Source organism: Rubripirellula lacrimiformis (assembly GCF_007741535.1).
Classification (GTDB): domain Bacteria; phylum Planctomycetota; class Planctomycetia; order Pirellulales; family Pirellulaceae; genus Rubripirellula; species Rubripirellula lacrimiformis.
Window position 1 is genome coordinate 4,556,041 of the sequence record NZ_CP036525.1, and the last position, 57,671, is coordinate 4,613,711.

Consider the following 57,671-nt stretch of genomic DNA (forward strand, 5'->3'; position numbering starts at 1 on the left):
CGAACTGGCTGAACTGCACCCAGCGACCTGCAGCCGATCGAACAAAGTGGCTGAACTGTCCGCCGTCACCGTCCTGGACATTGCACAGCACGCGACCGGTCGCATCATTGACCTCGACTTCAATCTCGGCGATCCGAGGGAAATCGGTCCCCAATTCGAATCGGTCGTTTGCACTATCGGTACCCAGTTCGTGAAAGAACAACTGCTGATAGAAATTCAGATCCGCCTCGTCGCGTTCGCCCGATCGCGGATGGCGGGTGTAATAGAAGCCATCACTGTTGGGGGTCCAAGCAAGATCGCCCCCAGCGGTGCCCGAGTTCACGCGCGGCACCACTTCAAACACTCGCATTCCACTGGAAGTATCAAAAACCGACACATCCCCCACCTCGCTGCCACCAGTGGAAATCGAAATCGCCACCCATTTGCCGTCCGGTGACGGTTCATACCAATCGATGGAAGTCGTGCCGTCGGTATCGACAACGTTGGGGTCGAACAAAATGCTGGCTTGATCGGGATTTTGTAAATCATCAAACCTGATCAGGAACGACTGCTCCTTGGGCGGCTGGTTCTTGATCGCAAAGTACTTGCCGCCAGCGAAATGAACGTTGGCATAGGAGATCAGTCGTGCCGACATGATCTCGGTCACTCGCGCGCGAATCGCTTCGACCGCGGGCAAAGCGTCCAGCGTCTGCCGAGCGTAAGCGTTCTGAAGCTCACTCCATTCTTGAACCTTCGGATCACTCCAATCCTCCAACCAGCGGTAGTCGTCGTGAACATCAACGCCGTGATAGCGATCAACGGTCGGCGATGTCGCAGTGGAGGGTGGCTGAGCGTGAGTGTTGTGCGTGGGCGCAAACAGAACCAACCAAATAACCGCCGCGGAACCAGCAGTAGAACAACGGCGAATCCAAAGGTGAATCATCAGAGTGGCAATTTCAAACAAGAAACAAAATAGCAACACATTCCCACCATTAGACACCAGAGAGAATCAAAAATCTCGCCAGCACCAAAACGACCATCTACCGACTCCCCACACCCCACTTCTTAGCCCCCTCACCCCAGCCCTCTCCCCCACGGTGAACGCGAGCAAGACTCGCGTTCAACGAGGGGGAGAGGGGGCTAAGAAACGCGGCGTGACGTCGGTGGTTGGCTGGTTGGACGTTTCTTACCCCCTCTCCCCCACGGTGAACGCGAGCAAGACTCACGTTCAACGCGGGGGTGAGCGGGCTAAGAAACGTGACGTAGCAGCGGTCGAATGGCTCTCTGGGCTTCGCCTTTTCTTGCCCCCTCTCCCCCGGATCCCACCGAAGTGGAGCATCGATGGGATCCGCGGGAGAGGGCTGGGGAGAGCGGGCCAAGAAACGCGGCGTAGCAGCGGTCGAATGGCTCTCTGGGCTTCGCCTTTTCTTGCCCCCTCTCCCCCGGATCCCACCGAAGTGGAGCATCGATGGGATCCGCGGGAGAGGGCTGGGGAGAGGGGGCTAAGAAACGCGGCGTAGCAGCGGTCGAATGGCTCTCTGGGCTTCGCCTTTTCTTGCCCCCTCTCCCCCGGATCCCACCGAAGTGGAGCTTCGATGGGATCTGGGGGAGAGGGCTGGGGTGAGGGGGCAACAGGCGGCAGAGGCGAGACCCGGTGGGAGGTTGGCAGGGGGGGAGAAGGCTGCTGCGGCTACGGTTGGATGGGGTGGCGGCGGGTTCGCCAGGCCACGGTGGTGAAGGTAGCGCAGGCGAGTGGGAAGATGATGTACACAAAGGCGCTCTTTGCGTTGTCGACCCAGGGGAGTTGCTGGGAAGCGGCGATCAGGATCGCTGTGTAGACGACGTATAGCGTCAACATGATCCCACCCTCGCTGCGGCTCACGATCGCGCCGCTGATGAACATCGGCCAACAGAGTAGCGCCGTCATCACCATCGCACTGATGTCGAAAAACAGGATCTCGGTCGCTACCGGTACGCCCGACTGGGATACTAACGATGCGGTCGCCAAGACCATCGATATGTTGAAGATGTTGCTGCCGACCACGTTGCCGACGGCGATGTCACGCTGCCCTTTGGCCGCTGCGACAATCGATGTCGCCAACTCGGGCAGCGACGTGCCCGCGGCGACAATCGTTAACCCGATCACAATGTCGCTGATCCCCAACGATCGAGCGATGGTGGTTGCCGAATCGACCAGCAATTGGGCGCCCCAAACCAATAGCGCTAGTCCGGCCAACAACAGTCCGGCGTTGGACAACAGGACACTCAGCGTTGCTTTCACTGGCTCGGCCGACGGGCCGGACCCGCCGTGCGACTCTGCCCTGCCAGCACGAATCAACCACGCGGTGTAACCAGCGAAAATCAACAGCAGCCCAATTCCCTCCCATCTCTGGATCGATCCGTCCAACGCGGCCATCCAAGCCAGTATGGAAACGGCAACCATGATCGGCACGTCCAGACGAACCAACTGGGATGAAACCGACAGTGGCACGATCAGTGCAGAGAGTCCCAGAATCAACAGAACGTTGAACAGGTTGCTGCCGACCACGTTGCCCAGTGCAATCTGCGAGTCGCCCTTAAGGCTAGAGACCGTCGACACCGCAAGCTCTGGGGCGCTGGTTCCAAAGGCGACCACGGTCAGCCCGATCACCAACGGCGAGATCCGGGCGACCTCCGCAAGCGTCACCGCTCCTCGGACCAAAAGCTCCGCACCCGCAACAAGAATCACCAAGCCAAGCAACAGGAAAAGGTAGACCATTGATCGCTAGCGATAACCTCAAGCATCGGTGAAGGAATGTTCGGATAGACGGATTCTAGTGCGCGGGAGGTCCGACGTGTAGCGGATCTCACCAGAGTTTGGTCGGGCGGCGATTCGCCGCCAAAGACTGGCGACTTCGGCTACGGGAAGCTGCCCCCCCCTCACCCAACCCTCTCCCCCGGATTCCACCGAAGTGGAGCTTCGGTGGGATCCGGGGGAGAGGGTTGGGTGAGGGGGAAGTGATTGCAAATTGCAAAATGGACATTTCAAAATGCAAACTTGGGTGGGTGGACGTTTGGGTAGATCGTTTTCCGATTGGCGATTTGCATTGTTCAATTTGCAATTTGCAATCGTTCTTCGACGGGCCCCCTCACCCAACGCCGTTAAGGAAATTTTTCGAGTGAATTAGGTAACCAGGATAGCTTTTGGAGGGCCATAAATGAAATAAGCCAGGCTCCCCCCAAAATCCTCGACTACATCGTCGAAAGAAAAGGAGCCTGGCTATGAGTAACAGTGGCAAGGATGCTGCTTCGAAACAGAAGCAATCAATGACTCAAGGTGAACAGCTGGCCAAAGCGATTCGCTGGATCGCCAACGACCAATTATTCGCAAAGGTTCGTGTTCACGGCAATGCTAATTGGGTGCCGACTCACTTGATGCAGGTCGCAATTCTATGGGTTTGGAGTAGTCAATCATTGCTCGTCGAATCCACCAAAGACGCGATCAAAAGTGTCGAGAGCTTATTCGGTACGACCGGGATTCATTCGTATCAAACGCTGATCACTGCACTGCAGAAGTACACCGAGCAAATCCTTCCGCCACTGGTCCAACGAATGCATCATTTGATGGAGAAGACAGATCAAGCAAGTTTTCGCATTGGGATTTGGTTGGTGTTGGCCGTCGACGGTTCCCGCTTGGATGCTTGCCGAACCCTGGCCAACGAGAAGCGGTTCTGCAAGCCAAAGAACAAAAGGGGATCGAAGAAGAACAAGAAGAACAAGAAGAACAAGAAGAACAAGAAGAACAAGCGTGGTCGACACGCCAACAAACGAAAACCGGTGAGCAAAAAGAAGAACTACAATCCGCAGCCCGTCGGTCCTCAAGTCTGGCTTACGCTACTGTGGCATGTCGGACAGCGATTGCCATGGGCATGGAAAATCGGACCGAGTTATTCCAGCGAACGAGCCCATCTGTTGGAAATGCTGAATGCTTTAGACCTACCGAAAAACACGCTCATCTGCGGTGATGCTGGTTTCGTCGGCTACGACTTTTGGAACGCGATCGACAGCCACGGCCATCACTTCCTGACGCGTGTCGGAAGCAATTGTCGCTTCCTGAAGCAACTTGGACGGGTTCGCGAACGTGATGGCATCGTGTACTGCTGGCCGAAAGAAAAACAGCAACGCAAGCAGCCGCCGTTGGTCCTTCGGCTACTTCGCTTTCACGACGGACGTGGCGAAGTCTATCTCGTCACCAACGAATTGAACTTACGCAAGTTAAGTGATTCGCGTGCTGGGGAAATTTATCGAAAACGCTGGGGAATCGAAGTGCAATTCCGATCCTTAAAGCAAACTTACGGTCGTTCGAAACTGCTCGGGCGAACGCCGGATGTCGTCGAGCACGAGTTAACCTGGTCGCTTGTCGGTCTTTGGATGGCGCAGTTACTTGCGCTTCGCGAACAAATCGATCGGATCGAACCGGCGGCTCAAACGAGCGTCGCGATGGTGTTACGAATATTGCAAAACATCCTGCACTGCCCCAACGAGATACCCGCGCGGGGCGAATCGCTTCGGAGTCTCTTGGCCGGTGCGTTGACGGATACATACGACCGCGCAAGTAAAAAGAAAAGTCGCAACTACCCACGCCGAAAAGAGGAACCCCGGACCGGCCCACCCACAATTGAACTCGCCACCGCAGAGCAACAGAAGCTTGCCAAAGCTACACTGGACCTCTCAAATGCAGCATGAAAAATTTCCTTAACGGCGTTGCCCCTCACCCCAACCCTCTCCCCCACGATGAACGCGAGCAAAACTCGCGTTCAACGAGGGGGAGAGGGGGCTAAAAAGTGCGGCGCTGGTTGCGGTGGTTGGATTTTGCGTTGGACTTTTCTTGCCCCCTCTCCCCCGGATTCCACCGAAGTGGAGCTTCGGTGGGATCTGGGGGAGAGGGTTGGGGTGAGGGGGCAAAAAGAAGCTTGGAAGTGCGGGTGGCGAAGAGCGTGGTTTAGCGGGAGCTGTCGTTGTCTCTCGATTCCTTCTCGCCCTGCACTTCGGCGGACTCTCTCTGGAGTTCGTCAACTTGCGATTGGAAGTCTGCGATCTTTGGTAACAGGCTTGGATACTGCTCGGCGATGTGATCGAGTTGTCGGGCCAAATCGGTTCTGGCCGCGGAGACATCAGCGCGGTCGCTCTCTCGGTAGTTTCGAAACGCATTGTTCAAACTGCGAATCGTTCCCCTTTCCGCGCCAGCGTTTTCCAGATCTCCGATGATCTCGGCTAGCCGGAACGATAGCTTCAAGTGACCCTGGGGATCGCCGGGCAGTGGGTCGTCAGACATCGGATTCGACCAAGCCGATGCGAAAATATCGTCTTCGCTTTCGCCCGCCTCCATCGAGTTTCCGCTTCCGAACGGCTCATCACCAAAGCTATCCCTGAACTCACGTAACTCTTCTTGCTCTTGTTCCCAATCCTCGATGAACTGATGCGTCGAGAAAGCGAACTCATCGTCCAATTCCAATTGATGCCCATCCAGTATCGTGAAGCCAGGCCCGAACATGCCCGACGCCATTATGTCGCAAATCGGGCAGTCGCAGTCGGGCATGTGTTGCTCGACTTCCGGACCCTCCATTCCTACGATCGGGATGTCGTCACCACGCGGCACGCGGCGGCGACTGCACTCGATGATAAACTCAGGTGGCGCGTCACCTTCGAACGGGTGATGCATCCAGGAATCGCGAACTTCGATCAAATACGTGACCAATGGATCCAGCCAATCACCGCTGGCGTCGACTTTCGAGTCGTCGCTTGCGTCCAGCCGTTCCTGGCACCACTGCCAACCTGCATCGATGATTTCACGGCACAGATCGAAGTAGACAATCATTTCTTCGCGGCCCATCGGAGCGTCCGCGTAACCGAGCACATCATCGGGAGCAGCGATCATCGGCGCCCCGTCGCTGAATCGCATCCGCTGGCCCTCCACAATCGAGTCGCTCCAATCGTGGGCACCGTGCATCGAGTCGCGTGGTCGCTGTCCATCGAGATCGGAACGCGGAGTCATCAACCAATCACGGTGTACCTCGACGGTCACGGCATTCATCGCGACCGAAGGGCCACGACCAGTGTTGTTTTCAACCGGCATCCTTCCTGCGCCGACGACCTTCAGAATCCTGCTTGCCAAGTCGCTGATCATCGGTAAACCGAAAAGAACCTCTCGATCGCATCGTGGAATCTGAATCTCCGTTTCGCGTGGCAATGAAACCAAGCTTGCCTCGGCCGCCTCATGCAACTCCCACCAATCGGGCAACGCGAACGGCAGCGGGCAACGTTGTTTTCCTTTTTCATCGGTCGCCAGTGCCAGAGTTGCTTGGCGTCCCAGCGGTTGCATATCGGAACCGGTAACGATTCGCTTTTGCACCAAGTCGATCGCGAACCAATTTCCATGGCCTTCGATCGCCGCGATAGCTTGGTCACGATCGCAGGGCTGGATCGGCAAGCCATCCAAAAATTCGCAAACACCGGAGTTGAACAGCACTGCATCGGGCCCTGGCAAGCAACGGTAGCGAGGCCAATAGCCCGCAACCTCATCCCAGTTCGCCGGGTCCTCGGACATCGTCGCCCATAACGTCAGCGCCGCGTCGTACTCCACCGCCGCCCCCAGGCGAGACGCGTCGTGTTCAAACACCACGACAACGATCGGCAGCGGTTCGGTACCGTCGACAGGATCAGAATGGCCCATGTCAATCCTCGCTAGAGAGTCGTTCGATTCGTCCGGATACCGTGCCATTATTGCAAATGTCGGCCGAGCCGTGGTCCGAAAATCCGATTCAAAATGGATCGATTGAGGTAGTGGCTAAGTCCGGGTGAGAAGACAGATCGACGTTGGACGCGATTGAGGTTGGGGGATCAGTGAACGATGCCTTTTTTTTTGTTCGCCGTTTTCCGATGAGGAAAAGAGCAAGAGTCGGGCCCCCTCACCCCAACCCTCTCCCCCACGGTGAACGCGAGCAAAACTCGTGTTCAACGCGGGGGAGAGGGGGCTAAAAAGTGGGGCGGTGGTTGCGGTGGTTGGTTGGCATTGCTTGCTTCCTCTCCCCCACGATGAACGCGAGCAAAACTCGCGTTCAAGGCGGGGGAGAGGGGGCTAAAAAGTGTGGCGGTGGTTGCGGTGGTTGGTTGGCATTGCTTGCTTCCTCTCCCCCACGGTGAACGCGAGCAAAACTCGCGTTCAACGCGGGGGAGAGGGGGCTAAAAAGTGGGGCGGTGGTTGCGGTGGTTGGTTGGCATTGCTTGCTTCCTCTCCCCCACGGTGAACGCGAGCAAAACTCGCGTTCAACGCGGGGGAGAGGGGGCTAAAAAGTGGGGCGGTGGTTGCGGTGGTTGGTTGGCATTGCTTGCTTCCTCTCCCCCACGGTGAACGCGAGCAAAACTCGTGTTCAACGCGGGGGAGAGGGGGCTAAAAAGTGGATGCGGTGGTTGGATTTTGCGTTGAACTTTTCTTGCCCCCTCTCCCCCGGATCCCATCGAAGTGGAGCTTCGGTGGGATCTGGGGGAGAGGGTTGGGGTGAGGGGGACTAGCAGACGACGGGGAGGGATACGCGGCGCGGCGCCTTGTGCTTCTACTTGGCTTCTAGTGAGTGGTCTTTTAGCAGTGCGATTAGGTCGGCGGTGGACAGTTTGCCGGCTCGGTCGGTTCCTGCTAGGAGGCTGTCGGCTAGGTCTCGCTTGGTGTGGTGGAGATCGACGATTTGTTCTTCGATCGTGCCTCGGTTGATGAATCGATAGACGTTGACTGGTCGCTGTTGGCCGATGCGATGGGCGCGGTCGGTCGCCTGATCCTCGACCGCTGGGTTCCACCAGGGGTCCATGTGGAACACATAGTCGGCCGCGGTCAGGTTCAGGCCCGTTCCGCCGGCTTTCAAACTGATCAAGAACACGTCGCCCTTGCCTGCCTGGAACGATTCGACAGCCTCCTTGCGTTTGCTCATCGACGTCGAACCATCCAGATACTGGTACGACACTCCCATTCCATCCAGCTCGTCTCGCAGGATCGACAAGTGTTTCACAAATTGGCTGAACACCAGAACCTTGTGTTTGCCATCGACGACCTCGCTGACCTTCTCGCCGAACAGAGCCAGCTTGGAACCGCTGATTCCATCACCGCCGACCAGACTTGGGTGGCAGCACGCCAGTCGCAAACGGGTCAGCTCGGCAAGCACTTGCAAATGCTGTTCGCCACTGGACTTCTCTTCTTTGGCGGATGCCGTAATGTTCTCGATCGCTTTGCGTCGCAGCGCTTCGTACAGTGCGACCTCGGCCGGCGACATCTCGACTTCCAAGACCGTCTCGGATCTGGCGGGCAGCTCCGACAACACCTCCGTCTTGGTACGCCGCAAAAGGAAGGGTTGGATCAGTCGCTTCAGCCGTCGACGCGAATCGCGGCAATTGTCTCGTTCGATCGGGATCGCAAACGATTTGCGAAATTGATCGCTGGACCCCAGCAACCCTGGCACGACGAATCGAAACAGGTTCCACAGTTCGCCCAGATGATTCTCCATCGGTGTCCCGGTCAAGATCACCTTGAAGTCGCCTTCCAACTGCATCACCGCCTGCGATCGTTTGGTATCGGCGTTCTTGATCGCCTGTGCTTCGTCCAACAGGATCGTACGCCAATGCACATTGGTGAAGCGATCGATTTCCGACTGCAGCAACCCGTAGCTGGTGATGATCAAGTCGCCGGGATGAATGTCGTCAAAGAACTGATCGCGGTCGCAGTCACGAAACAGTTTCGGCGTCAGCGTTGGCGCGAATTTTCGAGTCTCACTTTCCCAGTTAAAACCGACCGAGGCGGGTGCGACGATCAGTGCGGGCCCATCGGGCGCGCGTTCGATCAACAACCCCAACGCCTGGATCGTTTTCCCAAGCCCCATATCGTCGGCCAGGCACGCGCCGGTGTTCCAATGCGACAGACGCCGCAGCCACGCGTACCCCTCGACCTGATAGTCACGTAGGCTTGCTTGCAGCGTGGATGGCGGATCGGCCGGGATGGTGCTGGCTTCCTGGATGCGGCGCAGGTGTGACTTCCAATGCTTGTCCGTTTTGCACTGGGTGTCTTCCAACAACGAATCGACCACAAGTGCACGCACGGGAGCGAAACGCACCTTGTTCTTCATCGTTGTCCCGAAGGCAGCGATATCCGACACCCGTTGGCGCAGTTCGTGCGTCAATTCCAAGAACCTCCCGTCGTCAAGTTTGACGAACCGCGACGGTCCGGCCGAGGCCAGATCGAGCAGCGTCATCAAGTCCAACGTCAACTCATCGTCGACGGTCAGCTTCCCCGAGGCCGCAAACCAATCGCGATCCTGTTTGAGACTGACTCGGAAATCGGCGTTGGACGATTGGCCCGCGACCTGATGCGATTTGCCTCGCGGCCAAAGCAGCGTAACCTTACCCTGATCGGCCAGCTTCTGAAGTTCGACAACGAGCTCCAACGCATCGTCGCATTCATCGAACAACCATTCCGTTTGATCGTCGGTCGACGTCCTCACTTCTAGCGGCCGACACTCGGTCAGGATCAGCTGCAATCGATCGCATTCGGCGTCCAGATCACGTGTCGTCGTCAGCGACTTGCCGCCCACGGACGCAAAGACGGATGGGGCACCAACACCGGGGCGACAGAAAGGACCTTCCGCACCCAACGGTTGGACAAACAATTCCGCTCGCAAACCATCCTGGTACGGAGTCAGTTGGGCAACGATACCGTGCGACGACTCGATCGCTTCGCCGCTGGACGGTGCGGCCTCGATGTCCGATTGAACATCGATAACCGCCGCGATCGAGCGAGCGATTTGAGCCACGCGAGCCTGCTGGTCGGCGGGAATGGTGGGCAGATTCGAAATCAGTTCAGCGATCTTCTTTTGACGATCGGAAAACTGGACGACCGAGATCCGGTGCGAACCATCCACTTGAATGCTCATTGACTCACCGCCGCAAGTTGGTTGAACCGCCAGTTTGATCCGCTTCCCCTTTTGCTCGATCGTCAGATGCGGACGAGTCTCTGTGATTTGAATCGGCTCGTCACGTTCACCCAGGTGAAAGATGCTCGGATGATCGACAATCGCTTTGCCGACTCGGGTCGCTGAGAATTCGTAGTACGTTTCGCGATAGCCGTAGGGGTTCGTGTCATAACGCTGGATCATGCATTGACAAATATCGCGATCCTGCTGAGTCAGATACCCGAAATCGGAGGTTTGCCAATTTTCATACAGTCGCCCCAGTGCAACTTTGCGTCCTTTGCTCCAGCCTTTCTTGCCCAGCTTTTGAACAATAGGATAGAGCTCAATCCAATTGCCATCGTCGGAATACTGCAACTCCCAAATCATCCGCTCGGCGTTCAATGGAATCTGCCCTGCGGTGGCTGAACCAGTGTCGGTACCAGCGCACAGATTCTCCAAGGCGGTCAATCCCGAATCCCAAATTGGCGCAGGCTGGATGAAGTCGCCCAGCGATGCGGTGCCCAAACGCTGGTGTGATTGTTTCGCGAATGAGATCAGCTCCGCTTGCTCATTCTTATCGATGGGGAAACGCGACAAGATGATTGCCAGTTCGGCGGCAAACCAATCGGCCCCCGTTGCTCGGCAGACGTCCAATGACGCCCTGATGACTTTGACCGATTCCGTGGTTTTCGCTTCGCTGAGGTACCAAATCCGGTTCCACCCACTGAGCAAACAAACCAAAATCGTTTGATTTAGCGAGAATGATTCGTGCGAATGCTTGTTCCCGATCAGATCTGTCTGATAGGCCAGAGCGGCGGATAGAGGTAACTCGGTCCAATCGTAATCGTTCCTCCAGTCGGACACGACTTTGGCAATCTGACGAAGTTTTTTCTGAGCCGCAGGCGAGTTCTGACGCAGTAGCAACAACCCATAAAATACCGAGGACAAGTGGCGGAGATTGATCTTGCGTGTCTTCGTCCGCTTGCGAGTCTCTTTGTCCGCAGTTTCAAAATGTTTCAAGGCCGATTCGTAGTCGCCCTGCAAGAAGGCGATGCATCCTTGAATCTCTGATCTGGGCGTACCGACCCGGTCAGCAAATTTCCTGAGGGCCGGGATGTTTCCCTGCGAAGCAAAAAGATCAATTGCGGCGACAATGACCTCCTCGGGTAGCCGTTCGAATACGTCCAGCACACTTTCAATCTCGTCTACCAAACCGGACCGGCGAGCGTCCCCATGATTGATCAAGTCTCCACAAGAGCTGGCGAAAAAATGGGCCTGAAATTTTGGATGCAACCCCTTGAATACATCTAGGCAAAACGGAAAAAGCACGACCGGATTGAAACTATGGTACTGACCAAGCTTGGTCCAAGTTTCCCAATCACCTCGGTAAAACGCGAACCGCATTTGCCGGACTGCGGTGACTTGATCGTGGGCGTAAAATGTCGAATAGGATTGCCTTTCGAGTCTTTCCCGGACATCCTCCGCAATTCCGCTAGCCAAAGAATCTCGAAATACGTAATCAACCAGTTTGCTGGTAACTTCGACGGGACCTTGCCTCGAGTTGCTCAGATAGACAAGCAAGCCCTGTTCAATCGCCTGAGCCAGTTCAAGGCGATGCTGCTGGTAGTGAACAAGATGCTGATCTTCATGCATGACTCCCACATTGGCCGCAAACTCGACCAGCGACGTTTTCGTCATTGGCTTGCTAGACGCAGCGACTTGCAGGATCTTTTTGATCGTCGGAGCGAGCTGTTTGTAACTTTTGATCAACTGTTGCTGAGCATTCATGCAGAAGCGCTTTTCGCAAGGCAAGCAAAGGATTGTTCGTCAAGCAAATCATGATAGTGACTCGATCGCGTTGGGGTGAATGCCCCCATCGCCGTGCGGCTACTCAATGCACCGCGGGAAAGTGCCGGAACGGAAGAACTGGACGCGGCTACGAGTCCCTGGCCCCCGTATCACAAAACAAACTTGGGGGGGGCTGATCCTGCGTCAGATCATCCATCATGACCGTCAACGGTCTCGAAGCGGACGCGATCATCGACTACTCTCATCTTGTCATTCGCCCCGCCCCCCCAAATGATTCAAGATTGCGACACAGACCTATGGATACTGGACTCAACGGAAAAACAGTGGTCGTGATCGGCGCCGCTCGTGGGATCGGCCGAGCGGTTGCGGATGCATTCCTTGACGAAGGTTGCGATGTGATTGCCGCCGACGCGGATCCTTCCGTGCTGAAGCAGTCACGCCAGCGGGTGACAGGCAAGGTGATTGACGTCACCAATTTGCAGCAAGTCGAGTTGCTTGCGAGCGAATCCGGGGACGTTTCTCACGTCGTTTTTACCGTCGCTGTTGGAAGCGGTCACTACGGATTCCCGTTCTGGAATGTGCCACCGGTCGAGTGGGCACGCGTTTTGGAAGTCAACTTGATGGGAGCCGTCCATGTGGCGCACGCGTTCGCTCCGCTGCTTGCCAGTCGCGGGGACGGCAGCCTTTTATTTTATGTCTCCGTCGCCGGTCAAATCGGCTCGCAAACGGATCCACCCTACAGCGCATCCAAGGCTGCACTGATCAACTTCACCCAGTGCGCCGGCAAGGACCTGGCATCCTCCGGCGTACGCGTCAACGCGATCGCACCGGGAATGGTGAAGACGGACCTGAACCAAGCGGTCTGGGAATCGAGTCGCGGTGGAGCCCCCGACCAGCAAGGGCAGACCTATGAACAGTGGGCAGCCGAGAAAATCCGACGCGTTTCTCCGCTGGGGCGATGGCAAGAGCTAGACGAAATCGCAGCGACCACCGTGTTCCTTGCGTCCGATGCCGCTCGCAACATCACCGGCCAAACGATCAACATCGACGGCGGCCAAGTCATGCACTCCTAGGACAAAACGATGAAGTGGTGGGAGATCGCCGAAGGTCTTCGCGATGTGCGTCAACGGGGTATGTTGATTGTCATCACGCGTCGGTATCGGACGCCTTCGATTTTGGGACGACATGACGTTTGCACGCCACATTTAGGAAGAAAAAATGAAAGAACGAATCGCAGTCACGGCCGCCAGCGGTCATCTGGGCTCGGAAATCGTCCGCGCCGCAATCGAGATCGTCGGCTCCGAAAACGTGGTTGGACTCGCCCGCACGCCTCGCAAAGCCGAGGCACTCGGAGTCGAAATACGGCCCGGCGACTACACTTCACCGGACGACTTGGAACGGTCGCTCCACGATATCGGCACTTTGCTCCTGATATCCGGAATGGACGCACCCGACAAACGGATCCTGCAGCATCGCAACGTCATCGAATCAGCCAAACGGGCGGGCGTGACGAAAATCGTCTACACCAGCATCCAAGGAGCCGAAGAAGGCACCGCCTTCTCGCCGATCGTCCAAAGCAACCGGCAAACGGAAGAGGACGTTCGCAACAGCGGTCTCTCATGGTCGATCGGACGCAACGGTATCTACATCGAACCGGATGTTGACTACATCGCGACCTATATCGAACGAGGAGAAATTGCGAACTGCGCGGGCGACCAGAAGTGTGGCTACACGACGCGTTCCGAACTGGCATACGCATACGCCCGCATGATGACGGGATCGGAACACAACGGTCAAACTTACAATTTGCATGGCGAAGCGATCACTCAGCAGCAATTAGCCGAGTTCATGAACGCTGCTTTTGGCACCGACTTGAAATACAGACCAATGTCGGTCCAGGAATACCGCGAAGATCGAGTCGCCGAACTTGGCGAATTTCTAGGCGGCGTGATCGCTGGAATCTACGAAGGGATTCGTATGGGTGCGGCAAACAACGAAAGCCAGTTTGCGAAAGCTGCTGGTCGAGACCATGTCAGCTGGGCAACCTATTTCGGTGGCCTGAAACCGATCAAGCCGTCATCGGGATCCTAGTCGCCCGAACCCTTCGTCCCATTTTTCGCAGTGCGGGCCGTGAAACGACGCAGCCGCGACGCAGCAGAATCGAAGAATCGATGACCGCCCAGGATGCTTCCTCTGATCCGGACCGACGAAGTCACACCAACTAGACTTGCACGCGTGCGTGTTTGAATGAACGCGGATGGTGATCCGTCGCTGATCATTTGGCGTTCACCGGCCCCCCAACGGTTATCCCAGGAAAGCGTGGACCACTGACCATGAAATACGTCCTTGTTGTTCTGATCGCGATTCTTCCCGCAGTTTCGACGGTAGCCGACGAACGTCCAAGATCGGAGGCGAGGGCCAAGCCGATGGTTCATCCCGGACTGCTCCACAGTCGCCCCGAGCTGAATTTCATCCAACAGAAGATTCAGACCGGCCAACAGCCCTGGAAGTCGGCGTGGGATCAGCTGCAATCGGCCGAGGTCGCTTCGTTGGACTATTCCCCATCGCCGACAGCCGGGGTTGTACGCGGAGTTCGAAACAATCCGAACATCGGCAGTTCGGATATGTCCCGCGACGCAGCGGCTGCTTACGCCCATGCTTTGCAGTGGAGCCTGACGCAGAATGCGGCGCACGCAAAGAAGGCGATCGAAATCCTGAACGCCTGGGCAGACACGCTCGAGTCCGTTTCCGGTCACGATGCGAAACTGTTGGTCGGGATGGACGGAGTCGCGTTTTGCAACGCGGCTGAGCTGATTCGGCACACCAGCACCCAGTGGCGGGCCGAGGATCAGAAAACGTTCGAGCGAATGCTCCGTCAGGTCTTCTACCCTGTGATCAAGGACTTCTTTCCCACCGCCAACGGCAACTGGGACGCATCCATGATCCAAACCATGATCGCGATGGGAATCTATCTGGACGATCACGCGATGTTCGACCGCGCGGCGGATTACTTCTTGCAGGGTTCAGGCAACGGGGCAATTGAAAACTATTTGAACGAATGGGGCCAGTGTCAGGAGAGTGGACGAGACCAGTCGCATGTGCAGATGGGGTTGGGGTTCCTCGCCTGCGCCTGCGAGATGGCTTGGAAGCAGGGCGTCGACCTGTATGCCGCGGCCGACAATCGTCTCGCAATGGGTTTCGAATACACGGCAAAATACAACTTGGGTGACGACGTGCCGTACCAACGGTACCGAAGTGTGGGAGACCGGTACGACTATCCCGCGATCTCATCCAAAGGACGGGGACGCTTCCGCCCGATCTACCAGCGAGTCGTCCATCATTACCACGATCGAATGGGGATGGACATGCCGTCTAGCCTGCGAGTCGCAGACCAGGAACGCCCCGAAGGATCGCATCGTCAACACATGTCGTGGGGAACTCTGACATCCTTTGGATTGCCGGAGGAAAAGAACGCAACGCAGAAGAACGCAACAGAGGACAAGGACGCTCCGGGCGGGATCTCACCGCCGAAGGATGCGGCGACGAACAATCCAGCGTTCGACGAATCGACGTCCCGCAGCGATTTCCCCGTGGTGCTCGGTCACGGAGTTGGCAGATTCAAAGTCGGAACGAGGATGGCTCGTGATCACTTCGAAACCCTCGACAACTGGGTCGTCCAGATTCAGCCGCGATCGGGATTCGCGCCCGCCAAGGTGATGGCGACGGGACACTCGCTTGATTGCCAGTTGCCAGGACGCGGATGCACGGTGTGGTTCAAACAGAAGCTGCCCACACGCGTTGCGATTACTTACGACGTGCTTTGCCCCACATCGAAACCGGCGATCCGGGGACAGCAGCCACGCGACATCAACAACTTTTGGATGGCGACGGATCCACTGGATCGCGACCTGGGGCTGTTCGACTCGGACCAGTACACCGGCAAATTTTCCACTTATGACAAGCTTCACGGCTACTACGCCAGCACGGGTGGGGGTGGATCGGTCGCCAACTTGACCACCCGAATGCGGCGATATCCTCGAGAAGTGGACGGCAAGCCATCCGATCATTTGGCACTGAACGACAAGGACGGAAAACCCGGCTACCTGATCACACCGGACAAAGTGATGTCGGTACAACTGGTCGCATTTGACGACGTGATCCAATACGTCGTTGATGGCAAGCTTATCTACCAAATTGCGGCCGGCGACCCAGTCCAGATCGAAGGACGCGACAGCCAAGGCAAGCCGACGGTGCGGCAGGCCAACTATGATGTCGATCGATTTCCCGTCTATCGCCAAGGCTATTTTGGGTTTCGCATGGTTGGCACCCACCATATCTATACGAATTTCCAAGTCTTTCACCTGGAACCGGCGGACGGCACGAAAACAAAACCGGCGGGTGCACCTGCCGCGGTCAAACAATGATCTGCACTGCCGGACGATCAGGAATGACATCCACGGGACGGGTCGCGACACGGGCCCGCTTGTTGTGCCACTTACCGGGCACAACGAGTGCCAATCGCCAACGCAACCAACGTCGAACCAACTTCCGAACGATGCCAATCCACCAATCTTTACCATCCCCGTTGAATCCCGCGAAAGACATCCTCGTGGAGCGTTCCATCATGAATCGAAGAATTGGGTCGACGCGACCGGAGATGCTCGAAACAACCTTTCCATCTCGGCTGGGCAACCCGCGAGTGATGGTGGCCGTTCTTCTGATGATGGCATTCGGTCGGACAGTGAATGCTGGAACCACGACCGAGGTGTCGACCTTGTTGGCGTTGCGATCGGCCGTCCAATCGAGCGACCAAACGATCATCATGAAACCGGGTCGCTACACGCTGACGGAACTTCCAAATGGATCCCGAGACATCCCTTGCTCGGGATCAAACAACACAATCGATTTGTCGGATGTGTATGTTGCGGTCCCCGTCGGTACCACACGCCGCGGCTACATCACGATCTCCGGCGACAACAACGTCTTTCGCGGCGGCGTCTTCGAAGACATCTACCCAAGCGGCTTGGACGACGTCACCGACTTCAGCGCTTACAACCAGAACCGGTCTACGCTGGCCAAGGGGTTGAACGGCAGTGCTGTTTTATCGGTTTCCGGAGACGACAATACGGTTGCAGGTACCAAGTTGACCGTTCGCGGATCGTTTCCGTACGGCTATGGCAGCATCTACGGCATCGGTGCAGACAACGTCTACGGATTGGACAAACGTTGTGGCATTTTACTGAAAGGGAAACGCAATACCGTTGACGGATGTGAAGTCCAGCAACGGGCGTTCGGCCATGGCATCTACATGCAAAGCCCGGCGGATGAATCGGTGATCAAGAACTCTTTGGTCGAGGGAGTGATGCGTCCCAGCAAGGATCTCTACCTTGAAACGAATCCGAGAGATCTGCCAGCCAGATCTGACTACAAGATCCCGCCAAAAGACGACCGCAGCAGAGGACGTCGTGGCCGTCGCGAAAGAGGCCAGGGGAGAAGTGCGATCGGCAGCAAGAACCGGGATCACGGCCGGGATCTGGGCACGCCGATCCCGACGGACACAATGATTCCGCTGTCCGAAGATGGTATTCGTGTCTACAGCAAGGGTGGCAGCGTGACTGTCGAGAATTGCACGGTCAAGAAGATGCGGGGCGGCATTCGCTTGTATCTGGCCAGCCATGCCACCGTTATCCATTCCACAGCGGTGGACTGTGGTCACACCAATTTCAACATGCCGAGCCGAGGGAAGATCATCGGTTCGATAGGAAACTTTGCCTACGCTCCGTTGAGCGATTTTCGATTGTCCAAATCAAGGCAAGAAATCGAACTGACAATCCTGCCGTCCCCTGACGCCGTTGGCTCCCACAATCTTGCTGACGTCCAGGGCAGCAACCACAGCATCGTTTTGCACCGATCCGAAGGCCCTTTGGACACCAACCTGCGTCCAATCGTGATTCACGATGACAATTCCACCATTCGCAATGAAACCGAGTATCCCGTGATCCTGCAACCGACCGCCAGCGGCAATTCGGTGGTCAGTTTCGGGCCGGTGACGGACCTTGGAAACAACAACACCATCACACGAATTCAGCAGCCCAATGCAGATCGTGAATAGTCTTTTCCCAAAACGCACCCATGGGTATCGATCCAAAGCCGCAGCAATCGGGACATCGCGGCTGCTAGGATAAGATGGCAAGAGCAAGGAAAGTCCAAACGAATTGCAAACCTTGGTTGCCAATCGCGGGGCCACAAACACGCGATCAAGCCGACATTCGCTGAACGATTCTCCGCCCCATCAAGTCCCCACATCCACGTGACGAACCGATGAATGACTGGACACAACGTTCCCTGCTATTCCTGGCCCTTATTGCTGGTATCCACGCATCCAGCTTTCCGGCGTCCGCACCCGGGCAACAGGCAGCGACGAAACCGATCAAACCCAAAGTGGTCTGCTTTGGCGACAGCATTACCAAGCGTGGCTACGGCGAAATTCTGGCAAACATATTGGACGTCGAAGCGATCAATGCCGGCGTCGGTGGCAATTCGACGGCAAAGGCCCTACGCCGACTATCAAAAGACGTTCTGGCGCACAAACCCGATGTCGTCGTGATCTTCTTCGGTACGAACGACTTGCGGGCGGACGCCGACCACGTCTACGTGCCTGTTTTGAAATACAAAGCCAATCTAGAAACGATGATCGACCAATGCCAACATCAGGGGGCACGCGTCGTCTTATGCACTCTGCCGCCAATCGAGCACGCCGCATTCTTCACTCGGCATCAACGTGGTCCGTTCGATGCAGCCGGTGGGCTGTCCAAGCTGATTCAAACCTACCGTGATGCGGCACGACAAGTCGCGAGCGAAAAAAAGGTCACGCTTGTCGACCTCAATACACTCCTTGCCCAGCAACCAGAATGGCTCAGCAACGACGGCGTGCATCCTAGCAAAGAAGGCAACACAATCATCGCAAAGCATATCGCCAAGGCGGTCGCCCCCATGGTTGCAAACCCCGCCCCTGAATCAACCGGCGCTGAATCAACCGGCGCTGAATCAACCGACCTTGAATCAACCGGCGCCGATTCCCCCAGGTGACGATCAATACGCCCCGCGGTCGCACGATGGATCGATCGCGACTTGGCGGATCCGATCCACGGATGTCCATCAAACAGGTCAACGCCCGATCGTCGCCCACGACGAGGGGTGCTGCCTACCGACATGGTATGCACGCACAACCGCTCTGCCACGGATCACGCCACCGCGGCCGAAGCATCGGAACTTCGATCGACACCATACAACGATGGCGGATTCAGAAACCGAAAGACGATCAACATGATGACGAAGTATGCGGCTGTGACGATCACCGTTTTCGCACTCGCAATCTCTGGCGACCGAGCCAGTGCACAGATTTCCGACGCACCCTCGCACCAACAACAATCTCCGAACGTCATGCCGCGTCCCAAAATCATCATCCTGGATGTCAACGAAACCTTACTGGACCTTGCCCCGCTGAAGACTTCTATCGGGAAGGTCTTGGATGGCAGAGAGGATCTGTTGCCACTTTGGTTTTCGATGATGCTGCACTACTCGCTGGTCGAAACGGTTAGCGAGAACTACCACGGATTCGGGGAAATCGGCACCGCTGCACTGATGATGGTGGCCGAGACGCAGGGAATCCCGCTTTCAGAAGAGGCTGCGAAAGCCGCAATCGTGACGCCACTGCGATCGCTCCCACCACATCCGGACGTGATCGATGCGTTGACGAAGCTGAAGGCTGACGGGTTTCGGATCGTCAGTCTGACGAACTCATCATCCGAAGGTGCCGAAACCCAGCTTCGAAACGCCGGACTGACCGAGTTGATCGACAAACAATACAGCGTTGAGGGCGTCAAGAAGTTCAAACCGCACCCAGCACCTTACCTGATGGTGCTGAAGGATCTTGGTGCAAAACCAGAGGATGTGTTGATGGTCGCGGCCCACGCATGGGATTTGGCCGGTGCCAAGAACGTCGGATTGCAAACGGCCTTCGTCGCTCGTCCCGGCAAGACACTCTATCCGAACGTCGCCAGGCCAGACCTTGTCGTCAGCGACTTGACCGAACTGGTTGCTGCGCTACGAAAGTCTGCACCCGATGGCGGTTCGGCCCAGTAGGTCATCACCGATTAGCCTGTTGCTGCCGCATGTCCGAGTTTGACTTTGATCCGGTTGGTCGTGGCCGGCGTCGCACCTTTGGGTGTCGGTCGCTTGTACCCAGGCAGAATGCTTGGGCTACGATCGATCGAAAATCTGGTCGTTGGCCGGTTGGATCTTGGTTGCCCGATCCTAAGCCTGTTTCGGCATTGGTTTCCAAGATCCACCCCACCGGGACTAGTTCCGACGTGCGGGGCGATTCAGCGAGTCCATCTGGCCCCAGAAGCCTCCGATGATGTGTGGATATTTACCCGGAGTGACGTGGTAGTGGGGTCCGCGATCGGGATCTTCGTGAAGATTGAATTCGTTGAGCGGATTCTGGGTATGGTCCTTGGCCAACAACCCTTTCGATTCATAGGGTCCGTAAACGGGAAACCCGTCGAAAGCGAAACCGATGATACCGGAATGGGCCTGGCCTTCGTCGCACCAAGGTGTTTTCACACAGACTGGATATTTGTGGTAGTGGTACTGCTGGCGAGGACTTGGGTGTCCGCAGCAGCGATCCAGTCGCCACACGGCATCGGTTTCAAAGATGTGATCGAATGGGTTGAAAAAGATCACACCGTTGGTTGCCACACCAATCGCGCCCATCGGTAACGCTTGGTTCGCGTTCTTGGCGTCCATCGCGATCGCACCAGGATCGCGCTGCGGCTGCAACGGAATGTGCCAGGTATTGGCCTGTTCTTTGATGAACGATGGGTTGCCGTCCAGCATTCGCCATCGATCCGGAAACGTCGCGGTGGGGTGGTTCGGCAGATTGCGGCTTCGCATGACCAGATGTCTGTCGGTGAACGTGACGATGACGGCATAAGGTTTGTATTGATCCTTGGTCACTTCGTCACCGCCAAAGTCGAGGTATCCAGCGCGTAGCCACGAACTCATGTTGCCCGCGAAAGGAGCCTCGTAGCGATCCGTTTTGTAAAGCAACTGTTCGGCGTTGGTGTAATCGAACTGCTTAGGAAGTTTGCGAGCGCCATCTTTCGCGTGGAAGTACCAACGCCCACCGATAGCAACCAGATCCGAATCATCCGGTTGTGGGAAGTCCCGGATGGTGGTTTGCGCCGCTTGGAAATCCGCAGGAGCATGGATGGGTTCAAGGTTCATCGAATTGACCCAAAACTCAGATTTGGTTTCCGGGCCTTTCCCGTTCGCAAAACCCACGCTCAGCTTCATTTGGTCCACTTCCGCAAACGGGGTTCGGAAATCCATCGCATAGGTTCGCCAAATCGAGTGCCCTAGACTTTCGTTAGTGTCCTTGTCAAAAAAGTCAGATCGTTCTCGGAGGACTTGGGAGTAGACCCGCTGGGTGATCGAATCCAGCGAATCGGATCCGCCTTTTTGAAAGAATTCGACCTTTAGATATAGGCTGTCTTGATCGACTGCAAAGTTGTCCTGTGCGAGCCCCGAAACATAGAATCGATACCAACGCTGGTCGGCACTGACTTCGGTGCTGATCAACGAAGCTTCGCCAGCGAACGCACCGTTTTGATCGAGATCTTCGCCCGAAAGCAGACGCACACCGCGACCGTTGGATTCAGTACGCGGATCGCCCAACACGCCATACTTCGCGTCTCCACGCAGATCAGCGCCGCCCAGGAGCTCACCTTCCTGCATGGATTCCGTCGGTGTCGCGACCAGGGTTCTCCGCGTGTCTCGCACGGTACCCGGCGTTCGCAGAACTTCGGACGCAGGTCCATCGGTTTGGACGATCACTTTGTACCGAGTCAACGTGGACAGTAATTCGGACGCAGTCTTGGACTCTGATTTTGCCACATCATGTTCTTCCTTCGGATCAGATCGCAGGTTGTAAAGTTCCGCTGCGCCATCAGCAAACCGGATCAATTTCCAGTCGTCGCGGATGATCGCATAATCCTGTTCGGCGATCACGATGGATCTTGATGTCGGATCTCCACTGACCAGTTGCGACCACAGGCTTTCACCATCCAGCGGCTTGGTTGATGAAATCTTGACTCCGACAGCTTCGGCCAGCGTCGGGAACAGATCATGGATCGCAAAGAGTTGTTCGTTCTCGGTTCCCGCGTCTAACAATCCCGGAGCGCGGATCACGCAAGGCACGTGAATGCCTCCCTCATAGACTTGACGCTTCTGGCCACGGAAGGGCTCATTCGTTCCAGAGCGTGCTGCACCGTTGTCGGATGCAAAGACGACGATCGTGTTTTCCCGTTGCTTCTTTGCGTCGATCGCAGCCAGAATCCGCCCGATCCCTTGGTCCATCGAATCGACCATTGCCGCGTACGTCGATTCGCGCTGGCCAAGTCGGTTGTTGTACTTCGCGATCAATCGATCGGGTGCTTGAAACGGCGAGTGGGGTGCACTGAAGGAAACCACCATGCAAAACGGGGTTCCCGAAACGCTATTTGCGATTTGACGGACCGCTTCGTCGGCTAACAGATCGGTTACGTAACCGGCTTCGTCGATCGTCTGTCCGTCCCGTTGCCAATCCACTTGCCCACCGACGGCGGTATGCTGAAAATAGTCGATGGAGGCATCCAGAAAGCCATAGAAGTGATCGAAACCTCGTTGGCGAGGATTCGTTTTGTCGCCGGCTAGCCCAAGATGCCACTTGCCGATCAAACTGGTTTCATACCCGGCCGACCGGAAGGCTGCGGGAAGCAGCGGTTCGCTGGTCGGCAAACCTTCGTCGCGATGACGGACGGGGCCCGCGATTCCGTAGCGATGCGGAAACCGACCGGTCAGCATCGCCGCACGCGTCGGGCTGCACGCCGGATAGGCATAGAAGCGACTGAGCTGGACGCCTTCCTTGGCCAGTGCATCGATATGGGGTGTTTCTGCGACGCCGCCGTGAAATCCGACGTCGCCCCAGCCCAAATCGTCTGCCAGCAAGACAACGACATTGGGTTGCTTGGACAAGCCTTCGGCGCTGACAGCAGCGTTGGGCGCCAGAACAGTCACAGCCAGCAATGCCAGTGCAGAGATTGCGGGAGTCGGTTTCATCAGGATTCGCCTTCGATACAATGGGGTTCTGCGTGTCGGATCGTGCGGAAAATGGTTTCCGTTCAGTCCTTTACCTAAGTTTGGAAACCCGATCACGTGACGACGTCTACAGGGAAAATCGAATCCTTTTTGTGAATACCAACGTCGAACGTATCGAGCAGCAACTGAAGGCCGGTGATTTTTCGCGGTTCGGAGAGGCGTTTTCGCGCCATCGACCAAGGCTGTGGCAAATCATCCATTTTCGCATCAGTGATCAAATTCGTGGGCGAGTGGATGCCGAAGACGTGTTGCAAGACGTCTACTTGGATGCCGAAAAACGGCTGAAACATTTTGTCGACGGAGACTTTCCGTCACTGTTTCTCTGGCTACGTCTGGTGGCTGGCCAGACGCTCAGCCGCGTTCATCGTCGCCATCTCGCCACCGAATCGCGATCGACGTTGCGAGAATCCAGCCCCGACGACAGCCAACTTTGGGGCAACACATCCCTTTGTCTCTCGCAGCGTTTCATAGCGCACCTGACCTCACCGAGCCAAGCGGCAGTGAAGGTCGAATTGATTGCCGAAGTAAAGAGTGCGCTGAGTGAAATGAGCGAGATGGATCGCGAAGTCGTCGCATTACGCCACTTCGAAGAACTGACGAATCAGGAAGTTGCGACAGCGCTTGGCGTTACGCCGAAAGCCGCCAGCATTCGATACGTCCGGGCCTTGGAACGACTTCGATCCGTGCTGGAAAAACTGTAATTTCAGCAATCGAAAAATCTTTGCGAATTTTCTGTAGAAGTTCAGCAGAGGCGGGGTTTAACCGAGTGAAGCCTCTTCCGTCGAACCCCCACGGACTCATCATGAAACGTCTGCCTCTGCTCTCTGTCTTCTGTGTCATCGCGTTTTTGTTCACTGACACCCTCCTCAACGCTCAGCCCCCCGGCGGTCGTCCGGGCCAAGGAGGCCTACGACAAGGCGGCAGCGGTGGACCAGCAGGCCGTGGCGGCGAACGAGGACCAGGGATGGGTGGCCCCAATAGCCAACAAACACCACCACTGCTGAGGATCTTTGATGCCGATGCCGATGGCGAGCTGTCGTCCAAAGAGATCGACGCAGCGGCCAATGCCCTTCGGGGGCTTGATCAGAACCGCGACGGGAAATTAACCGCCGAAGAACTTCGTCCAGCGGGTCCCGGCGGGCAACGGGGGGATGGCCAACGAGACAGTGGGCAAAGAGGAATTGGTCCGGGTGCGGGTGGTCGAGCTGCGGGCGATCAAGCTGCGGGTGGTCGAGCTGCTGATGGTCGAGCTGTGGGCGGAGGCCGCGGCCAGCAAGCCCAGCGAGGGGGCCGGCAGAGTGTCGGGGGTCCACCTCGTTCAATGGGTAACGGTCGCCCCGATGGTGGACCACCAGAATCAGGACGCCCCGGTGGTGGTGGCGGCGGTGGTCGCGGTGGGGATCCAGCCCAGGCTGACGCGGCCTTCGCCAAGGAGATCATGTCCTTTGACGAAGACAAGGACGGTTTGCTCAGCCAAGCTGAATTGCCCGAACACATGCACAAAGCGTTTGCAGTCGCCGATGCGAATCGAGACGGCTCGCTTGACCCAGCAGAACTGTTGGTGCTGGCGTCCCAGTTTCGACGGAACCAGCTCAATCCGGCCGATGACACTCCTGTCAACGCACCATCGCAAGGCGGTCGTCCGAATCGATCGCGTTAGGGGCCTGCGAGAAAAAAGTGTCCGCCCCCCCCTTTGCCGGGAACCGTTCCATCGGGTGCTTTTCACAAACGGGCTCGGACACCTATTTTCCGCTCAGTGCCTAGTCAAATGTCACGACACGAAAGAACGATTCGGCGATGACTGCAACTCCCGCAATAGACGACGACATCTACACGACGGTCGATATCCTGGCCAGCGACTTCATCGCTCGCTATCGCAATGGTGATCGGCCCACCGTCGACGAGTACGCCGATCGTCATCCTGATATCAGCGAACCGATCCGCCGCATATTTCCGCTGGTCCTATCCGTCGAAAAGATCAAAATCGACCAGCAGACCGAAAGCGACGGAAGCGCAACCCTTGCCGGACGACTGTTCGAGCGGCTGGGGGACTTTCGCTTGGTGCGGGAAATCGGTCGCGGTGGGATGGGCATCGTTTACGAAGCCCGTCAAGAGTCGCTCGAGCGAACGGTCGCGATCAAAATCCTGCCCAAGCAGTCATTGCTGGACAATGATGCGTTGAAGCGATTCCAGCATGAAGCCAAAACGGCCGCTGCGATGCATCATTCCAACATCGTGCCCATCTTTGGCATCGGCGAGAACGATGGCACCCACTATTTGGTCATGCAGCTTGTTCGTGGCGAATCGCTTGATCGACAAATCAAGTCCGAAAAGGCGACGTTCGATTTTGGCCGATCCGCAAAGATCGCCCGGCAGATCTCGGATGGTTTGGCGTATGCGCACGACTGCGGGGTACTGCACCGCGACATCAAACCAGCCAACATTTTGATCGACGACGACGGCACGGCCCAGATCACAGACTTCGGTCTCGCCCGAAATGTATCGGACGATCCGACGATGTCACAAGCTTTGTGCGGAAGTCCACGCTACATGGCGCCCGAACGGCTTCGCGGCGTGTCGGATGAACGAAGCGATGTCCATGCCGTGGGGCTTACGCTTTACGAAATGATCTCAGGCACTCCCGCCTTTGAAAACACGTCACCCGATCAATGGATGGACGCGGTGCGCGCCCACCAGGTTCAATCATTGCGTTCCCGTCGCCCAGATATCCCCGTTGACTTGGATACGATCGTTTCCAAAGCGATGAGCCCGGATCCGGCCGACCGCTACTGGAGTGCAGCCGATTTACGCGATGACCTCGATCGGTTCTTGTCCGATGAACCGATTCATGCTCGGCGCACACCCATCGCACAACGTTTCGTTCGCTGGTTCCGACGGAATCCTCGGATCGCGATGGCAACAGCCGTTGCACTCTGCTCCCTCATCGTCGCAACGATCGCTTCGAGTGCGGGTTGGGCCTTCACGTCTGCTGCCAATCAACGTGCACTGCAAGCACTGGAACAGTCTGAATTGACAACGGACTTGGCACTGCAGTCACTCGATGGTGTGGTGGACATTGTTTCGATGCCTTCGACGACAGTCGCCGATGTCGGGGTCGATGATTCGGCCGATATCACTTGGACGCTGAATCCTTCGCCCCAGTCGGCTCAGCTACTGCAGCGTATCCAGCCGCTCTACGAACGTTTGTCCCAGCAATCGCCATTGCGGGCCGACATCATTGGGCAAATGACACAGGCGACGATTCGACTAGCATCCATCCAACGTCAACTGGGACAAAGTTCCGCTGCGATTGATTCGCTGGAGCGCGGCGTGGAGGTCATTCAAACTCGCAGCGAACGGGCAGGCGTCGCTCTTGCTGACAAACAACATTGGCTGGCCAGCCTCGGCAACGAACTGGGCGAAGTCTATTCGGCAGAACGGCGTTTCGACGAAGCCGACCAAGCCTTCCTGGACGTGATCGCGGCGTTACAGAAGTTTCCCAGCGTGGATTCGAAGGCACAGTTGCAACTGGCACGTGCACACGTTGGACTCGGTGATCCGCCGATACAGCGACGTAGGCCCAATTCCGATCTGCAGGTTCAATCAACCAAACCACAGGACCATCTTCGGGTGGCTGGCGACTTGCTTGAATCGTTGCACACGGCAGACGCACACGTCGCCACCGTCGAAATTCTTCGTGCACGAGTTCGACTGGCTGAATCGCGTATCGAGCGTCGGCCAGGTAGACGCCGCGACGACTTCCGTGACGCCATCGACATCTTGCGAACACAACTGGCCGTCACCCCCACCGATGTCGCCCTTCGGTTCACGCTGGTCGAAGCCCTCGCGGGGGTAAATCTGCGCCGTGACATTCGTCATCCGCTTGACCGAATCGAAGCGGCAGCACGATTGGAAGAGTCGTTGGATGAACTCCGGTCGCTACGGGTTCAATTTCCCGACACGCACGTGTTTTCAGTATCCGAAGTCCATATCCGACACAAACTTTCCAGTCTGGCCCGTTCGCAGCAGGACTACCCAGCCGCAGCCGAACAACTGGCTCAAGCCATTGCAATCCAGAGCTCACTTATCGCCCAGGCACCCAACAATTTCTCTCACCGATGTTGGCGGGCACTTTTGTATCGGTCCGTTGCTGAAATTGCCCAAATGCAGGGTGACTCCACAGGTCAGCAAGCGGCGATCGCCAATGCGGTGGCCGATCTGGACGCAATCGATCCATCGCAGAGCGACCACCCTTTTGTGAACCAAACGCGCCAAATCATTCGATCCCTTGAAACAGACAGGCAAGACGAAAATGCTAAAAGTTCCAACTAGAAACGTTCGCTGGAAAGTCGCGTTGTGCATGATTCTGTTCACACCGTATCTGGCCATCGCACAACCCGGTCAGCGTTCGCGACGAGGCCAGAATCCTGGCCCCGGCGGAGGCGGACGGCAACCCATGGTACTTAGCAAGGGTCAGTTGCCCGATGTCGACGCGTTCACGGCCGAAGGGACTCCGATCAAAGTGCGTGACCTGATCCAGGGCAAGTTCACGGTCATCAAAACAGGCTGCCTGACTTGTCCCGAATTCCTTAACGCGTACAAGGAACTTGAAGCGACCGCAACCGATTATGAAAAGATGGGCGTACAGTTTTTCTACATCTACCAAAGCCTTCGGCATCCAGAGCGCGAAGGATACGTGCAGCCACAAAATGACAATGAACGTTTGCTGCACGTTGCGGCCGCCAAGAAACGACTTGGAACGAACGTTCCGTGGATCGCTGACACGATCGACGATTCGTTTCGAATTGCCATGAAGACAAACTCCAATTCAGTGTTCGTCATTTCCCCAGAGTCGGAAATCGTCTACGCCGCCGACCGGATGAATGGAAACGGTCTACGGCAAGCGCTGGTCGATCTGGTCGGGCCAGTCGACAATCCCACTTCGACAGCTGACTTGACTTTCCCCAACATGCCACGGTTTCCAGCAACGAATGTGACCAACGACATTCGCGTGGAGCGGCCACAGGGTTTGGTAATCCTGAAGACGACGCCCACCAAGCCGCAGGAGACCTACTATGTCAAGCTTCGTGCCGAAGCGGAACAGTCGGTTTTGGATAGCGGCACAGGCGACCTCTATCTGGGCTTCTTTCCCGACCCCATTCACGACGCCCACTGGAACAATTTGACGCCTGGGATGAAGTATGTGTTGGAAGTGCCAGACGGTGTGACCATCACGCCGGCAACCGCTGTCGCCAACAAGGGGCCCGGCGATAGCGACACCGAGCCGCGGCAATTCAAGCTATCGGTCAGCGCCGATAAACCACCGGGCGACATCAAGCTAAAACTTCACTACTACGCCTGCTCGCCGGGAATGTGCAAAGCGATGACGCATGAGTACACCATTGCGTTTCAAGACATGGATCGCAACTCACGCACCTACAGCTTCAATCGAGGCCAAGGCGGCCCCGGCGGAGGCAGCCAACCAAGCAACCGCCAATTTGGGCCGCGAAGGCAACGCGGATTCGGTCCCGGGCGTGCGGGCGGTCAACCCAATCGCGGCAATTCAGGACGCAATGGCGGTCGATAGCCAAGCCAGCAGAATGGACGCGGCAGGTGCCGGACAGGCGGGCGACTAGCGTCGTTCACATCAAGCCGCCTGCCAATTTGGACGGACATCGGACAAGTTCGTCTTTTCCGGTGATAACGCCCCGGACTTTGGTGATGCGCGACGGTGCACCCACGCGGTGGCACTTGACGCGTTCAGAACGTTGGCTGGATCGAATCGAACGCGATCGACCGCGCTAGATCGCGGCCTTGGCAGGTTTCGAATAAGGAATCCGCAGCAAAGAACTCGCCATTGCCAATAGAATCCCTGGCAGCGACCCACCATGAGCGAGAAACGCTGCCTAGCCGGTGCCTTCTTCCCAAAAGATCCAGCCGAAGTGAAAATCACTCGGATGACTGGACAGGTTCATCAACAAATCGAACAGATCTACCACGAAGCATCGCGACAGATCTTCGCTTCGCTTGCTCGTGCGCTACGCGACCTGGACCTGGCCGAAGATGCAATGCAGGAGGCGTTCGCATCGGCCACGCTGCAGTGGCCTGGGGATGGAATCCCCGAAAACCCCGTCGCTTGGCTCATCACGACAGGCCGATTCAAGGCGGTCGATGCGATTCGCCGACGCGAAAAGCTAAAACAGATCAGCACAGAGGTTGCCGCACGCATGCATCGGGTCGCTGCAGCAAACGCATCCCATGCCGCAACGGAAATCGAAGACGACCAGTTGCGGCTGATCTTCACCTGTTGTCACCCAGCGATCGATCAGAATGTTCAGGTCCCGCTAACACTTCGCGAGGTTTGCGGACTGACAACCGACGAGATAGCCAGGGCGTTCCTGACAACGCCAACAACCATGGCCCAGCGAATCGTTCGTGGGAAAGCCAAGATTCGTGATGCGGCGATTCCTTTTGTCATTCCAGATCTCGCTGAACTGCCCGAGCGTCTAGATTCCGTGCTTTCGGTGATCTATCTGATCTTTAACGAAGGCTACTCGGCATCAAGCGGAGACTCGATCACGCGTTCCGATCTATCGGGCGAGGCGATTCGACTGTGTCGCTTGGTGCTGCAGTTGTTGGACGACGCCGAAGTGGTGGGACTGTTGGCGCTGATGCTGCTTCATGAATCTCGCCGGGAAACACGTCAGACCAACGCAGGCGACATCGTCCTGTTGGCGGACCAAGATCGAAGCCGCTGGGATCGAAACCTGATTGACGAGGGCCAGCGATTGATTGAACGTTCGCTCGCCACCCGCCACTTTGGATTCTACACGATCCAAGCAGCCATCTCGGCCGTGCACGCGGGTGCCGTGACCGCCGACGGTACGGACTGGGACCAAATCGTGTCGCTGTACGACGTCCTGTTTCGGATTGAACCAACCTCGGTCATCGAACTCAACCGAGCCGTTGCCGTGGCGATGCGAGACGGATCGATCGCTGGGCTGGAAATCATCGACGCGATTCTAAAACGCGGTGATCTGGTGGGCTATTCGCTCGCTCATTCCGCTCGTGGCGAGCTGCTTCGGCGTGTTGGTCGAATGCCGGAAGCCATCGAAGCGTTCGAAACGGCTTTGACGCTGACTGAACAAGCATCCGAGCAGCGTTTTCTCCGAGAGAAACTGAGAAATTTGCGATTGTCGTGACTGCGAGTTGCTTGTCGCGCAGAAACATTTCTCGAAATGGTCAAACGGCTGTCGATTCCGGGCGTCGCGGTTCGACTAGATGTCACAAAGCCTGAAAACAACGCCATTCCCGGAGCTCAACATGAAATTCATTTGTCTTGGCTATTCCGACCATTCAAAGTTCGCAGCGATGACGGAATCTGAAATGGCCGAGTTGATGGACGAATGCTTTGCCTATGACGATGTCCTTCGCAAAGGGGGTCACTTCGCCGGCGGCGAAGCTCTGCAAGCCGCCGATCAAGCGGTCACATTGCGGCACCGGAATGGGACAACCGAAGCAACCGATGGGCCGTACGCGGAAACCAAGGAGCAACTTGGCGGCATCCTGATCCTTGAAGCCAACGACATGGCGCACGCTGTGCAACTGATGTCCAAGCATCCGGGAGTCAAAGTGGGACCGTTCGAGATCCGCCCCGCCGACGAGACGATCAACGCGATGATCGACGCACGCAATCAGGCAACCCAATAGCGACCGGGAGAAATACAATGAGAGTCATGGTTATCGTGAAAGCATCACCGAGTTCTGAGGCAGGCGAGTTGCCCAGCACGCAGTTGCTCGAAGCAATGGGCAATTTCAACGAGCAGCTCGTCAAAGCCGGCATCATGAAATCTGGTGACGGGCTGAAGCCGAGCTCGACGGGTGTGCGAGTTCGCTTCCGCGGCGACGAGCGGATCGTTACGGATGGACCGTTTGTCGAAACGTCCGAAGTGATCGCTGGCTATTGGGTGTGGGAGGTCGCTTCGATGGACGAAGCCGTCCAGTGGGCGAAGCGGTGCCCCAATCCGATGAAGGAAGAGTCGGACATCGAAATCCGCCCATTTTTCGAAATGGACGATTTCGCAGCGAACGATCCAGACGGTAAGGTCGCCGCCCACGAAGACCGATTACGGACCTCGGTCGCGATGCAGGACAGCACGCTCGCACCGTATCTGTTCTTTGCAGGCCGCTGCGACGAAGCAATAGAGTTCTACAAGCACGCTCTCGGTGCAACCGTTGCAATGCTGATGCGTTTCAACGAGAGTCCCGACCCGGTTCCCAAGGGCATGCTCGCGGATGGGTTTGAAACCAAAGTGATGCACGCGACCGTTCACATCGGAAAGCTGACGGTCATGTGTTCCGACGGATGCGATGACAAGTCAACCTTTGACGGATTTCGGCTTGCACTATCTCTCCCCTTGGAAGACGACTGCAAACGCGTCTTTGATTCGCTTGCCCAAGACGGAAAAATCGACATGCCGCTTAGCAAAACGTTCTGGTCACCACTGTACGGAATGGTCACCGACAAGTTTGGCGTTGGCTGGATGGTGATGGTGCCCGGCGACAATTCTTGACGCGAAATGAAATGGCAAGAAACAATGAAAGAGACCCAAATGGACATCAATCCGGTTTGCTGGTTCGAGATCTACGTGCAGGATATGGCTAGAGCAACAGCGTTCTACGAAACCGTTCTCGACGTCCAACTGGAGACGCTGCCAGCTCCCAGCGACGACATCGAACTGATGGCATTCCCGATGTCGATGGATCGTCCGGGAGCGGCTGGCGCATTGACCAAAATGGACGGAATCCAGCCGGGCGGAAACAGTACGCTGGTCTACTTTGCTTGCGACGACTGTGCAACGCAAGCGTCACGCATCCAGGGTGCAGGAGGCCGCGTCCAGAAACCGAAGACCTCCATCGGCCCATACGGCTTCATGGTGTTGGCGGTCGACACCGAGGGCAACATGTTTGGACTCCACTCACAGAAATGAACCCAATGCGACCTACGATTACACCTTGTCTATGGTTTGACGACAACGCCGAGGAAGCGGCAGAGTTCTATACGTCGGTCTTCGACGGTTCCAGAATCCTGCACAAGATGATCGCCCATGATGACTGGCCGGGCGGCAAGATCGGCGACGTCATCATGGTTGATTTTGAACTCAAAGGTCAGCCCTACCAGGCCCTTGGTGGCGGTCCCAGCGATCCCTTCAATGATCGCGTTTCGCTATCGGTCACCTGTGCAGACCAAGCGGAAGTCGATCGCTATTGGGATCGACTTACCGCCGATGGCGGCGAACCAATCATGTGTGGATGGCTGAAGGATAAGTTCGGCATGCGATGGCAAATCGTTCCCGAGGAATTCTTCCAACTGGTCAACGACAAGGACCCCCAAAAATCGCGACGCGTCATGCAAGCGATGACCCAAATGGTGAAGCTGGATGTCGCAAAACTAAGACAAGCACATGAAGGGCAAGAATGAACCGCACCAGAAAACTGCGTACCACCGGGTGGGTATTGAGCGGACTTATCTCAGTGTTTTTGATCGGTGCAAGTGCCAGCGGAAAGCTCACATCGTGGGAAGGCAAGGCGGAGATGTTCGCCAAGATGGGTTGGAGCGAAGACGTCATGTTCAGGATCGGCATCGTCGAAGTCGTGATTGCGGTGCTGTTTTTGGTTCCCCGCACGGCATTCGTCGCAACCATTCTGCTGGCTGCTTACCTGGGCGGCGCAACCGCAACGCACGTCCGTGTGGGAGAGGCATTCTTCATTCCGATCGTCTTGGGTGTCCTGGCTTGGATCGCCCTTGGACTTCGGCAACCAGAGGTACTCCGCCTAGCATTTGGAAAGCCGAGCCAACACCCCGAATCGAAAGGACTGAAATGAAATACATGCTGCTGATCTATGCGTCGGAAGACTGTTGGACGGGGGACGAGCGCAAGGAGTGCATGATCGAATCGATGGCAATCTGCAAGGAACTGGAAGCCGAAGGCAAGTGGATCGCCTCGTCGCCACTACACTCCGTCGAGACGGCGACCAGCGTCAGAGTGCGCGATGGGCGAAGACAAATCACCGACGGTCCGTTCGCAGAGACGACCGAACAACTCGGTGGATACTACATCATCGATGTTGAAGACCTGGACGAAGCGATCGCCATCGCTGCCAGGATTCCGCCCGCAAAAAAAGGCACGGTCGAGATTCGCCCACTATTCCCGCTGCCGGAGGTCCCACGATAGATCGATGCCCGCGATCTCAGACCATCGATCCGTCTGCCTGGCCGCAATCATCTGGTTGTCGCTCGCACACGAATCGGGCCAATGAATCGGCTTGGCCGCAGGAGTCGTCCACGATCGGTCTAGTCGATCGAATTCTATTCCAAGTCAGCGTCTCGATCGCGAACATTTTACGGTTCACGCCCCGTTGAATTCACTGCCAGATCGTTCCTGACATAGCACTTCGGCTTGTCGATCCGGCAATGACACTCTGAAACCCTATCCCAGCATCCGGCGAATACCTCAATGAGCCCCAGCACAAAAATCGGCGAGTCGTTCACAAGCAACAGCGATCTCATTTTCCGGTTGGCGCACGCCTACTGAGATTCTCACGACGCCAGTCTCCGAAGTCCCCATCGCTTCATGCGAAAGCGGCGAACACTGAAGTCCGCTACCGACGATCAGCCCGTGTTTTCGAAGCCTCTCGGCAGACTGTCCACTGGTCTCGCCAGCAACCGAAAATGCGATGGTCGGCAGACGTCGACTGCCCTCCGCCATGCCGTACAGCGTCACGCGTCGATCGCCGGATAGCGTTTCTCGCAATCGACTCACCTGCTGGCGTGCGACTTCCAAATCAGCCAACCGAGTGGTTTCACCCAGCCGATGCAGCGCCGCTTCTAAGCCGGCCAGGGAATACTGATCGACCGATCCAACATCGCAATACCCAGGCCGGCTTCCCCACTGCGAAGACGTCGCCCCGGTTTTCGGGTCGGGGATCGCACACTGAGCCGTCGCACATTTCAACTTGGCAGACTTGGCCATGTACAGTCCACCAATGCCCCAGGGTGCTTGCAAACCCTTGTGACCACCGAAGGCAACCATGTCGGCCCCCAGTTCGTCCAACGGCAGATCCATCCAACCAACGATCTGAGCGGCATCGATCAAGACCATCGCGTCATATCGATGGGACAATTCAATGATCTGCGTGATCGGCAACAAATCCCCGCTCACGTTGCATGCGGCCGTGATCGCGACCAAGCGGGCGTCCTTTGTCGCCAACGATTGCTCCAGCGAGCCCAAGTCCATCGGTGAATCGTCACCATCCGGAACGACATCAACCACAACCCCATTTGCGCTCAGTTTCTGCAGCGGCCCATACACTGCGTGGTGCTCCCACCGGCTGGTCAAAACATGGCTGCCCGCGGGCAAGTCAACGCTCGCAACCGCCGTGGAAAGCGACGAAGTGCATCCCGGCGTCAGCAGCAACTGATCTGGATCAGCCACGCCAAAGAACCGACACACCGCCGCATGTGCTTTCAAAAACCGATCCGGCCATTCCACCGGATGCGCCCGCATCGCTTCACAAACCGCATCCGCCACCGGCGTCGGCACCGGCCAGCTCGTCCCGGCATGATTCAAGTAAATCGGTTCTATCATGTTTCCTGTTCAATCCGCGTATTGAAACGACTGTGCCAAAACTCGTGATGCCTTGGGAACGAAAACACTGGTCGACAACATTCCGACCCGAAGTGATCTTCCGCGAAGACGACGTTCCCAGACCACGCAAAGGAACTGGTTCAAGTCCCGCTGAACAAAGCAGCGGGCGGCCCGACTGAGTCGGAATCGAGGAATCGACGGTCAAAATCTAACGTGCGCCGGCGATCTGCACCTCGCGTCCCGTGGATCTAACGACGATGGGCATAAAAAATCCAGATCGCCGACCTAGCCGATTTGCCAAGAAGGCTCTACCGCCATATCCGCTGGCAATTCAAGCAGCAAGCATCAAGTCCTTTCCCTATGTCGAACATCCACATACCGCTTTGGCCACTGCGGAATACATCCGTCGTCGTAGACGACACCACAAGTCCGTTCAGAAAACGTTCCAACCTGCACCGTCGTGGGATTCGCTAGAATTCGCGACCATCGGGTACGCGGAGTAACGCAATTCTGGCGATTCCCACGATGGCCCTCCCGATAGGTATTCATCGTGCGTTGCGTTGCGACTAGAAGCCGTTTTCAATGACGACTTCATCGAGCGGGAGTTGGCCAGGTTTTGGCCATGCTTCCTTCGTGCCTTTGCCGATCGCGACCATCGGCCCCATCACGTGATCGTCGGGAAGATGGATCAGTTTTGCGACCTCTTCGATGTCGAAGCCAATCATGGGGCAGGATTGGTACCCCATGCCTTGTGCGGCCAGCATCATCGTTTGCATCGCAATGCCGATCGAGCGTTGGGCTTCGTCGCGCTGCAACCACTCACGACCATCATGGAACGGTCCCATCCAATTGACCAACATCTCAGCGACGTCCTTCGGCGCGTTCGCAAAGTAACGCGCTGGATCCTTCTGCCAGGCCTTCATGTCGGCCGTAAACAGGACCAACAGCGACGCGTCCGTCATCTGAGCCTGGTCGTTCCCGAAGTCCTTACGAATCTTCGCACGCAGATCGGGATCGCGCAGGATCACGAACCGCCAGTGCTGGATATTGAAGCTGGTGGGAGCCTGGATGGTGGTTTCGAGCAGTTCCGTTTCCTCAGCCGCCGTCATTTTGTGGTCGGCATCAAAGTGCTTCACGGCTCGACGATTGAAGATGGCGTCTTTGACTTGCATTTCGGATTTCTCGGGGAGGAGGGGGGGAACTGGATTGTTTGGAATCTTGGACAATCTCTTTGTATCGGACGTATCCGGCTAGCACGACGGGGGAAACGACAACCAAATTCATCCGATACCACGGCAGGACTGATCCACATGGAACCCCGCATCGCAAAGAGAGAGATATTTCATTTACTTTTCCGGCAGCGATCGATCAGCTGCCGGTTCCACTTAAGATCCCCAGAGCCAATCAACGGGATTGCCCCCACGGGCCCAGAACTTCGCATGCTAGCCGCTTCTGCGGTAAGGGATCAGAAAGTCGGAAGCCAGTAGTGGCGATCCCCCCCTGCACTTTCGCTTGTTCGTTGACCGACCGCCAAGATGCGTGCCTTACGAAGAAAGATTCTCAGCCGACCTCTAGAACCAAGCTATCCGCCCGAATCGACCGCAAATTGCGGGGGAACGATTGCTGTCCAAAGGACTTCGACCATCCGAGACACTGGGCTGTGCAAGTCGGCGGCCGCCCTTTCCTAACGCAAGCATTGACAACCTGCCCTATTGCTGTACCATACAGCTATCCAGCTTGTTTGATCTCTTTCCGCGATCTCCATGAACAAGCGTGCAACCTCAACTCGCATCCATTCAGCGATATGTCTTCACCCGAGCAACGCCGCGTTCGACTTCCACGCCTCGCCTTGGTGACTCGAATCATCTTTGCACTCTTCCTATTCGGCACGGGGTGCATGACGATGGGTTTCGGCGTAAACGGATATCCGGTTGGCGACCCGCCAAATGAACTCGATCAATTCATGATCGCGCTGCAGCAGACAGGCTATCTGATCTTTTGGGTTGGCTTGTTCAAGACAGTCGCTGGCGGGTTCATGTTCTTCCCGCGAACTGCACCACTGGCGATCCTGATGTCGCTTCCGTATGCGTTCAACATACTTCTATACGTGATCTTCTTTGCACATCAATACCTCGTCATCGGGCTTCCCGATTTCGCAGCCTGTGCGCTGCTGATCTACTGCTACTTTGATTGGTATCGCCCCATTTTCGCTGGGCCTACGCCCGTCTCGAACCCGGACCAACGCGGAGTCGAAAATGCACTTTGATTCAGAATCGTCGCCGGGTTTTGCCATCGGGCGTGTTGCCTATCTGATCCGTTCAGCAATGGCTGCCGTGCTGAAGAGTGCCGGTTGGCCGTTTTCGCCAGAGGAAACGCAGACGCTGATCACTCTGCTAGACGCGGGTAAACCGCTAAGCATGAACGAGCTGGCATCCCTGATGATTCGTGATCCGACGACCGTGAAGCGGCAACTGGACCGCCTTGTCGAACAGAAGTTTGCCCGGCGCAGCGAATCGAGTGAAGACGCTCGGATCGTGATGATCGCATTGACTCGCCGCGGAGAACAGAAGCTTCAAACCGTCCTTCCCCTATTAGACGACTTGCGAAAGACCACATTGAAGGGCATTTCGAAATCGGAACTGGACGCGACGCAGAAAGTACTGCGGAAGATGCAAACGAACCTGACCAACCCCATTTCAAAGGACTAGTCGCATGAAAACTCTGATCGCTACTCTCTGCCTGTTCGCAACCACCGCCAGCGTTGCCAACGGGCAAACGCAAGTAGATCCTGAGATCGCACTCAGGATGCTGAACGCTCAACAACAACAGTTCGAACGGGGGATCGTCCAAGTTGCCGATAATGTCTTCACGGCTGTCGGATTCCATGGCGCCAACACTTCCATGATTGTCGGAACCGACGGTGTCATCATCGTTGACACGCTGAAAGGGCCCGCAAGTGCCGCGGTTGCATACCAAGCCTTTCGACAGTACAGCGACAAACCTGTGAAGGCGATCATCTACACTCACAGCCACGGCGATCACATCGGTGGAGCCAGCGCGTTCGTCGGAGATCAGATGCCCGACATCTACGGCACCGAGAACTTCGGGTCGGCTGAAGGTGTCACCAAGGCGGCCGGTCCGATCAAGCAGAAGCGAAATGTGCGTCAGTTTGGTCGGAACCTTTCACCCATGGAGAGCACCAACCGCGGGGTTGCTCCGTCCGGGACCATCGATGACGACGGCGGAAACGGGTTCCTTCCGCCAACCATCACGGTCCCCAACACTGGTCTCAAAACGACGATCGCTGGTGTCGAGATTGAATTCCATCTCGGCCCAGGTGAGACGGACGATGCCATGTTCATCTGGCTCCCCAAGCAGAAGGTGCTATTCTCCGGAGACAATTTCTACAGCTCGTTTCCCAACCTGTATGCCATTCGCGGCACAGCCTATCGCGATGTACTGAGCTGGTCGGAAAGCGTCGCCAAGATGGCGGAATTTCAACCGCAATCTTTGGTTCCTGGCCACACCTTGCCGATCCAAGGTCAATCTGCGTCTGTCACCGCGCTCACCGATTACAGCGAAGCGATCCGAAGTGTGTACGACCAAACCGTTCGAGGCATCAATCAGGGCAAAGGCCCTGACCAGCTTGCACACGAAGTCAAATTGCCTAAGCGTTTCAAGGACAAACCGTACTTGATTGAGTTTTACGGATCGGTACCCCATGCTGTCCGAGCAATCTATTCAGGTCTGTTGGGTTGGTACGACGGGAACCCGACGACGTTGAGTCCCATGGAACCCAAGCTGAAAGCGCAGAAGATTGCCGAACTCGCTGGTGGAACTCAAGAGTTGACCGAGCGGATGAACGCTGCACTGGACCAGCAAGACTTCCAATGGGCATTAGAGTTGTCGGATCATCTGAAATGGCTTGACGACGGCGACCGCAAACTGGCCCGCAACGTGAAGATTCAATCGCTCAGAGGCCTAGCGGCAAGAGAGTACAACGCGCCGAACCGGAACTACTACCTCAGCTACGCCAACGAACTCGAATCCGGCGAGTTGAGCGAACTGTGGTTCTAGTGAGCGGCGAAGCTGATGAGGTTCATCGCTACTAACAGTCCAGCGTTTGCCGATCGTCGCCTAGACTGCCGAACTCTGCTCTGAATCGGACAACCGATTCGGAACACGAACAACCGGCTGATTGGTGGACGCTGCCAGTTCGACGATCTCGGCGGCTTTCACAACGCCTCCGCCACGCTCGATGGCAGCTTGCATTCTGCTTGCGTTCGTTCGATAAGTCGGATCGTGCAGGACTTTCGAAATCGCGTTCCGGAGTTTGAAAACCGACACCGCATGTTCCCATGAATGGTTTCCAAACTGGCATAGACGAGTGGCTGATCAGTCAGACGATCGAAAGGGAATTCGGATTGCGGTCGACCAACATCGCTGTGAAACGGTCCCGTGAAGTGGAACCAATCGGGAAGGTCCTCGCGCGGAATTTCCAACTCGGCCGGCTGCTGGCTGCTTTGTGCGAGCTTGGTAAATCGATCGTTCGCAGCATTGCGCACAGGCAGATTCCCCCGTCTTCGATCGTCATCAATCGGCTGCAACACGGGCGTTGGCAACGAGCGATCAATCAGTGTCGCGATTCAAGTCATCTCGCCCCCGCCGCGCAGCGGTTTGCAGGGGAGAGAATTAACGACAGGGGGAAGAAATAGCGACATTCCTCGATCGCTCGTTGCTTAGCACTCGCCTAGCGATTCGATATCCGATTCGATATCCGATTCAATATCCGATTCGATTCCGCACCCGCCCCAAGAACGACGGGTTGTAGTGCCAGGACGTAAATAGCGAAGGTACCCGATCGTTTCGGTTCAGGATGACAACGCTGCAAAGATTCACGAAAGGAATACTAAGGAAGTCGGAAACGAACCCGGCCTCGGGAGCCGCTTGGTCAACCATCAAAGCGTCCACGCCCGATCGACGCAAAAGGTCGGGACCATCACGCAAAACACGTTGGCGGCTTCGTTGAATGACGGGACCGTGTAGGCCAAAACCGCCCACCCGCCAGCCCCCTAGCCCAATTGCGAGAGAATCGTGAGGTGTAGCGACGGGCCCGTGGCATTGGAGTGTTTCGGAACGCGGCCACGCCGAGCTAGATTTCCTGGATGATGTCGATTCGATCCAACCGCCAATAACAGTAATAGACACCGAATCGCTAGGAAAGGATTTCTGTATCGGGCAGTCCCGCACGCAGCGCCTCTACGCCTTGCGATGTTAGCTGCGTGTTTGCAACGTCAATGTAGCTGAGATTCATTCCAACCAGGATGGGGACCGATGCGTCTGTGATGTTCGTCCCGCACAAGTTCAGTCGAGTGAGTTGACGGAGTCCTGCGATCAGCTCGATTGCACGATCGGAAACACCTGTCTCCCAGAAACTGATCCCCTCAAGATTCGGAAGAGCCAGCAGCGGATCGACATCGGCGTCGGCTATCTCCAATTTGTTGAAATCGACATCGACGATATCCTCGTTCGGGATTTCCTGTCGGCTTCGGAAAGGTTCGCCCAGAAACGTGTAGCGAACCCCTCGGTCCGTCAAAGCGATCAAAGTAGCATCCATCGAATCGTTCTCCGTGCTAAAGCACTGGGACGTGCACCTTACCAAATAACAATTCACCGCACCGTCACGGCGAAAGCACGACCTTTTCGATCGACTTTGGCTATAAAAAGAATCGCACGTTCGTGCGTCAAATCTCCGACTTCACCAGCATGGGGGAATGTCCAGTGCCCTTCTTTGCGGATTCCAATTCTTCGTAGCGCTTGCTTGCCGTGCCGAGCAAGGTTCCTGCAGCACCGCCGAAGGGAGTTGGGCACGTCCGATTCGGTTGCTGAAACAATACGCTTCGAACGTGTCCTAGGCTTCCACCTGGGGTGCCGCCTTGTTCTCAGGCCGGCAGCCTAGGCTACGCCAAATCAGCACAACGAACCATGGCGCGAACTCGATCCAGGTAACGATGAAGTCAAAGAACGCGGCTCCTGTGTACGGAGTTCCCAATACCGCAGTGGTCGGGAAGTGATAGTCCAGCCAAAACCGCAGATAGTAAATCAAGACGAGACCGCTGACGGCGATCCATGCGCGGCCTCTGGCAAACGGCAACAGCGGTAGGGCCCAGGTCCAATACCATGGATTCAATGTCGGGCAGAGGAGCCAAAACCAAGCGATCGTCAGAAATGCCGCTTCACAAATACTCGCGGCATCCTTCCCGGCGGTTCGCCAGGCGAGAGTGATCGCCACGACAAAGAAGATGAACGCGGTGATCCCACGCGCGATCATGAAGGGAGCTTCGCCAGGAGCGATGTTAAACCGAGTCGCAACTGAATTTACTAGCCTTTCGCGAACCAAATCGGGCATCACCGTGAACCAGGCGGTTTCATGGGGACCAAGCTGTGCCGTCGGCTTGATGTTCTCGACGATGATCAGGAATAGGAAATCATTCATTTCCCAGCGTCGGAGAAACGTTACCACGCCAAGACTGGGGTCATGAACTTGCGTTTGATCCGAATTCGATCTTCCGCCAGGTACCATCGCCGAGAGTAAAACCGCGGTCGTCAAAGCAAATGCGAATGCCGGACCGACGGTGAATCGCCAGCCCAAATTCTTCGCAAGTGAGAAGAAAACGAGCGGGGCAAGGATGATCGGGTAAAGCTTCGCACCCACCGCGAACGCGAGCACAACGCTGGCCAGCATCACGTAGCCTAGGCTTCCAACCTGGGTTCTTCGGTGGTTGCCGTGCCCAGGTCGGAACTCTAGGCCACGGACGAACAAGTACAGACCGAGTGTGGTCAAGAACACGGCGATCGCGTCCAAATGCCCACTGTTGGCAACCTCTTTCATCAGTAGCGGACACCAAGCATAGATCACGCAAAGTTCGACCGGTTTCGCACATCGACGAAGAAGGCCAATCACGACGAACAGCGTCGCGATGTCGAACCCGATCAACCACGCCTTCATGATGATCACGCGCGTCAACACGGATGACGAGTTTGGCGTTGTAAGATTGGCTGCTGCGAATACGGCTTGACTTGTCGGCGGATAGATCGTCGGCAATTCCGGAAAATGAACCCGATGCAATATTTCTTCGAGCACCGGATCATGGTCACGCAGATCAGCCAATCGCGACAGATCGTCATCCCCGTTCGGCGCTAGGTCGGCCAAACTCACTTGCGCCGGACTGTAACGAAACGGACTGACGCCGGCGGTGCTGACGGCTCCGTCCCAGAGGTAGCGATAGATATCGACTTCTTGGATGGGCAACGTGAACAGCATCACCACGCGAAACACGATCGCCGATCCAACTACCAGTTTCAGCATCCGCGCACTATGTCGCGTCCGCCATGCGATCCGAATCGCACCCAAGTAGCACGCGAACGCGACTGCAAACAGGCCCAGGACTGCGATGATGGGCCGCTCCGTCGTCACGCTGTCAGAGTCGAACTGCCAGCTCAATGCCGCAATGACACCGTAGACACAAATCGACAGACCAGCCAGTATCGCCAGCAAGCCCACACTTCCCTGTGTGTGTCGCTCGTTCTCGTTCGCTACTGTCGACTCGTCCGCCACGTTCGTGCTCTGCGTTCGTACTTATTGGATGGTTCGCAGCGTAGCAAGACGCTTCCCCACTGTCTGTAAGCGATCTCACACGATCGGCTTGTTGGCGCGTTCAGAAGGTAGTGTTCCCCCCTGACTTGCAATGAAATGGAGCAGATCGATCGCAGCTGCGCAGCTTCCGACGTTTCGCTATGCCGACGTTCCTGTCCGCCAGATTTTTGATTGGTTCGACAGGCGGGGCCCTTCGACACAGCAAACGTCTGCGAGAAAGGTTTCTGAAATCGTGTAAGGATCGTGCCGGTCCACCGTCTTCACTAACGAGCTGCCAAGTACCAACTTTCCGTAGCCTAACGCTGCATCGCCGGGTGCGGGTCGATTTCCAAGGGTTTAGTCATTCAGATCGGAGCTTTCCAGTGATCGTCTTCCTTGCCCTCGTCGCAGGCATTTTGTTGGCGTACGCCAATGGTGCAAACGACAACTTCAAAGGCGTTGCGACCTTGTACGGCAGCGACACAACAACGTACCGCCGCGCACTCGTGTGGGCGACGGCAACCACTGCAGCGGGTTCGCTGACGGCTGTTTGGCTCGCTCGCGAACTACTGGAACGATTCTCTGGCAAGGGAATCGTTCCTGACGCACTCGTGGCCCAAAACGAATTCGGCGTTGCAGTCGCATTGGCCGCGGGCGTGACCGTGATGCTGGCTAGCCGACTTGGGTTCCCTATTTCCACCACTCATGCCTTAGTGGGTTCGATGGTCGGTGCGGCTGGCGCCTCATCGTTTGCCGTCGATTGGAATGTCCTGTCGTCCAAACTGATGGCACCGTTGCTGCTGAGTCCGCTGATTGCGATCCTCGTTACGACAGTCCTCTACCGGACGTTTCGCCGAACCCGCATCGCGATGGGGATTACGAAAGAAACATGTCTGTGCAGCGGTCGCGAAGTCGTCGAAATTGTTCCGCTGGGATCGGGTGCGATGGCAATGACACGTGCAGAGGAGCTTTCGATCACGTTGGGGACCAACGTTAGCTGCCGAGATCACTATGCCGGTAACCTGGTGGGCGTCGATGCGCGTCAGTCGCTCGACACGATGCATTTCCTTTCCGCCGGAATGGTAAGCTTCGCGCGTGGCTTGAACGACACACCCAAAATCGCTGCATTGCTGCTGATTGTCCCCGCCCTGAATTCGCTCACCGCGACCGTCATTTGCGGATTGGCGATCGCTATCGGTGGCTGGTTCGGTGCGAAGAGGATTGCCGAGAAGCTGAGTCACGGCATCACAGAGATGAACGCAGGCCAGGGATTCACGGCGAACCTGGTCACGTCGGTATTGGTCGTGTTCGCCAGCCGCTGGGGACTTCCCGTATCGACCACCCATGTTTCTTGCGGCGCACTGTTTGGAATCGGAAGTGTAACCGGCCAAGCCAATTGGAAGTCGATCGGTCAGATCCTGCTCGCATGGGTCACAACCCTTCCCGCAGCTGCAGTGATCGCGTGGTCCGTTTTCAGCCTGTTAACATAGTCTAGGCTTCCAGCCTGGATTTGATGTTGCCTCAGCTTAGAATGACAGCGAAGCGTGATCACGTCCTGCTACGGACGCCAAATCTCGGAATCACCGTACGACGAACGAAAGGACTTTCCAGGGGACGTTCGCCGCAACGATTGCAAGAAGACGACTCGCCATGTCACACGCGACACCGCAGATGGGTCAGAGACGAATCGAGCAAGCAAAGCCAGCGTCCCCTAGCCAGCGTTCTACCGGAAGCATCGACGTGCGTTGAAGGTTTCCCACCTGCACAGAGACGACCGAATCCGCGTGTGCAATCAAGGACGTAACGCAACGACCGATCAATAAGTGTCGCGATGAAAGCCATCTCGCCCCCGCCGCGCAGCGGTTTGCGGGGGAGAGAGTTAGAGAGAGGGGGGAAGAAAGAAACGACACTGATGGATCGCTCGTTGCTTACGCTAGCGACTGGCGATCTTGGTTTCAGGTCGAAACGCATACCATGCAAACCAAAACGTTTGGATCCACTGAACTCCGGCATCTGCTTTGACGACCCGAATCGTTTGATCGTCGGCGTCGAAGGCCACGGTGAACTTTCTGTTGCCCAGAGACCTTTCGATATGGGTCGACTTCCCTCCAAATGCGGAAACGGGGATCGCCAACGCGTGGGCGTCGTCCCAAACCCCCAGCACACTTTGCTTCAAGGGCAAAGAGTTGCTGATCGGCTTTGCCGGAAACATCAGATTGGGTTGCTGGAAGTAGCCTGCGTAAGGACTGGCTTGATAGTTTCGCCTGTGGCCGGTTTCCGACGAGACCACGGTTGTGTTTGGATTGCGATTTTGCCAACCAGCCCACGTGGTCACTTCCATCGGCAAAACGGTCAACTTCATTCCGGCGCCCGGTCCCGATACGCCTTCGCCTTTGACCTGCGACCAAAGACTTTCTGTACTGGGGACTACCCCGTTGGATCGGTCGTACATCAACACGTTGCTGTTGTACAGCAAACCCGACACACCAAACTCCCGTTCTCCGAGCGGAGTTTGACGATCGAAAACGACTGCGGAGTCACATAGCGGACAATAGGTCACAGCGATCGGCATTTCGCCGATGCGATCGTTGATGATCTCGTGGTAATTCAAGATGGCGAGCGGATAGGCACGCGACTCACGCCCCAACGCAACGCCAATCACCCGATCGCTGCCACGCAAATACGTCGCTTCCGCTGCCGAAACAATCTTTGGATTCGACAGAGACGGGATACCGTCTTTGGGAGGACCACCAGAACGAATTTCTTGGAGGGGAATGGTTGCTTGACTCAAATCGAAACCGATATCTCCTAGCCCTCGAAACTGGATCGGCTGGATGACTTGCTGGTCAATGCAATGACGTTTCACGGGACGCTGAAGCGACCATGACACTGCAATCGCAAACACAAAAAGAAGCAGCAGACTGCGGACAAGTCCGGATGGAACACCCATTTCGGAAAAACTCCCTTTCGACGGATTGACGTGATGGCAACTTGGATACTTCTGTGAGATGCTTCACCGAACGATCGCTTCCAAATATGCGATCCTCTTCACCGGTGAAGACTTTCCCCCAGTATGCGACGGATCCAACGATGTTCAAAAACATGCGATTGACCCTTTTGGCGGTACTCGTTTGCGTACCGTTGCTCGGATGCTCATCGAGCAGCTCGCCGGAACCACTCGATTCGCCATCTACGGCAAATCCTGACGACCAACCGAGCGCACCCTCCCAGGGATCTGGCACATCGAACTAGTTCCGTTAGCGATGACGGAACATCCGACGACGTGTGTGGCACTGCCCGTTGCTGCATGTCGCCGGAACAGACCGGTAGTGGCTCTGACGGTACTGCGTGGACGCTGGTTGCGAGGTAGTGTAACTCGGGTACGTCATTGACGGCCAATAACTGACCGACGGGCTGGCGGAAACACTGCCGCTACAGTCACCCGATGCGCAGCCGAAGCCAACCGCCATCGGCTGCGAATGAACAGGGGCGACCGACGGAGCGGAAAGAGACTGCTTGGGAACACGCGACATGCGAGGCGTTGGGGGCGCAGACATCGCCGGTGCAGAATATCCGTTTCCGCGTGATCCGCTCTGTGCCTGGGCGTCATTGCAGAGCGAGCAAACGGAGATCACCAACACAACGCTTGCAAAATGCTTCGTAACAAATTTCATCGAGCGAGCCTCTCTATCGACTGAACAGGGGAATCCAATGCGTTCCCGGAAAGTTAAACGACCTGCATTCTGGACAGCCAGGATCGGCAACGTTGTGCATGGCCTCACAGATCAGAAAACTTTTCCAGGCGAAACGTCATGGCAGAAGCCTCCCGCTCGCACCGCATCTCCCCTGTGAACGATCGAGTCGAAAAATGTGGGCATCGTGAATTCTGCTGGTGACAACGAAGCCCGATCAGGTTTTGGCTCGAGCAGGAAAGACGCCGTACCTAACCCGCTCGGTTGCCCGTGACTGCACATCCCATCGAATCTGCCGGTTCCGCCAACCCTACTGCGGCGGCCCCGATCTTCCTCCAAACTGATCCCGGATGGCCCAAATTTTTGCTCAAACGTAGCGTGACGTGAGCCGCTTCTGCTGAGCCCGATCCGAAGTCGACCATCGGCAACGCACTCACGCACGCCTTCAGCAGTTTCCCCCCACCGATTCGGCGGATGAATCAAGGTGTATCCGCCAGCTTGAATCGGCAGGGACGATCCCCAATCAGTTTGGACAAGAGATTACAATCTCTCGGGGAGCTCGAAACCCTGCCAAGGTTCAAGTCGTTTTGCATCCCCGTTACTTACCCAAATCTCGAACGATGTTACGAGCACCAATCTTCAAAGCACCGGTCCCATTGAGAGGCCCCCAGCCATGGCTGAACCATCAACATCGCCGACTCTTTTGAATTTGGCGCGAGACGGGAACGGAGAAGCTTGGACCCGTCTGGTTCAGATCTATGGTCCGCTCGTCTATCGGTGGTCGCGTGGATTGGGACTGCAACCGTCGGATGCGTCTGATGCAATGCAGGACACAATGACGAGCGTGTCGAAAGATCTTTCTCGTTACGATCCTGGGGTCGGCAGCGGAAAATTCCGTGGTTGGTTGTGGACGATTACTCGTCGCAGAATTGCGGATTTGCAGCGGCGTCAAGATGGTGCTGAATTGTTGGGGTCTCGGGCGGAGAGGTTAGTCGACGAGAGCCTGCAACAACCGCCAACCGATGCCGATTCGGACGAGGTTGGCGTTTTACATCGTGCCGTTTTGACTTTCCGGCCGCGATACGATTCGAACACTTGGCGGGCCTTCTGGATGACTGTCATCGACGGGCGAAACTGCGAAGACGTTGCGAAAGACTTGGGATTAACACGTTGGGCAGTCTACAAGGCCAGGTCGCGAATCTTGAACCGTCTCCGTCAGGACCTCGACGGTTTCTTTTGAAATGGGGTGTCCAATGCTCTGCGATGGACTGGTGAAGGCCGATTTCGCCGGCTTAGCCCTATCCCAACAGAGGAGATTCAGATGATCGCTCAACGCGACACGATCGAAATGAAGCCGGCCAGTTGGGGAGTTTGCCCCGACGAAGAGACTTTGTCCTGTTTTCTGAATGGGTCGTTAGATAGCGAGTCGTTCAATAGCGTCGCTTTGCATTTGAACGACTGTTCAGAATGTCGCGGTCGGCTTGAAACACTGCCAGAGTCAGATGAATGGGTAAAACGATTCGGAGGCCCCATTGATCGACAGTTCTTGGATGAGCCAGACCTATCGGCCGCAATGGTTGCCTGCGTTTCCTCGCTAAATCGCCCACCTGAACTCTCATCGGTCTTCCCTCCGATCGACCGAATTGGGCCCTATGAATTGATCCGTCCGCTTGGACGAGGCGGTATGGGGACCGTCTATCTTTCGCGTCACCAGACTTTGAATCGGCTATGTGCAATCAAACTATTGCCACGTCGCTCGGGGCAGCAGCGGTTTGATCGCGAAGTTCAGTCGCTTGCCGCCATTGATCACCCAGGTGTCGTTACCGCAACAGACGCGGGCAGCCATGAAAGTTGGCGGTATCTTGTCATGCAGTACGTCGATGGAATGGACTTGGCTGACGTCCTGCAAGCACGACCGACCTTGCCTCTTGGTGTGGTATGTCGGATCGCAGCGGATGCGGCATCCGCGATCGCCGCCATTCACTCAGCCAATCTGATCCATCGCGATGTAAAGCCCGCCAACATCATGATCACGTGCGAAGGCGAGACGAAGATTCTCGATTTTGGTTTGGCTGCCGCCACGACACTTGGCATCGGCGATGACCGGCTGACGACCGTTGGCGATCTTGTCGGGACGGTAGCATACGCAGCGCCCGAACAGCTTGCGGGACATCCCCCTTCCGTCGCGGTGGATTGGTATGCGTTGGGTTCGAGCATGTTCCGAATGCTGACTGGAACGATTACGCATCCCCACGCCGCCCAGACCGGCTTGACTTCTCTGATGATGGCAAAGGCGAGTACACCCTGGGAGCCGAACGAGGCTTTCGAAGACAATTTGCCCGCGGAAATTCGCGACCTGATCGCTGGTTTGTTATCCCTCAATCCTGCCGAACGTCCGGGTGACTCCGATGCGATCATTAAAGCGCTACGTCACCACGCCGAGCCCAATCTTCGAGTGCTCGCGAGAGTGACGACGGCGGGGAAGGTCAACGACAAATCGCGTGATCCTGGGCAAGCATCGGCAACACCGACTTCCATTCGAGTGCCGCCAAACCGAGGCACATGGAAGGCTATTGCCGGCGGATTCTTTGGAGGCGTGCTTTCCTTGGCACTGGCGGGCTGGCTAATCGAAGTGAAAAGCTCCCGCGGCACAGTGACGGTTGAAACGGATCAAGATGACGCCAAGGTGAAAATTCTAGAGCGCCCAATCACGGGATTGGCGAACCAACAACATCAAGGTTCTGTGCTACCGAACGCTTTGACGGATATCTCGCCTGACAAACTGAACGCAATCTACAAAGGCAAAACGGTTCGTGAGCACCTTCTACGCCTGGACAGCGAATTGGACATTCCAACCCTTGTCGAGTCGCTTGAAGCAGTCGGCCGGGTCGTCGAGCCATCCGACGTTGACCTGGTTCAGGCGATGTTCATTCCCGCTCGTCGCTATGGCGGTTGGCGCTTCGGTACCGGTTCGCCATCCGGAGAATTCATGGAGGCGTCTCAAAATGCTTACCGTCATTTGCCTGAACAGGCAACGGCTGAAGCCGCCGTCCGCGAGTTTACCGATGGAACCGATCAGTCGATTGCGATGCTCGGCGCGAACAACCTGATTCGTGGCTTTTCAAGTCGCAACGGAGTAAAGCCAGAGACGGCCAATGATCTCATCAATGCCGTCAACGTTTATCAAAGCGCCCGTCCATCGCTACCTCTGGACAGGCAGTTTCAGGACCAAACCATTCAAGAACGGAATATACAACGCTTCCGCGAGGATCTGATGAGGTTGGCGGATTTCAAGATCATTTCGGCCGACGAAATCATGGGCATCAGGCAGTGGCTGCCGGAAATTTGGAACCGTGCGGACGTTTTTGATTGGATGATCGACGAGGAGTTGCTATTGAATGTCGATCAACAGGTGTCCAGCGCGATCGAGAACAACGAAGCTACTCAACTAGCGAAAGCAGAATTCTGGCTTGCCATTCAAAAACATCCCTGGCCGCCCACACTTCAAAAAACCTACGTTTCCGTCGCCGACGAGATCGGTGTAGAGATTCCTGTGGTATTGCGATTTCAGGCGTTGCTTGCACCGTTTCACGGCCCGTCGGCATCCGAGTTAGATTCGCTTTTTCAATACGAATCGCTCTCAGCTGATCAACGAAAGTTCGCCGCAAACTTCATCGTGCTGTATGGGCTTCCGCTTGTCCAATTTGCTGCCAATCGAGGACTCGAGCTCGATGTGGCAGCCATTTCCAAGCAGCCGGCGCATGCAACCGATCGAGGGGACAGTTGGCAAACGCCGATTAACTTGGCCAACAGTCTCTTTGGCTCAAGCGAAATTTGGATCGATCGATTAGACGAGATTCGCGCAGCAACAACACTGCCGAATTCCTTGGACGCTTTGATTCAGTGTCTTCACAACTATATGTCCAGCTGGGAACAGGCGCCGACGGTCATTCTAAAAATCGCCAAATCTGATTCTGAATGGACGCGAATCCAGACGATAAACTCGTTCGGATTCGGCGGTGGCATGGGCGGATTCGCAGCGCAGAAACCTTCAACGGAAGATGAGGCGAAGGCGAAGCAAATTGCCGAAACGCTCAACGCCTACTTGCAAAAACACGTTCGTTAAGTAGCCAACGCCATTTAGCAACGAGCGATCAATCAGTTTCGCGATGAAAGTCATCTCGCCCCCGCCGCGCAGCGGTTTGCGGGGGGAGAGAGTTAGAGAGAGGGGGAAGAAAGAAACGACACTTAGTGATCGCTCGTTGCTTAGCATCGTGAAGTCCAGCCACCCGCTCACCTGGATCAACCAGAATGCGTGTTTCGCTACACTTGCCATCCATACGCAAATGCATCCCCGCGCCACTGAACCGAAAAGCAGCACAGTGAAGAAAAGATCTCCCACGAATTCGCGGTGTGCACCTCCTACAATCCTCGCACCAGCGGCATTGCTTTTCCTCCACCTGGCGACTCCCGGCTTCGCCGAAAAGCCGACTCCGCAAGACGTTGCGTTTCAGGTATCGGGAGTTGACGCGGAAGCGACCGGAGTCCAGCCCAACACAGTCCACATTGCAGCGCACCGGGGCGGCTACGAGAAAGACAAGTCCGACAACGCACCCGAAAATTCCGTTGCCAATATTCGCAACTGTCAGAGCAAAGGATTTGGGCTTTACGAGACCGACATTCAACGAACCAAGGACGGTCGTTTCGTGATCATGCACGATGCCACGATCGACCGCGAGACCACGGGCACCGGTGCGGTATGCGATCTCGACCTGTCCGATCTGAACAAGCTCAACAAGAGATTTCGCGATCGCACCGTTTCTGAACATCGCGTTGCCACGTTGGATGAATTCCTGGTCGAGGGAAAAGGCCGCGTTGTTTTCAAGGCAGATTTGAAGCCAGGGGTGAATCAGTACTTCAAAGAGATCATGGCAATCGTCAACCGTCATGACGCGACCGTCGGGATCATTTTTCGCGTGCCCTACCGCGATGCGAATCTCTATGCCGAATACCGAGCCGACGGTATGCCGTACACCCGCGACCTGCTGATGTTTATGGTCTCCAGCACGAAGCAGGTGGACGACATTCAGAAGCGGTTCGATCCTTCACGCATCCAGGTGAACGTGAACAAAAACGATCCCACGAATCCCGAGACCCTGAAATTAATCCGCTACGCAACCGATCAAGGAATGCTGGTCGAGGCCCATGCAGAGGGAACCGAACAAGACTGGCAAGAACTAATTCGTGCCGGCGTTCGGATGTTCCACACCAACAAACCGACCAAGATGAAGGCATTCTTGCGAAAGGTTGATTCGCGAAACCAGAGTGAAAATTGAGTCGCCAATGGCTGAGAGTGCGGTGATTGATCAGTCTTCGACAACGAACGAACGCTTGTCCGTCACTACCGCAAGCGGTTTGTCAGAGTCAATCTGCATCGTTTCGATTTCTCCTTCTCGCGTGGTGCTCAACGGTATCGTCCCGGAGAGTCAAACTTCCGAAAAGACGTCGCAGAACGGACGTAAGAACTTTCGCTGCTCCGACCAATCGGTAATCGCAAAGATCACGCGAGAAAACGCTCCGTGAAAGTCACTTTCGAGTGCTTCGCGGAAATCGGATGCTGTTTGCAGCGGATCGTTTGCGAACACACCGCATCCCCAAGCTCCCAAAACGAGCGACTCGTAACCGTAGGTTCGGGCGATCTGCAATACTCGATGAATCCGCTTGCGAAGCATCCGCTCTGCAACCAATCGACCAAGTTCCGGAGCGTACGGCGCTGCGCACGTCAAGAAACTGAGCGGCCAGGGTTTCTCGTGTTCCATCCCTGCATCATCGCGGAAAACAGGAACTTTCGGCGACAGGATCGCCCAGTCACTCGATGCGGCTGGATCGTGATCGCGATGGAAGTCATACATCGGATCGCCAAACAACGTCGCGTACAACGCACTCGACCGACAGAGCGTCTCTTCTTGGGCAGTTGCACCTCGCAGGAAACCACCACCCGGTTCAACGCCGTTTGCAAAGTTTAGGGCCAACGGTCGAAACCCTTCCTCAACCATCGCACGCGAGGCGGCAAGAGCATGGGGAGAAGACAAGCGGTGACGATAGGATGGGAATGTGGCGCTATTTGCTCAGCCCGGTCACCGGGGAGATCGAAGGACACAAGGCTTATCCGAGAATCGAAGACCTACTTATCATCCCCAAGTCACGGTCGACTATCATGCCACCAGAAGTCGTTCGCCATGTCGTCGCCAACGCGATCGCAGCCGGCGTGAGTCCATCTGGATGCAATCCGGATCCCAAGACCAGCAGGCCAGTGAATCGGCACGCGAAGCCGGCACCAACCTCATCGAGGACGTCAGTTGCATTCTCGTACTCTTGACCCGCCAATCATGACGCAAAACAAAGTGAAAATTCGCAAGGCAACGGCGCGGGATCGCGATTCAATTCTTGCGGTCCACGTGAACGCCTTTGGAGTGGGCGATGCAGAAGTGATCACCAAGCTCGTCGATGAGATGCTCGATGATGCTTCCGGTGCGCCAATGCTGTCGCTGGTCGCTGAAGAGCACACCACACTCGCCGGTCACCTTCTCTTTACCTCCGCGAAAATTGAACCAGATGATGGCCAAGTCAGTGCAATGATTCTCGCACCGCTAGCGGTTGTGCAGAATCGACAACGACGGGGAATGGGCGGGCGTTTGATTCGAGCTGGGTTACGTCAGTTGGAGGAATCTGGCGTCGATCTCGTCTTCGTTCTCGGCTATCCCGACTACTATTCGCGGTTCGGATTCCGGCCCGCAGGTGCCCAGGGGCTCCAAGCAACCTACCCGATCCCACCTGAAAACGCAGATGCTTGGATGGTGACGGAGCTGACGCCCGGAATGATGGACAATTGCGAGGGAACCGTTCGCTGTTGTAAAGCCTTGGACAATCCGAAATACTGGATTCAATAAGACGCTTTCAAGTCGTCGAGATCGCGAATTACCTTGCCGGATTCCGTACCGTCGGCACGCAATGCACTTGAGGTCGAGGATGTCGCAAAGACATCGCCGCCCAGGTCACCGAGAGGTGCTGCCAAACAAATAGCCGAGCACGAACCAGAACAATCCGCCATCTACCGCGAGCGCGACAAACGATCGTAGGATCCGCGGGACTCCGATCAGTCGGCGCGTTCGTATTATGGAAACATCCCGAAATCAATTTGAAAGCCAGCACCAATGCCCGTCCAAAACCTGCTAATCTGCGGGCTAATGAAAGTCGCCTGAGGCGGAAGAGGTCGATCTTATGAGTTCTATATCGGAGCGGCCACGCGGACTCAAACGCAAGTGGTTGGATTGTTTGCAAAAAGCCGCGATCGGTTTTTTCGTCATTACCATCGGAACCACGGTCTCGCTTTTGATCGTCGTCGCGATCCGGCAAGGGGGAGCGAAGACGCGCGTCACGGACATGAAGCAAGCGGTCCGCCGCGCCGGCTTGCCAATCGATCCGGTCTCTCTTGAAACCTATCGTGGACAATTGGCGGCCGCCGAAAGGGCCAAACCATGGGGCAATGTGATTGGTCGGTTTCGCCCCGACTCGGGCTATCCCGATCGGATAGCCGGTGTGCCTCGCGTCGACGCGAAGGCACATTGCCAACCAATGTGGGCCGGCGAGCCGTGGGCCGAACGCGAGAAGGTGCGTCGGTTCCTCGATGAAACGGCCACGCTTCGTCATGATCTGGCCAAGGTGCTTGAATCGGCCGGACCAATCTATACGCCGATGACGTATGACGGCATAGATACCATGCCGCCAGCGGCCGGGGTGGCTCACGAAATTGCTTCCCTATTGGCGTTGCAGAATCTAGTCGCGATCGATCGTGGCGACATCGACGCGAGTGAGCAGTCTGTGGAACAACTGTTCGCCCTGGAACGAACGTTGCAAGGCGAATTGATGGTGTTGCCCCAGTTGATTCGACTGGGCGTGGTCAATGTCGCTTTGCATGAATTGCGTCGTGTGACGCAAATCGGCCAATGGCAGCCCGATCAGATCGACCGACTTTTGACCGACCTGGGCCGCACGCTTCCTTGGGACAAAGCCTTTCGTCAGGCGATGATCGGCGAACGGGTCGTGGCGGTTACCATCTATGACGACGGGACCCTGCCCAATGGCATCGCTCGCAAATTGCTGGGCCTTGCCGGGCCACGCGATCAATTCGAAACGCTTTCGTGGTATGAACAATTCCTTGCCTTGCCGACCGACGATCCAGTGACGTTCCTGCGTGCGGCGGCGGAAACCAATGCAGACATGGAGTCCACGCTCGGGTCGGCGAACATTTGGAGACGCGTCGAAACGATGACGACCGGCGTGACTCTGCCAGCGCTAAGAGCGATCGCCGTGACCGTGATTCGCACAGAGGAGAATATCCGCTTGGCACGATTGGCGCTCGTTTGCCAACGATTCGAAATCGACCGTGGGCGTTGGCCATCATCGCATGAGGAGGCTTTTCAATTCGCCCAAGAAGAGATGAGTTTGCCCCGCGACTCCATCGTCGGCATTGGACCGCTGCCGTTTGGTGTCGAAGCGGACGGGTCGAGATTGGTTCTCTGGGGAAAACGAATCGAAGGTTTCAATGTCGACCTGCAAGACCAACCACCGGAGTCTTATTGGCCCGACGCTTGGCGAGAATTGCCGCCACGGCAACGCAGCGATTCCGACGCCCGTGACTCAGAGGCTGATCTGGCCGTGAATGAGTCGGACGAATTGACAATCGGTATCGAGATGGACATGTTCGAGGAAACCATGGGCATGTACGACGCGGATGATTCATCGACGGTCCCTGACGAACTGCGTGGTCCCGATGTGAATTCACTGGATCGGCACCTGCAATTGATCTTTCATCGCGATCAGCCTTCGGACAGCTACTACAAATGGGTGCTCCAGCCGTCGGAATGAGTTCGTGCCAATCGTCCCCGTCCCCGTTTTGGGGACTGCTGAATTCTAGTGCAGAGACACCCTCATGAACGCGTCCTCGCAATGGCTGGACTTGGATCAGGTCGAAGCTCGACTCTGTATCGTGACTGCACAGCAACTCGGAATGGGCCTCGATGAAGTGCAGCCGGAAAGCCGCATGATCGAGGATCTGAATTGCGACAGTCTCGAGATGATCGAGCTGATCATGGAGACCGAAGATGAATTCGGCATCACGATTCCCGAAACGCCGAAGACGCCTGTTGGAAAGTTGATCTTCACTCGCCAGCCATTCAGGATTCGCGATCTCGCCGAGTTTGCTTTCTTGAACCAAGGAACTGGGGCACCGGTTCGCGCAGGCTGGCGAAAGAAGCCCATCGGCATTGTGCCGCCGCCCGAGTCCGGCTTCACGCAACTTGGTGGCAGATTCGACACCACCGATTTCGACACGTCTTGCCTGCACGAAAAACTTGACGACGCCAGCGAGTTCCCGATGTTCCGCCGGGTGATCGACGGGATGGTTTGTATTCAGATCCCAGGTGATACCTTCACCCTTGGCAACGATGCCGCAGGTGCTCACGATGACGAGAGACCATGTCATCGGGCAACCTTGTCGCCATTTCTGATCGACATCGAACCTGTCTCGGTGACTGCCTTCTGCCGGTTCCTCAACTCAGTCGACATGCAGGAACACGACATCGCAATGATGATCGCTCTTTCGCCCAATGACGATCGCGAAACCGATTTGCAGTTCCAACGCTGCGAACAGAATTGGAAGCCACGTCCCGGCACAGCGATGCAGCCAGTCGTGTTGATTTCGTGGTACGCCGCAGACGCCTACTCGCGATGGGCGAATGGCACCGACTGTAAAAATCGCAACGGAGCGGCCAAGAATCACGGTCGCAGCTATTTGCCAACCGAAGCACAATGGGAATACGCCGCCGCAGGATCGTTCGATGACCAGGAACATCTTTATGCGGGGATTCACCAACGCGGCAAGACGTACGAATCCGACGGCTTGCCAATTCCGGTGGTACACCAAGAATATGGACGATCGCGATTCGGTCTCAGGCACATGAGCGGCACCGTCTGGCATTGGTGCCGCGATTGGTTCTCGCCGGATTTCTACTCGAGCGGCGCGGCCACCCAGCTCGATCCGGTCGCCGAAGTTGAGACCGGAACGCGAAGTGAACGAGGTGGAAGCTGGGTCGGACCGATTGAATTGTGCCGTCCCAGTTACCGCCGCGGCCGAAACCCTGACGCCCGCGGTCGATGTCTCGGGTTTCGGTGCGTCGGCGATGTTCCAACTTGAATTGCTGCGAAGATCACGATGCCAGCCGATACCAATACGCCACTCATTCTGCTCTCCGGACTTGCCGCGGACGGTCGTATCCTCACGCCGCAGAAGGTGCGTTTCCGCTGGCTGCATTGTCCCGCTTGGTTGCCCCCTGACCGCGATGAGTCGATCGACGAATACGCCAAACGGTTAGCGGACACGCTTGATGCCGGTCCTTGCATCATCGGTGGCGCCTCGTTTGGCGGCATCGTTGCACTTCATTTGGCACGGCACGTCGACGCCCAGGCAGTGATTCTGATCGGGAGCATCAAGTCGCCATCTCAACTGCCCGTGTATGCACGCTGTGCTCGCCCATTTCGTTTCTTGATACCCTTCATTCCGATTCGGTTTCTTCAATGGCTGACGCGGCCGATGACCGCCAAAAGATTCAAACGCTTCGCGCCGTTTGCCTACGGTCTTGCTTGTCAGTTTCGCGACTCGGATCCGCGAATCTTCCGGTGGTCTCTGTCGAGGATACTGGACTGGTCTTCGGATCCCGTTGTTTCGTGCCCGATCTACCACTTGCATGGTGATCGCGACTGGACGCTGCCGTTGAGATACACAGACCCGGACAGGATTGTTGCCGGCGGCGGGCACGTCATCTCGCTCACGCACCCAGCCGATGTCAACGATTTCATCCGGCATGTGCTTTACCACAAGGACGTCGACAACCCGCATGACGGCAATGCATCGCAACAGATTCGCTGATGGGACGAGATGTGAACCTTCTGCCGTCACGTTTGTCGTTCAATGATGTCTCTCCAATTCCAACCAATCAACGTCTTTCCATCGCAATCTCAGTGTCTTTCGATTACCTCGATCCATTCGATCCTTCTAGCGACTCGCTTCTTCATCTGGCTTTTCGTCACGTCGATGATTCGATGCTGCGTGAAATTGCGGCGGCGGACTACGGTGAAGATGCCGGCAAACATCTCAGCCAACTTCTGGCGATCAAGAACGGAACGATCCCCGCTCCGATGCAGTGGGAACCGAAAGAGGTGCTTGAATTGATCCGTTGGTCCGAACCAGAAGATCCGACGTGGTCCCCGGGTTCGACGGGCCATCGTGGTCACTGGATGCGGTTGCTTTCGTGTGCCGTGTTGCTGCGAGCCGAGGCCGAACCAGCCAACGAAGGTCGCTTCACCGGCGAAGATTCCACGGTCATCCAGCTTGTTGATAGTGCCATCAAGCTTGGCGACGCTGCAACGAACGCGGCTCTACAGTTTCTTTGCTGGTGCACGCAGTCTTCCGGTTTCGGTGACTGGGACCGTCCCTACTTTACGGTTGCGATTCAGATCTTGCTTGTCTGGCTCGACAAGTGCGATCCCGACACAGCAGTTCAGTTGATCGCCGCGTCCGACTACGAGCACTCATCCCATGCCGAGATGTTCAAATACTGTCAAAAAACACCGGCATGGAAAAAGTTCATCGAAGATGTTCTGGTCGGTTCGACAAACGCCC

The 57,671-nt window shown here is 56.3% G+C and carries 44 protein-coding genes (2 of these 44 only partly in view); 32 read left to right on the forward strand and 12 right to left on the reverse strand.

The genetic code is table 11. The features are described from left to right. Together K227x_RS15875 and K227x_RS15880 are read right to left on the reverse strand one after the other, a co-directional pair. Positions 1-922, reverse strand: partial view of a prolyl oligopeptidase family serine peptidase gene (locus K227x_RS15875; RefSeq protein WP_145170943.1) — the 5' portion only. Its footprint begins 1,265 nt before the window's first position; the window shows 922 of its 2,187 coding nt (coding positions 1-922); the start codon lies at positions 920-922; its stop codon lies beyond the left edge, outside the window. A gap of 747 nt (positions 923-1,669) precedes the next feature. After that, positions 1,670-2,737, reverse strand: a complete 1,068-nt coding sequence (locus tag K227x_RS15880) for a calcium/sodium antiporter (protein ID WP_145170945.1) — start codon at positions 2,735-2,737, stop codon at positions 1,670-1,672. 503 nt (positions 2,738-3,240) lie between these two features. Between K227x_RS15880 and K227x_RS15885 the strand changes: the two genes are divergently transcribed. Further along, entirely contained in the window at positions 3,241-4,704 is a 1,464-nt protein-coding gene (locus K227x_RS15885) for an IS4 family transposase (protein ID WP_145170947.1), read from the forward strand. A 256-nt stretch (positions 4,705-4,960) separates the two neighbouring features. Here the strand turns inward: K227x_RS15885 and K227x_RS15890 are convergent, their stop codons facing one another. Both K227x_RS15890 and K227x_RS15895 read right to left on the reverse strand, forming a co-directional pair. After that, positions 4,961-6,691 carry a hypothetical protein gene (locus tag K227x_RS15890; RefSeq protein WP_145170949.1) on the reverse strand — a complete coding sequence of 577 codons (1,731 nt, stop codon included), beginning with the start codon at positions 6,689-6,691 and terminating at the stop codon, positions 4,961-4,963. An 880-nt stretch (positions 6,692-7,571) separates the two neighbouring features. Further along, positions 7,572-10,967 (reverse strand): DEAD/DEAH box helicase, encoded by a 3,396-nt coding sequence (locus tag K227x_RS15895; protein ID WP_218933290.1) that lies wholly within the window; start codon positions 10,965-10,967, stop codon positions 7,572-7,574. A gap of 324 nt (positions 10,968-11,291) precedes the next feature. Here K227x_RS15895 and K227x_RS30635 point away from each other — a divergent pair, with 324 nt between their 5' ends. The 7 genes from K227x_RS30635 to K227x_RS15925 all read left to right on the forward strand — a co-directional run bounded on the left by K227x_RS30635 (position 11,292) and on the right by K227x_RS15925 (position 19,901). Then, a complete protein-coding gene (locus tag K227x_RS30635; RefSeq protein ID WP_218933291.1) occupies positions 11,292-11,789 on the forward strand; it encodes a hypothetical protein in 498 nt (165 codons plus the stop codon). 263 nt (positions 11,790-12,052) lie between these two features. Continuing rightward, a complete protein-coding gene (locus tag K227x_RS15900) occupies positions 12,053-12,829 on the forward strand; it encodes an SDR family NAD(P)-dependent oxidoreductase (protein WP_145170953.1) in 777 nt (258 codons plus the stop codon). Between the two features lie 145 nt (positions 12,830-12,974). Continuing rightward, a complete protein-coding gene (locus K227x_RS15905; RefSeq protein WP_145170955.1) occupies positions 12,975-13,847 on the forward strand; it encodes an SDR family oxidoreductase in 873 nt (290 codons plus the stop codon). A gap of 242 nt (positions 13,848-14,089) precedes the next feature. Then, entirely contained in the window at positions 14,090-16,180 is a 2,091-nt protein-coding gene (locus K227x_RS31195; RefSeq protein WP_246145840.1) for a DUF6250 domain-containing protein, read from the forward strand. 200 nt (positions 16,181-16,380) lie between these two features. Further along, positions 16,381-17,868 (forward strand): right-handed parallel beta-helix repeat-containing protein, encoded by a 1,488-nt coding sequence (locus K227x_RS15915; protein ID WP_218933292.1) that lies wholly within the window; start codon positions 16,381-16,383, stop codon positions 17,866-17,868. 209 nt (positions 17,869-18,077) lie between these two features. Further along, a complete protein-coding gene (locus tag K227x_RS15920; RefSeq protein ID WP_145170957.1) occupies positions 18,078-18,845 on the forward strand; it encodes an SGNH/GDSL hydrolase family protein in 768 nt (255 codons plus the stop codon). A gap of 237 nt (positions 18,846-19,082) precedes the next feature. Beyond that, positions 19,083-19,901 carry a haloacid dehalogenase type II gene (locus K227x_RS15925; RefSeq protein WP_246145841.1) on the forward strand — a complete coding sequence of 273 codons (819 nt, stop codon included), beginning with the start codon at positions 19,083-19,085 and terminating at the stop codon, positions 19,899-19,901. A 216-nt stretch (positions 19,902-20,117) separates the two neighbouring features. Here K227x_RS15925 and K227x_RS15930 read toward each other — a convergent pair whose 3' ends face one another. Then, positions 20,118-22,916 carry a sulfatase-like hydrolase/transferase gene (locus tag K227x_RS15930; protein WP_145170959.1) on the reverse strand — a complete coding sequence of 933 codons (2,799 nt, stop codon included), beginning with the start codon at positions 22,914-22,916 and terminating at the stop codon, positions 20,118-20,120. 131 nt (positions 22,917-23,047) lie between these two features. Here K227x_RS15930 and K227x_RS15935 point away from each other — a divergent pair, with 131 nt between their 5' ends. The 11 genes from K227x_RS15935 (at position 23,048) to K227x_RS15985 (ending at position 33,190) form a co-directional block, all read left to right on the forward strand. Next, positions 23,048-23,656 (forward strand): sigma-70 family RNA polymerase sigma factor, encoded by a 609-nt coding sequence (locus tag K227x_RS15935; RefSeq protein ID WP_145170961.1) that lies wholly within the window; start codon positions 23,048-23,050, stop codon positions 23,654-23,656. Positions 23,657-23,757: 101 nt separating this feature from the next. Next, the gene (locus K227x_RS15940) at positions 23,758-24,615 is read left to right on the forward strand and encodes an EF-hand domain-containing protein (protein ID WP_145170963.1); all 858 of its coding nucleotides are present in this window, start codon (positions 23,758-23,760) and stop codon (positions 24,613-24,615) included. 137 nt (positions 24,616-24,752) lie between these two features. Further along, positions 24,753-27,287, forward strand: coding sequence for a serine/threonine-protein kinase (locus K227x_RS15945; RefSeq protein ID WP_145170965.1), 2,535 nt, complete (start codon positions 24,753-24,755; stop codon positions 27,285-27,287). Then, the gene (locus tag K227x_RS15950; RefSeq protein WP_218933293.1) at positions 27,268-28,542 is read left to right on the forward strand and encodes a hypothetical protein; all 1,275 of its coding nucleotides are present in this window, start codon (positions 27,268-27,270) and stop codon (positions 28,540-28,542) included. The genes K227x_RS15945 and K227x_RS15950 overlap by 20 nt, the downstream gene beginning before the upstream one ends. Before the next feature lie 370 nt (positions 28,543-28,912). Beyond that, positions 28,913-30,157 (forward strand): RNA polymerase sigma factor, encoded by a 1,245-nt coding sequence (locus K227x_RS15955; RefSeq protein ID WP_145177972.1) that lies wholly within the window; start codon positions 28,913-28,915, stop codon positions 30,155-30,157. Between the two features lie 121 nt (positions 30,158-30,278). Further along, positions 30,279-30,665 carry a YciI family protein gene (locus K227x_RS15960; protein ID WP_145170967.1) on the forward strand — a complete coding sequence of 129 codons (387 nt, stop codon included), beginning with the start codon at positions 30,279-30,281 and terminating at the stop codon, positions 30,663-30,665. A gap of 17 nt (positions 30,666-30,682) precedes the next feature. Continuing rightward, positions 30,683-31,528, forward strand: a complete 846-nt coding sequence (locus tag K227x_RS15965) for a YciI family protein (RefSeq protein WP_145170969.1) — start codon at positions 30,683-30,685, stop codon at positions 31,526-31,528. Positions 31,529-31,552: 24 nt separating this feature from the next. Further along, positions 31,553-31,945: a VOC family protein gene (locus tag K227x_RS15970; protein ID WP_246145842.1), complete on the forward strand. Its 393-nt coding sequence runs from the start codon at positions 31,553-31,555 to the stop codon at positions 31,943-31,945. 5 nt (positions 31,946-31,950) lie between these two features. Beyond that, the gene (locus tag K227x_RS15975) at positions 31,951-32,436 is read left to right on the forward strand and encodes a VOC family protein (protein WP_145170971.1); all 486 of its coding nucleotides are present in this window, start codon (positions 31,951-31,953) and stop codon (positions 32,434-32,436) included. Beyond that, positions 32,433-32,840, forward strand: a complete 408-nt coding sequence (locus K227x_RS15980) for a DoxX family protein (RefSeq protein WP_145170973.1) — start codon at positions 32,433-32,435, stop codon at positions 32,838-32,840. The genes K227x_RS15975 and K227x_RS15980 overlap by 4 nt, the downstream gene beginning before the upstream one ends. Further along, entirely contained in the window at positions 32,837-33,190 is a 354-nt protein-coding gene (locus K227x_RS15985; RefSeq protein WP_145170975.1) for a YciI family protein, read from the forward strand. Before K227x_RS15980 ends, K227x_RS15985 begins: the two co-directional genes overlap by 4 nt. A gap of 279 nt (positions 33,191-33,469) precedes the next feature. Here K227x_RS15985 and K227x_RS15990 read toward each other — a convergent pair whose 3' ends face one another. Continuing rightward, positions 33,470-34,603 carry an aminotransferase class V-fold PLP-dependent enzyme gene (locus K227x_RS15990; RefSeq protein ID WP_145170977.1) on the reverse strand — a complete coding sequence of 378 codons (1,134 nt, stop codon included), beginning with the start codon at positions 34,601-34,603 and terminating at the stop codon, positions 33,470-33,472. A gap of 566 nt (positions 34,604-35,169) precedes the next feature. Beyond that, positions 35,170-35,775, reverse strand: coding sequence for a nitroreductase family protein (locus tag K227x_RS15995; protein ID WP_145170979.1), 606 nt, complete (start codon positions 35,773-35,775; stop codon positions 35,170-35,172). A 632-nt stretch (positions 35,776-36,407) separates the two neighbouring features. On the opposite strand from K227x_RS15995, the gene K227x_RS16000 reads away from it, so the two are divergent. Genes K227x_RS16000 through K227x_RS16010 form a run of 3 tightly spaced genes read left to right on the forward strand, consistent with a single transcriptional unit; the run spans position 36,408 to position 38,680 of the window. Then, positions 36,408-36,869: a hypothetical protein gene (locus K227x_RS16000; RefSeq protein ID WP_145170981.1), complete on the forward strand. Its 462-nt coding sequence runs from the start codon at positions 36,408-36,410 to the stop codon at positions 36,867-36,869. Further along, on the forward strand, positions 36,859-37,311 hold the full coding sequence (locus K227x_RS16005; RefSeq protein WP_145170984.1) for a MarR family winged helix-turn-helix transcriptional regulator: 453 nt from the start codon (positions 36,859-36,861) through the stop codon (positions 37,309-37,311). Before K227x_RS16000 ends, K227x_RS16005 begins: the two co-directional genes overlap by 11 nt. A gap of 4 nt (positions 37,312-37,315) precedes the next feature. Then, positions 37,316-38,680: an alkyl/aryl-sulfatase gene (locus tag K227x_RS16010; protein WP_145170986.1), complete on the forward strand. Its 1,365-nt coding sequence runs from the start codon at positions 37,316-37,318 to the stop codon at positions 38,678-38,680. A gap of 60 nt (positions 38,681-38,740) precedes the next feature. Here the strand turns inward: K227x_RS16010 and K227x_RS31440 are convergent, their stop codons facing one another. After that, the gene (locus K227x_RS31440; protein ID WP_261343401.1) at positions 38,741-38,875 is read right to left on the reverse strand and encodes a hypothetical protein; all 135 of its coding nucleotides are present in this window, start codon (positions 38,873-38,875) and stop codon (positions 38,741-38,743) included. Positions 38,876-38,961: 86 nt separating this feature from the next. Between K227x_RS31440 and K227x_RS16015 the strand changes: the two genes are divergently transcribed. Beyond that, positions 38,962-39,318 (forward strand): hypothetical protein, encoded by a 357-nt coding sequence (locus K227x_RS16015; protein ID WP_145170987.1) that lies wholly within the window; start codon positions 38,962-38,964, stop codon positions 39,316-39,318. A 500-nt stretch (positions 39,319-39,818) separates the two neighbouring features. Here the strand turns inward: K227x_RS16015 and K227x_RS16020 are convergent, their stop codons facing one another. Both K227x_RS16020 and K227x_RS16025 read right to left on the reverse strand, forming a co-directional pair. After that, positions 39,819-40,220 (reverse strand): hypothetical protein, encoded by a 402-nt coding sequence (locus K227x_RS16020; protein ID WP_145170989.1) that lies wholly within the window; start codon positions 40,218-40,220, stop codon positions 39,819-39,821. Between the two features lie 294 nt (positions 40,221-40,514). After that, entirely contained in the window at positions 40,515-42,167 is a 1,653-nt protein-coding gene (locus K227x_RS16025; protein ID WP_246146852.1) for a hypothetical protein, read from the reverse strand. Positions 42,168-42,622: 455 nt separating this feature from the next. On the opposite strand from K227x_RS16025, the gene K227x_RS16030 reads away from it, so the two are divergent. Then, positions 42,623-43,729: an inorganic phosphate transporter gene (locus K227x_RS16030; protein WP_145170993.1), complete on the forward strand. Its 1,107-nt coding sequence runs from the start codon at positions 42,623-42,625 to the stop codon at positions 43,727-43,729. A 443-nt stretch (positions 43,730-44,172) separates the two neighbouring features. Here the strand turns inward: K227x_RS16030 and K227x_RS16035 are convergent, their stop codons facing one another. Further along, entirely contained in the window at positions 44,173-45,189 is a 1,017-nt protein-coding gene (locus K227x_RS16035; RefSeq protein WP_145170995.1) for a DUF3179 domain-containing protein, read from the reverse strand. A 1,415-nt stretch (positions 45,190-46,604) separates the two neighbouring features. Between K227x_RS16035 and K227x_RS16040 the strand changes: the two genes are divergently transcribed. The 3 genes from K227x_RS16040 to K227x_RS16050 all read left to right on the forward strand — a co-directional run bounded on the left by K227x_RS16040 (position 46,605) and on the right by K227x_RS16050 (position 51,267). Continuing rightward, positions 46,605-47,171 carry an RNA polymerase sigma factor gene (locus K227x_RS16040; protein ID WP_145170997.1) on the forward strand — a complete coding sequence of 189 codons (567 nt, stop codon included), beginning with the start codon at positions 46,605-46,607 and terminating at the stop codon, positions 47,169-47,171. A gap of 444 nt (positions 47,172-47,615) precedes the next feature. Beyond that, positions 47,616-50,057, forward strand: a complete 2,442-nt coding sequence (locus K227x_RS16045) for a serine/threonine protein kinase (RefSeq protein WP_246146853.1) — start codon at positions 47,616-47,618, stop codon at positions 50,055-50,057. A 43-nt stretch (positions 50,058-50,100) separates the two neighbouring features. Further along, on the forward strand, positions 50,101-51,267 hold the full coding sequence (locus K227x_RS16050) for a glycerophosphodiester phosphodiesterase family protein (protein WP_145171001.1): 1,167 nt from the start codon (positions 50,101-50,103) through the stop codon (positions 51,265-51,267). Between the two features lie 150 nt (positions 51,268-51,417). Here K227x_RS16050 and K227x_RS16055 read toward each other — a convergent pair whose 3' ends face one another. Further along, positions 51,418-51,963: a TIGR02452 family protein gene (locus K227x_RS16055; protein WP_218933294.1), complete on the reverse strand. Its 546-nt coding sequence runs from the start codon at positions 51,961-51,963 to the stop codon at positions 51,418-51,420. A gap of 357 nt (positions 51,964-52,320) precedes the next feature. On the opposite strand from K227x_RS16055, the gene K227x_RS16065 reads away from it, so the two are divergent. From K227x_RS16065 to K227x_RS16085, 5 genes are all read left to right on the forward strand, one after another. Next, entirely contained in the window at positions 52,321-52,881 is a 561-nt protein-coding gene (locus tag K227x_RS16065) for a GNAT family N-acetyltransferase (RefSeq protein ID WP_145171003.1), read from the forward strand. Positions 52,882-53,212: 331 nt separating this feature from the next. Then, positions 53,213-54,859 (forward strand): hypothetical protein, encoded by a 1,647-nt coding sequence (locus K227x_RS16070; RefSeq protein ID WP_145171005.1) that lies wholly within the window; start codon positions 53,213-53,215, stop codon positions 54,857-54,859. Between the two features lie 64 nt (positions 54,860-54,923). Further along, a complete protein-coding gene (locus K227x_RS16075; RefSeq protein WP_145171007.1) occupies positions 54,924-56,186 on the forward strand; it encodes an SUMF1/EgtB/PvdO family nonheme iron enzyme in 1,263 nt (420 codons plus the stop codon). Positions 56,187-56,204: 18 nt separating this feature from the next. Further along, positions 56,205-56,918, forward strand: a complete 714-nt coding sequence (locus K227x_RS16080) for an alpha/beta fold hydrolase (protein ID WP_145171009.1) — start codon at positions 56,205-56,207, stop codon at positions 56,916-56,918. A 92-nt stretch (positions 56,919-57,010) separates the two neighbouring features. Then, positions 57,011-57,671, forward strand: the 5' portion of a protein-coding gene (locus K227x_RS16085) for a hypothetical protein (RefSeq protein WP_218933295.1). It continues 56 nt past the right edge of the window; 661 of the gene's 717 nt are visible here — the first part of the coding sequence; it begins with the start codon at positions 57,011-57,013; its stop codon lies beyond the right edge, outside the window.

What these genes read in the sequence shown, in the direction of transcription:
- K227x_RS15880 (WP_145170945.1), bottom strand. Translation starts at nt 2,737, where the DNA reads ATGGTCTACCTTTTCCTGTTGCTTGGCTTGGTGATTCTTGTTGCGGGT.
- K227x_RS15885 (WP_145170947.1), top strand. Translation starts at nt 3,241, where the DNA reads ATGAGTAACAGTGGCAAGGATGCTGCTTCGAAACAGAAGCAATCAATG.
- K227x_RS15890 (WP_145170949.1), bottom strand. Translation starts at nt 6,691, where the DNA reads ATGGGCCATTCTGATCCTGTCGACGGTACCGAACCGCTGCCGATCGTT.
- K227x_RS30635 (WP_218933291.1), top strand. Translation starts at nt 11,292, where the DNA reads ATGGTACTGACCAAGCTTGGTCCAAGTTTCCCAATCACCTCGGTAAAA.
- K227x_RS15900 (WP_145170953.1), top strand. Translation starts at nt 12,053, where the DNA reads ATGGATACTGGACTCAACGGAAAAACAGTGGTCGTGATCGGCGCCGCT.
- K227x_RS15905 (WP_145170955.1), top strand. Translation starts at nt 12,975, where the DNA reads ATGAAAGAACGAATCGCAGTCACGGCCGCCAGCGGTCATCTGGGCTCG.
- K227x_RS31195 (WP_246145840.1), top strand. Translation starts at nt 14,090, where the DNA reads ATGAAATACGTCCTTGTTGTTCTGATCGCGATTCTTCCCGCAGTTTCG.
- K227x_RS15915 (WP_218933292.1), top strand. Translation starts at nt 16,381, where the DNA reads ATGAATCGAAGAATTGGGTCGACGCGACCGGAGATGCTCGAAACAACC.
- K227x_RS15920 (WP_145170957.1), top strand. Translation starts at nt 18,078, where the DNA reads ATGAATGACTGGACACAACGTTCCCTGCTATTCCTGGCCCTTATTGCT.
- K227x_RS15925 (WP_246145841.1), top strand. Translation starts at nt 19,083, where the DNA reads ATGATGACGAAGTATGCGGCTGTGACGATCACCGTTTTCGCACTCGCA.
- K227x_RS15930 (WP_145170959.1), bottom strand. Translation starts at nt 22,916, where the DNA reads ATGAAACCGACTCCCGCAATCTCTGCACTGGCATTGCTGGCTGTGACT.
- K227x_RS15940 (WP_145170963.1), top strand. Translation starts at nt 23,758, where the DNA reads ATGAAACGTCTGCCTCTGCTCTCTGTCTTCTGTGTCATCGCGTTTTTG.
- K227x_RS15945 (WP_145170965.1), top strand. Translation starts at nt 24,753, where the DNA reads ATGACTGCAACTCCCGCAATAGACGACGACATCTACACGACGGTCGAT.
- K227x_RS15950 (WP_218933293.1), top strand. Translation starts at nt 27,268, where the DNA reads ATGCTAAAAGTTCCAACTAGAAACGTTCGCTGGAAAGTCGCGTTGTGC.
- K227x_RS15955 (WP_145177972.1), top strand. Translation starts at nt 28,913, where the DNA reads ATGACTGGACAGGTTCATCAACAAATCGAACAGATCTACCACGAAGCA.
- K227x_RS15960 (WP_145170967.1), top strand. Translation starts at nt 30,279, where the DNA reads ATGAAATTCATTTGTCTTGGCTATTCCGACCATTCAAAGTTCGCAGCG.
- K227x_RS15965 (WP_145170969.1), top strand. Translation starts at nt 30,683, where the DNA reads ATGAGAGTCATGGTTATCGTGAAAGCATCACCGAGTTCTGAGGCAGGC.
- K227x_RS15970 (WP_246145842.1), top strand. Translation starts at nt 31,553, where the DNA reads ATGAAAGAGACCCAAATGGACATCAATCCGGTTTGCTGGTTCGAGATC.
- K227x_RS15975 (WP_145170971.1), top strand. Translation starts at nt 31,951, where the DNA reads ATGCGACCTACGATTACACCTTGTCTATGGTTTGACGACAACGCCGAG.
- K227x_RS15980 (WP_145170973.1), top strand. Translation starts at nt 32,433, where the DNA reads ATGAACCGCACCAGAAAACTGCGTACCACCGGGTGGGTATTGAGCGGA.
- K227x_RS15985 (WP_145170975.1), top strand. Translation starts at nt 32,837, where the DNA reads ATGAAATACATGCTGCTGATCTATGCGTCGGAAGACTGTTGGACGGGG.
- K227x_RS15990 (WP_145170977.1), bottom strand. Translation starts at nt 34,603, where the DNA reads ATGATAGAACCGATTTACTTGAATCATGCCGGGACGAGCTGGCCGGTG.
- K227x_RS15995 (WP_145170979.1), bottom strand. Translation starts at nt 35,775, where the DNA reads ATGCAAGTCAAAGACGCCATCTTCAATCGTCGAGCCGTGAAGCACTTT.
- K227x_RS16000 (WP_145170981.1), top strand. Translation starts at nt 36,408, where the DNA reads ATGTCTTCACCCGAGCAACGCCGCGTTCGACTTCCACGCCTCGCCTTG.
- K227x_RS16005 (WP_145170984.1), top strand. Translation starts at nt 36,859, where the DNA reads ATGCACTTTGATTCAGAATCGTCGCCGGGTTTTGCCATCGGGCGTGTT.
- K227x_RS16010 (WP_145170986.1), top strand. Translation starts at nt 37,316, where the DNA reads ATGAAAACTCTGATCGCTACTCTCTGCCTGTTCGCAACCACCGCCAGC.
- K227x_RS31440 (WP_261343401.1), bottom strand. Translation starts at nt 38,875, where the DNA reads ATGCAAGCTGCCATCGAGCGTGGCGGAGGCGTTGTGAAAGCCGCCGAG.
- K227x_RS16015 (WP_145170987.1), top strand. Translation starts at nt 38,962, where the DNA reads ATGAATGGTTTCCAAACTGGCATAGACGAGTGGCTGATCAGTCAGACG.
- K227x_RS16020 (WP_145170989.1), bottom strand. Translation starts at nt 40,220, where the DNA reads ATGGATGCTACTTTGATCGCTTTGACGGACCGAGGGGTTCGCTACACG.
- K227x_RS16035 (WP_145170995.1), bottom strand. Translation starts at nt 45,189, where the DNA reads ATGGGTGTTCCATCCGGACTTGTCCGCAGTCTGCTGCTTCTTTTTGTG.
- K227x_RS16040 (WP_145170997.1), top strand. Translation starts at nt 46,605, where the DNA reads ATGGCTGAACCATCAACATCGCCGACTCTTTTGAATTTGGCGCGAGAC.
- K227x_RS16045 (WP_246146853.1), top strand. Translation starts at nt 47,616, where the DNA reads ATGGGGACCGTCTATCTTTCGCGTCACCAGACTTTGAATCGGCTATGT.
- K227x_RS16050 (WP_145171001.1), top strand. Translation starts at nt 50,101, where the DNA reads ATGAAAGTCATCTCGCCCCCGCCGCGCAGCGGTTTGCGGGGGGAGAGA.
- K227x_RS16065 (WP_145171003.1), top strand. Translation starts at nt 52,321, where the DNA reads ATGACGCAAAACAAAGTGAAAATTCGCAAGGCAACGGCGCGGGATCGC.
- K227x_RS16070 (WP_145171005.1), top strand. Translation starts at nt 53,213, where the DNA reads ATGAGTTCTATATCGGAGCGGCCACGCGGACTCAAACGCAAGTGGTTG.
- K227x_RS16075 (WP_145171007.1), top strand. Translation starts at nt 54,924, where the DNA reads ATGAACGCGTCCTCGCAATGGCTGGACTTGGATCAGGTCGAAGCTCGA.
- K227x_RS16080 (WP_145171009.1), top strand. Translation starts at nt 56,205, where the DNA reads ATGCCAGCCGATACCAATACGCCACTCATTCTGCTCTCCGGACTTGCC.